Raw genomic sequence first — 44,619 nt, 5'->3', positions numbered from 1 at the left:
TTGAAGTTAAAATAATTCGTGTAGGCACATGAGAGAATTTCTATTGTGAATTAAAAAGAAGTCTTTAAATAAACGAACAGGTTCGATTTAAAGGTGAAAATTGACTTGAACAAAGCTGTGTTTTTTTATATAGAAACAAAAAAAGGAATCGGCTATTTCTCCGATTCCCACTTCTTACCTCAGGAAAAACGCAACCGCGTTTTTCTTATAGATATGGGTTTTCATGCATTGCTTTCAGACGCTTCCAACGGCGCTCAATTTCTTTCTCAAATTCTTGATACAAAGCTTTATTTTCTTCTTGTAACATATGCTTTGTTTTGCCCATATATTTCAACCATTCGGAAAGCTCCACTTTCGTCTTCTTCTCTTCTGGGTTGTATGTGATTGTTGTTTCACCATGTTCAACCTCATATAGCGGGAAGAAGTTGCAGTTTACGGCTGCATCCATAATTGTATTTCCATAGCGGTCTTCTGATTTCCAGTTCAACGGGCAAGTAATTAAAATTTTGCCGTAGGACATTCCTTCATGTTGGGCATACCATTGCGCTTTTGCTGCTTTTTTCACTAAATCTTGCGGGAATGCCTCTGTTCCAGTGAAAATATATGGAATGTTTGTTGCCGCCATAATTTGCGCTGTATCTTTATGGTGGAACGCTTTTCCTTGTTGCGTCTTGCCAACGTTTGTTGTACTCGTCATATGACCAAAAGGCGTTGAATAAGACATTTGTGAACCAGTGTTCATATAACCTTCATTATCATATTCTAAAATAATTAGCTTATGGTTGCGGTTAGCCGTACCGATGGCTGACCCCATCCCGATATCCATGCCACCGTCACCAGTGATCATCACAAATGTAACATCATCATCAAATTCAATTTCACCACGGCGTCTCATTTCATAAAATGCTTCTACTGTTCCAGACAATGTTGCTGGACCATTTTGGAATAGGTTGTGCATCATCGGTTGTTTATGTGAACTATATGGATAAGCAGTTGTTGTAACATATCCACAACCTGTTTGGAATAATGTAATAACGTCGCCTTCGATGCCTTTGAAAAACAGTTCAAGTCCTGGGAAAATACCACAACCAGGGCATGCGCCATGTCCTGAACCAAGACGCTTTGGCTTCGTTGTTAATTGGCGCAATGGCGGGATTTTAACTTTTAATTTATTTGTTGTTGGATCTGGTGTCACTTCGATTAAACCAGTTTTGAAATCATCACCATGCATCGGTCTAATAACGGGCTTCAGCTTATTTTCAGACTTGCCAGGTACGATACCAAAGTAGTCAAACGGTTTTTCAGCATACCCTTTTTCCATCGCATCGATGGCCATCTCAAACATTTGCACCGCTTCTTCTGCGAAGAAGTCTTTACCACCAATACCAAATACACGACTTAAAACAATCGTTTTATTATTTTTATCTTCTTGAAGAGCAGATTTAATTTCATGCGTCATGTTTGCTCCATTGCCGCCATATGAATCCGCACGCTCACCAACTAATAGGGCTTTCACATTTTTAAGAGCTTTACGAATATCTTCAGCAGGGAATGGACGAATAATATTCGGACTAATGACACCCGCTTTAATGCCTTTGGCACGAAGCTTATCAACAGCATCTTTTGCCGTTTCCGCTGCTGAGTTAATCAAGAATAAAGCAACTTCTGCATCTTCCATTTTATACGTATTTAAAACTTCGTATTTACGACCTGAAATTTCAGCATATTCTGCAGCTACTTCTTTGTATACATCATAGGCTCTATATAAAGCTTCTGATTGTTGATAGTTATTGTTTATTAAATCATGGCCATCCATATGGGCACCAATCGTTACTGGGTTACGCGGGTCAACGACAACAGGATAATTTGTTGGGCGTTCTCCAACAAATTGCTGCACTGTTTTACGATCAGCAAAATAGCTTACTTTCCGTTTTTGATGCGATGTAAAGAAGCCATCATAAGCTACAATGACAGGAAGTCTTACATCAGAATGCTCAGCAATTTTAAGTGCCATAATATTCATATCATAAACTGCTTGAGGGGTGGGTGCTGTTAAAATCACCCAGCCAATATTCAAGCCAAAATATAAATCAGAATGGTCGCCACGGATATCTAATGGCCCACTAATCGAGCGTGTTACTAGATTCATAACCATTGGAAAACGAGTTCCGGATTGGACAGGCAGCTGTTCAAGCATGTACATAAATCCGTTCGCACTAGTCGCATTGAATACACGAGCGCCAGCAACTGCTGCTCCATAACAAATACCTGCTGAGCCATGTTCACCATCGGCAGCAATTAATTGAATATCATGCTCACCGCGTGCTTTCATTTGATCCAAAAATTGCGCAACCTCTGTAGATGGTGTAATTGGGAAGTAACCCATTAAATGATAATTAATTTGCGCTGCAGCCATCGCAGCCATTTCATTACCAGATTCAAATGTTACGAGTTGTTCTGCCTTATTATTAGCGTTTTGTAACTCTTTTTCGATCATTGCCATATTACATCACCCCTTCTAGTACTCTTGGAAATTTTTGTGCCACGCGATTTTCATCAGCATAACCTAGTGCCTCACGCATATCAATCAACGCTTCCGTTGGACAAGCCTCCACACATTTTAAACAGCCTTTACAATACTGATAATCAATCCCTTTTAAGAACATTTGCTTCCGGCCACGCTTGTCTTCCGCTTCTTCCCAAACAAAGCAGAAATCCGGGCAAACCGTATCACATTGAGCACAGTTGATACATTTCTCGATTTTAAATTCTGGTAGGAAGCCTTGTCTTGAACCGCTTAAATCTTTTAAAATACTATTTGCTTGCGCGGTAATCACACCGCCAATTTCCTGTGTTTCATAGCCTAGTCTAGACTCTGGCATTTTAAAAGCTTTTCCTTCTGCACCTTCAGGCACTTTGTATTCTTTAAATTGAACACTATTATAGCCCCGTTCAAAAGTGCGGATATTCGGCTCGACAAAATGTGGGTATTTCTTCTCGAACGTTTTCCTAATAACGGCTTTCATCGCTTCTGGGTCAAGGAAGTCAATAATTCTAAATAACGCTCCTAACATCGCTGTATTAACTTTTGTTTTTTCCTCTACAGCAATCCCTAATCCATCAACAATTGCTAATGTACCGTATTCAAGCTTTAAATCCTTTTTTACATCATCAAAATCACGAGTTGAGTTTACAAGGACAATCCCGTCTGCTTGTAAACCGCTTACAACATTTATTGTTTTATATAAAGCTTCATGGAACACCCCAACAACATGTGGTTGCATAATGGGACTGTGGTCGCGAATTTCAACATCAGCGTCGCAATAACGAATAAAACTTTTTACTGGTGTACCCTTCTTCTCTGAACCATAAGAAGAAAAGTTTGAGCCATTTAATCCCAAACCAAGAACACCCGCTTCAGCTAACATTTTTCCTGCTAGGTTTGCACCAAGACCACCGATAGATTCTAATCTAATTTCAAAGAAGCCTAATTCATTCTTTTTAGGTAATATTGACATTGCTACTCCTCCCCCTTGAGAAAATCGCTATATAGCTACTAACTAAATCAATTATATAATGTATTATACATCATATCAGTGATAAATGTTATATATTTTTTTAAAAAAATTATATAACACGATTATCTTATATTCAAAATACGTCTATACAGCAATGTTTAAACGTTATTTTAAGTTATATAACAGCATTGTTATTTGTAATATAACAGATTGACCGAACATTACTAAATCCAGCCGCGCTCATACTGTTTTGGTGTTTCTATGGAGGCGTTTAATTGTTTTGCAGCTTCATATGCCCAATAAGGATTTCTCAATAGCTCCCTGCCTAAAAGGACTAAATCCGCTCGACTGTTTTTCACAATTTCTTCTGCTTGGAGACTCGACGTAATTAAACCAACTGCACCAGTATAAATGTCTGCATAGCTTTTAATTTTTTCTGAAAATTGCACTTGATATCCAGGATAAATATCAATCTTTGCATTTGGGATTAAACCTCCCGAGCTACAGTCAATTAAATCGACCCCTTGAGTTTTCATTTCCTTTGCATAGTCTAAATAGTTTTCAACTGTTAAGCCTTCTGGGTGGTAATCTGAAGCGGATATTCGAACAAAGAGAGGCCCATCCCATTCTTTTTTTACAGCGTCAATTACTTCTTTTAAAAAACGGTAGCGTTTTTCAGCGGTACCACCATATTCATCATTTCTCTGATTTGTTAATGGTGAAAGAAATTCATGAATTAAATAGCCATGGGCTCCATGAATTTCAATCACGTCAAATCCCGCTTCTTTTGCCCGGCGTGCCCCCATTTGGAAATCGGCAATTGTTTCTTTAATTTCAGCACTCGTCATCTCTTTTGGTGTTTTCATATTTCCACTAAATGGAATGGCTGATGGAGCGAGGATTTCACCATCAACGGTTGCTTTTCTTCCCGCATGCTGCAGTTGAATACCAACTTTGGCTCCATGTTCGTGGCAGCGGTCCACGATAGTTTTTAAGCCTTCAATATGATCATCATCCCATATTCCTAAATCATGTTTTGAAATTCGGCCTTGTGGTGTTACCGCCGTTGCTTCAACAATAATCAGCCCCACCTGCCCAACTGCCCGGCTTATATAATGAGTGATATGAAAGTTTTGTACTTTTCCATCCTCCTCGTCGGATGAATACATACACATCGGTGACATGACGATGCGATTTTTAAAAATTGTATTTTTAATTGTAAATGGTGAAAAAAGTGCAGTTGTCATTACTCATTTCCCCTTTCGACTTTATACTTACATAAATCAGAGGCTATACATACATTCTGAAACACTTCTCTAGCATCATCTAATAATTCATTACTGTCATTACCTTGATAGCGTGAACTAATATGGGTCAAAATAAGCATCTTCACATTCGCTTCTTTGGCAACTTGGGCCGCTTGAATGTTCGTTGAATGGAAATAATCATGGGCTATTGTACCATCTTCTTTCCCGAAGGTTGCCTCATGGACAAGTAAGTCGACATCAGATGCCAATGCCACAGCCTTTTTGGTATAGCGTGTGTCTCCTAAAATGGCAAGCTTTCTTCCAGGCTTGTCTTGACCAACGAAATCAGCGCCATTGATTTTTGTTCCATCATTTAATGTAATTTGTTCCCCTGCTTTAATCCTTTGATAAATCGGACCAGGAGAAATCCCTAATTCTTTCAACTTATCCACTTGAAGCGCACCTCTTGAATCTTTCTCTATGATGCGATATCCAAAGCTTTGTATGCCATGCTCCAACTTTCCCGCTTCAACGATAAACTGATTGTCTTCGAAAATGATACCCTCTTCAATTTCCACTATTTCTAAAGGATACTTCAAATGTGTTGAACTTACTTTTAGCGACACTTCTACATATTCCTTAATTCCTTTCGGGCCATAAATCGTAAGTTGGGAAGTGCCATCCTGAAAAGAGCGACTGCCAAGAAGTCCAGGCAATCCAAATATATGGTCTCCGTGTAGATGGGTAATAAATATTTTTTCAATTTTGCGGGGCTTAATTGCTGTATGTAAAATTTGATGCTGGGTTGCCTCACCGCAATCAAACAACCAAGTTGTTCCTCTTTCTTGCGGTAGGTCAAGCGCTATCGCCGATACATTCCGTTCTTTCGCAGGAACACCTGCACCTGTACCTAAAAATATTAGCTCCACGCGTTATTCCTCCTCTCCCAGCTTAAAATCTTCTAAAAAATCTTTTTGGAAGCTTGTTGTCGGCACACTGTTATCAAGGACCTTCTTTTCAATACCTTTAACGATAATGTTGTCGCCATACTTGCTTTTTAACTTTTCCATTGTTTCCACTAAAGGCTCATCCTTTGCTTCTTCTTCGAATGTAAATAAATTGAGCTGCTTTGTAGAATCATGTTTTTCTTCAAGGTCTTGAGCCGTAATTCCTAATAAACGAAGCGGCTCCCTAGTCCAATGCTGTTTATATAAATACCACGCCGCTTGAAAAATATCTTCTTTTGTAAATATCGCATTTTTCAGCTTTCGGCTTCTTGTAACAGTGTCGCGGTTATAATAGCGAAGCGTAATTTGGATATTCCAAGAAACCATCTGCTTTCGCTGCATCCTTCTTTCTACAGAAGCAGCTAAACGTGCAAAAACAGCCTTTATCTCCCCTTCATCCGTCGTATCTTCGGGTAAAGTCGTTGAGTTACCAATGCTTTTAAAATCAGACACAGCATCGGGGTCAACAGGACGATTGTCTTCACCATTCGCCCGTTCTTTTAACCGTAGTCCATTAATCCCTAAGAGCTGTTTTAACTGATAGTCATTTGCTTTGGCAAGCTCCCCAATCGTCGTAATTCCAATTTTATTTAATTTCTCCGCTGTCCGTTTGCCGATGCCATGCATCACTTCTACATGTAATGGCCAAAGTTTAACAGGAACATCCCGTTTCCTTAGAATCGTGATTCCCATTGGCTTTTTCATATTTGAAGCTGTTTTGGCGAGAAATTTATTCGGGGCAATCCCGATGCTACACGGCAAATCCAATTCAGTTAAAATTTGTGCCTGCATTTTATGAGCGATTTGTATTGGTGAACCTAATTTGTAGCTCTCCGTTATGTCTACGTACCCTTCATCAATCGAAACAGGTTGGATTACTGAACTGTATTTCGCTAGGATGTGAAACATCTCTAATGAAGCTTTGCGGTATTTTTCAAAATCAGGTCGTCTGACAATCAACTCTGGGCATAATCTTTTCGCTTCCCAAAGCGGCATCGTTGTTTTCACACCTTTTGCCCTTGCTTCATAGCTACAAGTGACGATAATTCCCCGCCGCTCCTCTGGATTCCCGGCAATCGCCAATGGTTTTCCTTTAAGCGCTGGGTTGTATGACATTTCAACAGCTGCATAAAAGCAATTCATATCAACGTGAAGAATTACTCGGCCTTTTTTAGGATAAAGATGATGCATGATGTCTCACTTCCAAATAATCGCTATTGATTTGCTGCTTCCTTAATAATAGCAACGACAAGCTCCGCTGTTTTTACTAATTCTTTGATCGGCATTTTTTCTTTTGTCGTATGAATATCTTCATAGCCAACTGCAAGATTTACCGTTGGAATACCATGTCCGACAAAAATATTGGCATCACTGCCACCCCCTGATTGCTCAAGCTTTGGAGTACGGCCAATAGTAGTGATTGCTTTTTTGGCTAACTCCACAACATGATCGCCATCACTATATTTAAAGCCAGGGTACATAATCTCGACTTCAACATTAGCTTCCCCGCCCATATCTTTCGCCGTTGTTTCAAATGCCTCTTTCATCTTCGCTACTTGGGCATGCATTTTTTCATCAACCAATGAACGTGCCTCAGCTAATATTTCTACATAATCGCATACAATATTCGTTTGGCTACCACCTTCAAAACGGCCAATGTTAGCGGTTGTTTCCTTATCAATTCTTCCTAACGGCATTTTTGCGATTGACTTAGCGGCAATAGTAATCGCTGAAACACCTTTTTCAGGGGCCACTCCAGCATGGGCCGTTTTTCCTTTAATGATTGCCTTGATTTTTGCCTGCGTTGGTGCTGCAACAACGATGTTGCCTACTTCTCCATCGCTATCTAAGGCATAGCCGAATTTGGCAGTCATTAATGATGAATCTAACGCTTTTGCACCGACAAGACCAGATTCTTCACCAACTGTAATGACAAATTCAATCGTGCCATGTTCGATATTTTGTTCTTTTAACACCTTAATTGCTTCAAGCATCGCTGCCAAACCCGTTTTATCATCCGCACCTAAAATCGTTGTTCCATCCGTTACAATATAATCATCTTTTATTGACGGTTTTACGCCCCTCCCAGGCACAACCGTATCCATATGGGAGGTAAAGTAAATTGCATCAACATTTTCCTTTGTGCCATTTAAAGTACAAACTAAGTTTCCCGCACCATGCCCAGTTTGGGCTGTTGTGTCATCCTGAACAACTTGCAAACCTAACTGTTCAAATTTTTGTATTAAAACTTTTGCAATCTCAGCTTCATTTTTTGTTTCCGAATCTACTTGAACAAGCTCCATAAATTCTTGCACTAATCGGTCTTTATTTATCATAATGGGATTCCTCCTGTTGTTAACATTTCCCTTTTTATTATATAACTTATAGGTGGGATTACCAAATTAAAAACGATGTATATGACTTAGGTACTGCTTTTGTTCCATTTTTCTAAATACAGTATGTTCAAGCTAGATTTTCTTGTCTACAATACATAATATACATTCTAAATTTAATAACTATTTCAAAGGAACGTAATGATGCAAACAAAAAATACAGAAACGAAGAAACCTATCTTATCATTTGAATTTAAAAGCGCAGCAGGAGAACTTCAGCCACTTACATTTAGCAACCCAGATAAAATTATTGTTGCTAACACTGTCGAAGAGGTATTGCCTTGCTTACAAATCATTCAAGATGCTGTACAGAATGGCTATTATGCCGCTGGTTTTCTGTCATATGAGAGTGCCGCGGCATTTAATAAGGCTGTTCGTACTAAGCAAAGGAATACAATGCCATTATTATGGTTTGGACTATTTTCAGAGCCAGAATATCATTCGCTAACTAGCACAGGTACATATCATGTTGAGAAATGGCAGTCTTCTGTGAATATGGAGGAATACGAATCGGCAATTTCGACTATTAAACAATATATTGAAAGCGGCGATACATATCAGGTGAATTATACGATTCGCCTTCATTCCGAATTTCAAGGTGATGATCTTGCTTTTTTTGAAAAACTAAAAAAAGCACAAACTGCCAATTATTGTGCTTATATTAATACAGGAGAGCATAGTATTTTATCTACCTCACCTGAACTATTTTTTCATTTAAAAGATGGTAACATCACGACAAAACCGATGAAAGGAACAGCGAAACGAGGATATTCATGCATAGAAGACGAAGAAATCGCAAATTCTCTTTATCATTCAGAAAAAAACCGTGCTGAAAATGTAATGATTGTTGATTTACTTCGCAATGACTTAGGTATGATAGCTGAAACAGGTACAGTAAATGTTGCGAAGCTGTTTGAAATCGAACGGTATCCTACCGTGCATCAAATGACATCAACAATTACTGCCAAAGTTGCACCTAATAAAGAGCTTATTGTTATTTTAAAAGCACTTTTTCCTTGCGGATCGATTACAGGTGCTCCAAAAATCCGTACAATGGACATTATTACCGAGTTAGAAACAGCGCCACGCGAAGTATATTGTGGTGCGATTGGTTTTATAACACCAACAAAGGAAGCAATCTTTAATGTCCCGATAAGAACAGTAATCATCGACCAATATTCAGGAGAAGCAACTTATGGTGTTGGCGGTGGGATTACTTGGGATTCAACGGTGGAAGGTGAATATAACGAAATTCTTGCAAAAGCGAGTTTCCTTGATAAAGAGCAACCTCCATTTCAATTACTAGAAAGCTTGCTGCTAAGCGAAGGTGAATATTTTTTATTAGAAGAACATCTTAATCGCCTGCAAAACTCGGCAGATTATTTCAGTTTCCAATATAAATTAAAGGATATCAAAAACAGCTTACTTGAGTTCGCCAATCAAAATAACAATGGCAAGCTAAAGATTCGGCTTCTTCTAACAAGAAATGGAGAAATAGAAATGGAGGGTGTTCCAATTACACAGTCAAAAACACCTTTAAAGGTCGCACTTGCTGACCAACCAATATCAAAAGAAAATCCATTCCTTTATCATAAAACAACAAATCGAGATGTTTATACTAGGTTTCAAAAACAACATCCTGAAGTTTACGATGTACTTCTGTGGAATGAAAATAAAGAGCTGACAGAGTTTACGAATGGGAATGTCGTTTTGGAAATCGATGGCGTAATGTGGACACCACCAGTAAGCAGCGGTTTATTGGCGGGTACATTTCGCGACACCTTAATAAAAAATGGACAAATTCATGAAAAAACAATAACGATAGCTGACTTGAAAGTATGCACGAAAATTTGGTTTATCAATAGTGTGCGAAAATGGCTTGAAGTTCAGATTATTTAGTGGAAATAAAAAACGAGCTAAGCTTCTGCCTAGCTCGTTTTCAATATGAGTTTACAATGGAATATTTCCATGCTTCTTGCGAGGTCTTTCCTCTTTTTTGTTGCGAAGCATTTCAAGCGCTTGAATAAGCTTAATCCTTGTTTCACGCGGATCGATAACATCATCGACCATTCCGCGTGAAGCAGCAACATATGGGTTTGCAAATTTATCGCGGTATTCATCAATTTTTTCCTGACGTTTAGCATCAGGATTTTCACTTTCATTTATTTCCCTTGCAAAAATAATATTTGCTGCCCCTTGTGGACCCATTACAGCGATTTCCGCATTCGGCCATGCGTACACAATATCTGCGCCGATTGACTTACTATTCAATGCCACATAAGCGCCACCATAAGCTTTACGAGTGATTACTGTAATTTTCGGAACAGTAGCTTCTGAATAGGCATAAAGAATTTTTGCCCCATGACGAATAATACCGCCATGTTCTTGTTTAATTCCTGGGAAGAAGCCTGTAACATCCTCAAACGTGATAATTGGTATATTGAAAGAATCACATAAACGAATAAACCGTGCTGTTTTATCAGATGAATCAATATCTAATCCACCTGCCATCACCTTCGGCTGATTACATACTAATCCAACAGATTCACCATTAATACGGGCAAAACCTACAACAATATTTTTCGCAAATCCCGCATGAATTTCCATGAATGAGTCTTTATCGACAACTTGGTCAATGACAACTCGAACATCATAAGGGCGAATGGCGTCAAACGGAATCACTTCTGTTAAGTCTGGACGATAATGATCATCTTCTTCTAAGTAATCAACCATTGGTGCTTTTTCCTCATAATTTTGTGGCAAATAACCAAGTAAACGACGAACATCATTTAACACTTGCTCTTCGTTTTCCGCATGGAAATGAGCATTACCACTAATTGTATTATGTACCTTTGAACCACCAAGATCTTCTGATGAAATTTTTTCCCCTGTTACTGTTTCAATAACCTTTGGTCCCGTGATGAACATTTGACTTGTTTTATTAACCATGAATACAAAGTCTGTAATTGCTGGAGAATATACAGCACCACCTGCACAAGGTCCCATAATAACCGAAATTTGCGGTACAACCCCCGAATAAATCGAATTCCGATAAAAAATTTGTCCATAGCCATCAAGTGAAAGAACACCTTCTTGAATTCTTGCTCCCCCTGAGTCGTTTAGACCGATAACTGGAGCACCATTTTTCGCAGCAAGGTCCATAATTTTAGAAATTTTCAAAGCATGCATTTCACCTAATGCCCCGCCAAAAACGGTAAAATCTTGTGAGAATACAAAAACAATACGACCATTCACTTTCCCATAACCAGTGACAACGCCTTCGCCAGGTCCTTGTTGATTCGCCATGCCAAAGTCAACACAACGATGATCAATAAATGGATCGGTTTCAACAAATGTTCCTTTGTCGAGCAATAGATCAATTCTTTCCCTAGCTGTTAATTTCCCTTTCTCATGCTGTTTCTCAATACGTGCATCACCGCCCCCAAGTTCTACTTCACGACGACGATCATACAACTCACTAATTTTCTCAAAAATATCCATTATTTCTCCCCCTTTTCAGGCTTTTCACATAATTCAAAGCATACACCACCAGATGACTTTGGATGCATAAAAGCAATTTGTGCGCCACCTGCGCCTGTCTTTGGCTCTTCATTGACCATGCGCAAGCCATTTGCTTTAATTTCTTGTATTCTTTCTTCGATACCATCGACACCTAATGCTATATGATGAATACCTTCTCCTCTTTTTTCAATATATTTTGCGATTGGGCTTTCACTATGCAGCGGTTCTAACAATTCTATTTTTGATTCGCCAATTTTTAAAAATGCGACTTTCACTCCTTCTGATTCCACTTCTTCAATCCCTAAAAGCTCTAATTTTAGATTTTCTGTGTAAAGCGGTAATGATGCTTCAATTGATTTTACCGCAATTCCAATATGGTCTATCTTTTTTACCACTTATTTCTCCTCCTTATGTACAAACGCTCAAAAGTCATGGTTTAACCTTTTCGACATCTATTACCTAATTTCCTGCTAAACATTAAGAATTTCGCAATTTTTCATCTATTTCGACAAGCTGTTTCCCCTTGTCCTAAACATTAATAAAATAGTACAATAAAATAGAGTATATTTGTAGGGGGTATTTACAAAATGAATCGTAAATTAATGAAAATCATGGTTTATTTAATGTTGTCCACGTTGCTATTAACAACTTTACTAGCTGGAATTAGTTTTTTATTTTAAAGCTGACTCAAAAAGAACATGAGTGAGAGGCTCCATATTAAGACATTCCAGATTTATCCGGTTACAATGGTCACGAAGATGTACTCGGAGTGACCAAAATAAAATTATCTAAAAAGGATTTTAAATTATTTGGATTGTCTTGTTGAATCGCACCATATTTTTGGCCTAGTCTAACAAATGATTGGTCAGATGAAACAATGACAATTTGTGTTCCGATTGGGACTTCAGAGAAAATCTCCTCTACTTCCTCATTATACATTCGTACACAGCCTTGTGTTATATACTTTCCAATTGAATCGGGATTGTTATTCCCGTGAACCCCATATATTCTTCCATCCGTATTCTCTGCATCAAAGCCAATCCACCTTGTTCCAAGCGGATTTTCTTTAGCCCCACCAGGGATGTCCTTCTTTCGATAATAAGGATTGATGGCTTTTACCGTGATTGTAAATTTTCCAAGCGGTGTTAAGTCATCCTCTTGTCCAGTCGCAACCGTATAAATCTTTTGCAGCTTACCCTCATTAATATAGGCTAGTTGGTTTGTTTTTTTATTAACGATTAGAAACGGGTCGCCGACAATTGGATTTTGTCCGATTGGCCATAATGGTGAAAGTAACATAATCGTAAGTAGCACCTTTTCAAGCATTTGAACTCATCCTCATCGTCTATATTTGATGATAGTTTTATACTCCCCACCTATTTTCATACATCGCTTTCCCGATAATACCTTTTAATATTCAAATACTTTTCAAGTTCCCATAAAAAATTTAGCAAAGACGCACGAATTTCAAACTCTTCCCGTGTTTGCGGCAGAGGCATCTCCTTAAACGTTTTGTGCAAGCCCTCTAATTTTTCTAAAAAAAGAATCGCCGTATTTCCAGAATGCACGGCATCGGCAATCTCATCGATTAAATCGGCAATTATTTTAGAATGGAGCATTGAAATTTTTATTGATGTAACGAGGGAAAGCATCCTTTCGATGACCTCAAATTGTTTTTCTCTCATTTTAAAATATTTATAAAAATCATCGTCGACACCTAAAAAACGATTGTCCCGATGACGTACTGCCAAAGTTTTTGCCATTTGAATAATATGATAGGACTCCGTAATTTCTCTGCCATCCCAAAGGTGATCCCCTTCTTTTAAATAAATGGACATTTCATTTAGGATTTTCTTATATTGTGCTTCAAGCTCCTTTTGCAGAGCAAATAATTTATTCTCAGCACTTGGCATATATAAATTCATTAACAATGCCACACCGATGCCAATAATCAGAATAAAAATCCCATTCGCAATGGAAGTGATCGACATGTCCTGTGAATTAAAAAATTGTAAAATGATTACGGAGCTAGTTATAAGCCCTTCTTGAACTTTCAAACGTACCGCTACTGGTATAAAAAATATTAGTATAATCCCAATAACAATCGGGTAATAACCGATTCCTTCAAAAAAGATGAATGAAAAAACAATGCCAATAAGAGCGGCTACAAATCTAGCCCAAGCTGTTTTGACTGATTTCTTTTTTGTGGCTTGGATACAAAGAATCGTCAATATTCCTGCGGATGCGTAATGGTCTAAATCAAAAAATTTAGCAATGCTAATAGCAAGCACGGTTCCTATTGCTGTTTTTAAAGTTCTTGTTCCTATTTTTAGCATATAGCCCTCCTTTCATTGTCATTATAGCCTTAATTTGTGCTAAAAACAGCTTTGATTTTGAGCATAAAAAAAGAGATGATTTTTGTCATCTCATAATACTTTCGCTAAAAATTCTTTAGCACGCTCAGATTTCGGATTTGAAAAAAATTCATCTGGTGGTGCATCCTCAACGAGAACGCCATGATCTAAAAATAAAATACGATCGGCAACTTCCTTTGCAAACCCCATTTCATGAGTAACAATCGCCATCGTCATTCCTGTATGTGCCAGTGTTTTCATTACATCGAGCACTTCCTTTACCATTTCCGGGTCAAGAGCTGATGTTGGTTCATCAAATAACATCGCCTCTGGTTCCATCGCCAGCGCCCGTGCAATTGCAACACGCTGTTTTTGACCACCTGATAGACGGCTAGGATATTCATTCGCTTTATTTAATAGCCCTACTTTTTCTAAAAGCGCTCTTGCTTTTTTTTCAGCTTCTGCCTTTGAAAGGCCTTTGACTTTGATTGGCGAATACGTTAAATTTTCAAGAACTGTCATATGCGGAAATAGGTGAAAATGTTGAAAAACCATGCCGATTTTTTGTCTTACTTTCATTATATTTGTTTTCGGATTGGTTATTTCTTCCTCTTCAATCCATATCTTTCCTTCCGAAGGTTCCTCTAACTTATTTAAACATCTTAAAAATGTTGATTTTCCAGAACCAGATGGGCCAATAATCGCAACAACAGCACCATTAGCAATCGTCGTCGTAATCCCTTTCAGCACTTCTAATTTCCCATATGTTTTATGCAAATTTTCTACTTTAATCACTACGTTTCATCCTCCTCTCCATGCGTTTCCCTAGAAGAGTTAATCCCATTACCATCACATAATATATAAGTCCAGCAATTAGCATTGGCGGTAAGAATGAATAATGGTCACCACCAACAATATAGGAACGGCGCATAATATCTGTTACCCCAATAACAGAGACAAGGGCAGATTCTTTTGTTAACGTAATAAATTCATTCATTAAAGCAGGTAAGATATTTTTCATCGCCTGCGGCAAGATGATATCTTTCATCATTTGTCCATAGGGAACACCTAACGCCATTGCTGCTTCACGTTGTCCTTTATCAATCGCTTCAATTCCAGCGCGGATAATTTCCGAAACATACGCCCCTGAATTTAAGCCAAATGCCAAAACAGCAGCCATAAAAGCCGGGATTTGATAGTCGATTAATTGTGGTAATCCATAATAAATAATAAACAGCTGTAAAATTAACGGTGTGCCTCTAAAAATAGATGTATAAGCATCTCCAAACCACTGAAGCACTTTAATTCTTGAAATTTTAAATAAACTTAACAAAACACCTAGAACAAACCCTAATACTGTTGAAACAGCAACAACCTGTAAAGTGATCCAAATCCCCTTAATAATATAGGGAACGGATGGCATAATCGGTCCAAAATCCAAACTAGTGACACCTCATTTCTATATTCACTAGGAAAAGCGGCAAAACACACCGATTCGCCGCTCACGTTTTTCTTATTATTGCTCCCCGCCAAACCATTTATTAATTAATTGGTCTAGCTCGCCGCTTGCTTTCATTTCACTTATTACTTTATTAAATTCGGCTACAAGCTTGTCATTACCTTTTGGAAAGGCGATTGCAAAACCGTTTTCTTCATCGCTTTGAAGTGAAAAACTGGCCAAGTCTTTATTTTTATCTAAATATCCTTTAGCAACAACATCCTCAACAATGATTGCATCAAAACGACCTACTTTTAATTCTTGGACAATCTCAGGAACGCGGTTTCTGCTTTCAATCTTAATATCAGTTGTTACTTTTATTTCATTTGCCTTTTCCTCTTGAATGGAGCCTAATTGGACACCTACCGTTTTACCAGCTAAATCCTCAATTGATTTGAAACCAGTTTCCTTTTTAAAAATAACCATATGATTAGCTAAAAAATAGACATCTGAAAAATCTACACTTTTCTTCCGATCTTCGTCTGCAGACATCCCTGCTAAAACTATATCCACTCTGCCTGATTTTAACGCTTCAATCAAACCTGCAAAATCAATATCTTGAATTTTCAATTCATATCCAAGTCTGTCAGTGATTGCTTTAGCCAAGTCGACATCAAAACCGATAATGTCTTCCCCTTTTGCTGTATCCACAAATTCAAATGGTGGGAAATCTGCAGATGTACCCATCTTTAATACTTTTTTAGCTTCCCCAGTTCCACCGTTCGTGCTTGATGGTTGTTCATTATTATTACCACCTTGACCACAGGCTGCTAAAAGTCCAAGGAACAAAAATAGTGCGAACGCAATACTAATATATTTTCTCAATATGATTTCCTCCTTTTTCCTATGCTGTAAAATCCTTGTTTCAAAAGAGTAATAAATATTAATTTCAGTTGATAATTATGCGTTAAATTGAATTTTATCATGTTTCAAAATGGAATCAAGGGCTTGGCAAATAGATTAAATATATAAATATTTCAGAATAATATTTTTTACAAAAAAAGAAGAAGACCGTTTTCGGTCTTCTCCTTAAAAATTAAATTTCCTCACAATATTCTTCGAAAATTCCCTGCAGTTTTTGGATTACCTCAATTGGCTCTGAACCTTCGATTTCATGACGTTCTACCATAGCTACACATTTGCCATCCTTCATTAAAGCAAAAGAAGGTGATGAAGGTGGATAACCTACAAAAAACTCCCGGGCTTTTTCGGTTGCTTCTCGGTCTTGACCCGCAAAAACAGTAACCATATGGTCAGGTACTTTATCATAATGAATAGCATGTGCCGCTGCCGGACGAGCTAAGCCACCTGCACAGCCACAAACTGAATTAATCAATACAAGTGTTGTCCCCGACTTTTTGAAAGCCTCTTCGACTTCCTCTGGAGTCTTTGCCTCTGTAAAGCCAGCCGCAACGGCTTCTTTTCTGGCATTGTCAACAATGTCGTTCATAAACATATTATAATCCATATTCATCTATGTCTCTCCCACCTTTAAACAGTAATATAAAACAATAGTAACAATTTAGTGGGAGTGAAGCAAATTTAATACATTTTTATGTTTAATTTTTCTTAAACAGGGAACTATAATAATAAATCTAGGCCCCATACCCCTAGACTCCCTAGATTTTGAAGGTGAGTTACCCCCATCACTCACCTTCAGATTTTATTAAATAAACCAAGTATCTATGAGTATAAAAAAGGGTAGTTGATTGCTTGTATGCAATCAATCTACCCTTTTATGTTACGTACCTTATTCTGGAACCTTTTCGTATTGTTCAAATAAAAATTTGACGGCCTGGGTTACGGGTTGTTTCCCAGTAATAACGTCCTTTTCTATTTCTGGCATCACTTTTTTCACTTCTGAATGATTAAAGAATTTTTGTTCAAGCTGGTCTTTAATCATCGCATAAATCCACTCTCTTACTTGTGACTCACGTCTTTTTTCTAGGACGCCAGAGGCTTTGATGTTCGCTTCGAAGTTTTTCATCTCTTCCCAAATGACATCGATGCCTTTTCCGTAATAGCCGGAGCAAGTATAGGCTTTTGTTTCCCAGCCTTCTGTTGATGGTCGCAAATAGTGCAAAATCTGACTGTACTCTTTTTGGGCAATTAATGCTCTTTGTTCATTGTCGCCATCTGCTTTGTTGACGATAATGATATCCGCTAGTTCCATGACGCCTTTTTTCATGCCTTGCAAGTCATCGCCAGCACCGGTTAGCACGATAAGGGCAAACATGTCAACCATCGAACGAACAACGACTTCACTTTGACCAACGCCGATTGTTTCAATCAAAATAACGTCATAGCCTGCTGCTTCACATAAAAGCATTGTTTCTCTTGTTTTCCGGTTTACACCGCCAAGAGTGCCGCCAGATGGTGATGGGCGAATAAAAGCGTTTTTCTCGCGTGATAATTTCTCCATCCGCGTTTTATCACCGAGAACACTGCCGCCAGTGATGCTACTTGAAGGATCGACAGCTAAAACAGCAACCCGAAGTCCAAGACCACAAAGATAACTTCCCATAGCTTCAATAAACGTACTTTTACCAGCACCTGGAACGCCTGTGATACCAATTCTTAACGCCTTACCAGTGTATGGAAGAATACGGTTAAGAATTTGCTGCGCTTTTTCAATATGCTTATAGGCGTTACTTTCGACAAGCGTAATCGCACGAGCAAGGATCGTCCGATTATTGTTTAAAATGCCATTTACAACTTCATCAAGTGACAGACCTCGTTTTATTGGAGTCACAGGTAACCGAGACGACTTCATTGCGCTATCGCTAAAGCCGTCATGACCACCTTCAACACCTTTCATTACTTTTGTTGTGAAGCCTTTTGTTGCATTTTCAGGCGCCCATTCTGGTCTGCTTTCTTTATCCGTCATAAATTAAAACACATCCTCAGCCTCTAAGATACGGCGATTAATTTCTTCCATAACCTTTTGTGCGGATACAGGAATAACAGTTCCCGGACCGAAGATGGCGGTTGCACCTTGCTCTTTCAAATAATCATAATCTTGCGCAGGAATAACGCCACCACAAACGACGATAATATCCTCACGACCAAGCTTCGTTAATTCTGCAATGAGCTGTGGCAACAATGTCTTATGGCCTGCTGCAAGCGAGCTCATGCCAATCACATGGACATCATTTTCAACTGCTTGTAATGCCGTTTCTTCAGGAGTTTGGAAAAGTGGGCCGACATCGACATCAAACCCTAAATCAGCAAATGCTGTCGCAACAACCTTCGCACCGCGGTCATGTCCATCCTGTCCCATTTTCGCAACCATAATCCGTGGGCGGCGGCCTTCTCTTTCCGCAAAATCATCTGTCATTTGTTTCACTCTGTTAATAACTTCTTCATCACTATATTCAGTTGAATACACGCCACTAATCGAACGGATTGTAGCTTTATGACGGCCAGATACTTTTTCAATCGCATCAGAAATTTCTCCCAATGATGCACGAGCGCGAGCAGCATCAACTGACAACGCAAGCAGGTTTCCTTCCCCTGTTTCCGCTGCTTTCGTAATTGCCGCAAGTGCCGCTTGAACTTTAGCCTCATCGCGATTTTCACGAAGTTCTTTTAATCTTTCAAGCTGCTGTTGGCGAACAGCTGTATTATCAACTTCCAAAATATCAATTGGCTCTTCTTTATCTAAGCGGTATTTATTGACCCCAATGATTGATTCTACGCCAGAATCGATACGAGCTTGACGGCGTGCTGCTGCTTCTTCAATTCTCATTTTTGGAAGCCCTGTTTCAATCGCTTTCGCCATACCACCTAATTGTTCAATTTCTTCAATATGAGCCCATGCACGTTCAACTAACTTACCTGTTAAATATTCAACATAGTATGAGCCTGCCCATGGATCGATAACATTACAAATTCCTGTTTCATCCTGCAAGTAAAGCTGTGTATTACGGGCAATACGTGCTGAGAAATCAGTTGGTAATGCAATCGCTTCATCAAGTGCATTTGTATGCAATGATTGCGTGTGACCAAGTGCAGCAGCCATGGCTTCAATACATGTACGAGTAACATTATTAAATGGATCTTGCTCTGTTAAGCTCCATCCTGATGTTTGAGAATGGGTACGTAATGCTAACGATTTTTGATTTTTTGGATTAAACTGTTTCATCAATTTTGCCCAAATTAACCGACCAGCGCGCATTTTTGCAACTTCCATAAAATAGTTCATACCAATCGCCCAGAAGAATGATAAGCGTGGAGCAAATTTATCAATATCAATCCCAGCTTTTAAACCTGTACGTACATAATCAACACCGTCAGCGAGCGTATAAGCAAGTTCAATATCAGCAGGTGCACCAGCTTCTTGCATATGATAGCCCGAAATACTAATCGAATTGAATTTAGGCATATTTTGTGATGTGTATTCAAAAATATCAGCAATAATCTTCATTGACATTTCTGGTGGATATATATACGTATTACGTACCATATACTCTTTTAAAATATCATTTTGGATTGTTCCAGCTAATTGTTCTGGTTTGACGCCTTGTTCTTCAGCTGTCACGATATAAAAAGCCATAATTGGCAGCACGGCGCCATTCATTGTCATTGAAACAGACATTTGATCAAGTGGAATACCGTCAAACAAAATTTTCATATCTAAAATTGAATCAATGGCAACACCCGCTTTTCCAACGTCACCGACAACGCGTGGATGATCCGAGTCATAGCCGCGGTGCGTTGCCAAGTCAAACGCAACTGAAAGTCCCTTTTGACCTGCAGCTAAGTTGCGGCGGTAGAAAGCATTACTTTCCTCGGCTGTCGAAAACCCTGCGTATTGGCGCACTGTCCATGGACGAGCCACGTACATCGTTGGATATGGACCTCTTAAATACGGGGTAATACCCGGCATATAATCCATATAGGCATTTTCAGCAATATCTTCCTTTGAATACATCGGTTTTACTTTGATTTGTTCATTTGTATTAAAAAGCAAGTCCTCAAAGGAACCTTCAATCTCGTTTTCAACTTGTGTTTTCCATGTAGCTACATCAACAGTAGATGGTGCTGATTGATAGGGAATTTGCGAAAAATCTGGTTTCTTGCTCATTTAGTTAACCCCCTTACGCTCTTGCAATTTCGCAAGAGTTTGATAGCAGTTAGATTTAACGTGGATAAACTCATTAACGCCAGCTTCAACATATTGCTGTTCAAGCTCAGCAGCTGGTTTTCCTGCTACCAAAATATAAACATCTTGCCGCTTATTTTTAAGTTCTTTTGCAATCGCTGGTACAAATTGTTCATACTGCTCATCCGTACCGCAAATGATAACGATATTTAAACCTGAATGAACAGCAGCTTCAACTGCTTCTTCTGCAGTTTCGTAGCCATTGTTTCTTACCGCTTCAAAGCCACCTGCAGCAAAAAAATTAGCTGAGAAATCAGCCCTCGCTTTATGCTTTGGAATCGGTCCAAGATTAACAAAGAAAACTTTCGGATATTCACCTGTTTTTTCTTTATAATTTTCAGAAGCTGTTCTAAGCTGTTCAAAGCCTTCTGACATGCGCTGAGCAACAAGCTTGTCCACCTTAGCTCCTTTACAGTTTTCAGCTAAAAGATTAATCATTTCTCCAACCGTAGCACCTTCTGCTGCTGCATTGATGAGAGCTGGTAATAGTTGCTCCTCATTTGTAACGGCAGCTTTCGCTTCACTTAACGCCGCTTTAACATTTTCACGATTTTCGGACTTTAAAGATTTACATGCTTCAATCGTTACAGCTTTAGCATCTTCGAAGACTTCTCTAACTTGTAGCGGTTTCTCATCTAAATTAGGATACATATTCGTGCCAACGATACGGTCCTTACGATTTTCTATGTTATTTTTCTTTTTATTAGCTGTTTTAGAAATGATTTGCTGTATTAAACCAGCTTTTAACGCTTCATACATGCCGCCATTCTTTTCAATCTCTTGGAAAAGCTCCCAAGCTTTTTTGGCAACTGCATCTGTCAGTGACTCTACATACCAAGAGCCGCCTGCAGGGTCAACGATTTTGTTCAAATATGATTCTTCTTGTAAAATAATTTGCGTGTTGCGAGCGATGCGGCGTGAGAATGTGTCGCTTGCTCGAATTGCTTCATCAAATGGAGAAACATGCATGCTGTTAGCACCACCAACAGCTCCAGCAAATGCCTCTGTTGTCGTGCGTAGCATATTCACATATGGGTCATAAACTGTTTTTGTCCAGCTTGATGTGCGGGCATGGATATACATTTTTTGCGCATCTTTACTGCCACCGAAGCTCTCAACAATTTTTGACCATAACAGTCTTGCTGCACGAAGCTTGGCAATTTCCATAAAAACATTTGAGCCCACAGCAAATGAAAAATATATTTGTTTAGCAATTTCATCAATTGTTAAACCACGCTCTACCATCTCAGAAATATATTCAACTGCTGTTGCAAGAGCGAAAGCTAATTCTTCGGTAGCACTTGCGCCAGCATTATGATAAACCTCACCTTGAACATAAATGGTCTTAATATTTGGTGTGTTCTCATTTGACCATTTTGTTAACTGTGCCATTGCATTATATAGTCGTTTTATTCCAAGTTGAGAACTTCCAGTAGCAGCAATTGAGCCAATTGGATCTACACCGATATACGCTTCTAGATCGTGAATGCGATTATTTTGTTTCTTCATCAATGCAATAAAGCTAGCATATAAAGGAAGTGTACTAATCCCTGTTTGCATAAATAAGCGGTGTTCTTTAAGGTCAATGCCTGCTAATGCAGCTTCTAAGTCCTTCATTGTGGAAACGGGGACACCGTTTAAGCCAATAAGCTCTTCTCCTGCTTCATCTGGATCATAGCCTCTTTTTGTCGCTTCATCGACAGCTAAATTTACCATTGTTTGTCCACGCTCGACATCTTGAATAACTGCCTCATTAAAAGCTTTAGGACTTCCACCTGTTATTTCTTGGGCAATGTCCCATGCTTTAGCTGAATTACGCAAATAGTCTGTTCCTCTTACGAATGATCCTTCACCTGGAAGGTCATTCATATGCTCTAGACCTTCAACATCCTTTTTTACATATAAAGGTTTTAACTGAATTCCTTCATATGTATTTGTTAATAAGGTTTCAAACGGTTTTCCTTTTAACGACTGTTCAGCTGTTTCCTTCCACTCTTCGATATCAGGAAAAGGAAATTCACAAAATTGGGTTAAGTCAAACTTCGTTTCTTTTTCTGTTTTCATAATTTTTCATCTCAACAAGGAGATACCTCTACCCCTTTCCTAGAAAGTTAGCTTACTTTTATTTTTAAATTTTCTAAAAAATTGAAGCCTAATTATATAGTATTATAAATAAATCGATGTATCAATAATGCAATTTGCTGAAAATGTTGTTTAAGCAATAATTTGTAGAATTTTATCATTATCATTTTACTCCTGCTACTATTATGTCACATTTTCCATTTTTCAACTACTTGTTGCAGGCATATGAACAAAACTCTAGAATAATACTATGTAGTGATATAGATTACACAATTGGAGTGATATCGGGATGATTATTGTAACAACAGAAAATATTGTCAATCACAAAGTCATTGAAATTAAAGGACCTGTATTCGGATTAACGGTCCGTGCACGTGGTCTCGGAAAAGATATTGTGGCTTCCTTAAAGGGACTCGTAGGCGGAGAAATTAACCAATATACTGAAATGCTAGAAGATGCACGAAAACAAGCAATCGATCGAATGGTTAAAAACGCAAATTCAATGGGAGCCAATGCCATTGTAATGATGCGCTTTGATTCTGGTGAAATCGGCCAAAATATGAGTGAAATCATTGCATACGGTACAGCTGTAGTCGTAGAACCGGTATAAGATAATGGCATGGATTATTGGCTTTTATGGTATACAGTTCATCATTATCGTCGTCATTATTATTTTTTCTTGGTACATTTGGGACCGTCGTTTTAAAACAAAACACGGCAAGAACGTTCCTGACGGCTTTATCCGCACGAACGAAGTATCTTTCGATCCTACAACAAACAAAAAATTAACTGTTTACTACAACCCAGAAACAGGTGAACGATTTTATAGGGAAAATGAAGGGTGAAAATATCCCCAATTTTTCAAACAATTGACGAGTTTGCTAACAATCAGCTTGGTATTAGCAAGCAAAAAGTTAATACAAACTCGTCAATAATAAAACGACTCTTTTTTAACTAACTGGAATCACAATTTTTTTATTATACTGTTTCATGTAGTGCATCCCTCTAATTAGTAAGTATTCTGGCTTTTCTTTTGTGTCAAATAACAGCGTGCGCTCTTTCAATTCCTGTCCGTTTTCTTTCTTAATAAGATTTTGGTTTACTGTCGTTGTTAATGGGATTGATTCGTTTTGAATTTCAATAGAAACACCATCAAGCATTACGTCCTGATCCGTAGCAATTGTAATCTCAACTCCTCGTGATGTCGCAGACACATCCTTCACCCATAGTTCCTTCCCATTAAGAGCAATCCGTTCATCAGTACCTGCGGAAATAAGGGGAATCTTTTCTCCAAGCACTTGATAGCCTACAAACTCTTTCATAACTAATTCAAGTGATTTTAACGGTTTAGGCAATCGATCGTAACGGATATCAAACCTAGTGCCCATAAATGATGAGCTACTGCCACTACCGAGTGTTTCTACAGGTACACCATTTGCAATCAATTCAACCCCAAACAAGGCGGAGTGCACTCTATCAAAATTCTTAACATTTAACGTCCCAGCAATGACTGTCATCGTTGGTGTAGCTGTTATCGAATCGAACGTAATCGTCCCTTTGTCAACTTTCAATGTTTTCTTTATCCGCTGTTTCACTTCGGTTTGCATCGCTTTGTTTGGATTATAAGGAAACGTAACACTTTCTTCTTTCATTTGGCCGTTCTGTTGATGTTGCCAATAGTGGAACGTCAATTTTTTTGAGAATGGACTTACTGGATCAAACGACATCGTTCCTTTTATCTCTGCTTGATTCTCATTTATTGATGCCCAACCTCCGCCTCTATTCGAGTTTGTTAAAAAACCAGTGATTCTCGAACCTGAAAAAGGGTCGCTAGAGAAATAATCTACTCCCTTTGGATTAGCTACTGTGTAATACATCACCAATTGATTGGCATCGGTCATAATCCCATTAATGATAAAATTTGTTCCGTCTTCAAGTACTATCTTTTTTTCTACAATTTGTCCCTTACCTTCTTCATTAAGTTGTTGCAACGTACCTGTCATCACTTCGTCAAATCCGATTAGTTTCTTTCCATAAAAAGCTAAAGCATTGTATTGATAACTAATAATGGCCACAAAAAATAAGGCTACTGCAATTTTCAAAATAGGTGCTATAAGTTTCTTTCTTTTTGGAGGAATTTTCTTAAGAGCCCTGCTTAATCTCATTTCTACTTCTTCCGGTGCTGTGATTGAATCGATGCGCTCCTTCTCTTCAGCTAATCGTTTCTCAATATTATTCATTCCCATCACCTCGATAATGTTCTCTAAGCTTTTTCAATCCTTGAAAAATTCTTGATTTAACGGTACCAATTGAAACATTTGTGATAACAGCGATAGTTTGGTAGTCGAGATCATGAAAATATTTTAATTGAATCGCTTCTTTCTGATGTTCATTTAAATGGAAGAGAAGCTGTTGAATATCCATTTGTTGATCACTACTTGTATGAGGATCCGTATCCACAGCATGTTCAATGTCCCGCTCATTCGTTGAATCCAAATCATCCAAAAACACCAGCTTTTTTTGCTTACGAAGCAATGATTTACAATGATTCACTAAAATCGTTTTGCTCCAGCTATAAAAAGCTTCTTCCTTCTTTAGTTGATCAATCTTTTCATATAATGTAACAATCATTTCCTCCATTGCATCCATCGCATCATGCGAATTCCCCATGTAGGTGAAAGCAAGCCGATAATAAGCATCTTTTTCAGCCATAATTAGTTGGAGTAATGCTTCTTTACTGCCCTTTTTCGCTTTTTTCACTAATTTAACAATATTCATGCTTTCACCTCTCTCACATATAAGAGTCATTGCATGTTAAAAAAGTTCATTTTTTCTTATATTATCATCCATTGATTGATCCGCAGTTTCCGAATTGTTTTTCTTTTTCCTTACAAAGCCCCAAATCGCTCCTATACCGGCAACAATTAAAAAAAGGAGAGCAGCGGCTCTATTACCACTGGCTCTCCAATTCTTCTATTCTAGTTCTTTTGTTCTGATATTTATTGTTACGTATACAACAAATTTACCCTAGTGGTGGATATTATTATGACATGGCCGTGGGAGATTTCTCACAGGTACTTCTCTATATAGTTATATTCCTCGCTAAATTCAGAAATAAGTTCCTCAAATGCTTCACTTTCTCTTATAGGATCAAACACCGGGTCTGTAAAAGCATATTCGCTATAATAAGGATCAAATGAAAATGACGCTCTTAGATAGGAAATAGCTTCTGTTGATTTATTTTGTAAAGATAAAACTTGGGCTTTTCCGTAATATCCATGAGGATCTTCAGGGAACATTTCAATGATTTCCTCATATACCTTTAAAGCCTCTACTTCATTATAACTATAGAGCAAAATATCGCCTTTGTATGTATAAGCCTCAATATCTGATGGATCTATTTTTATAATCTTATCAACAGTGTCAATAGCATTTTGCGTTTTTTTGCTTTCATCGTAGGCATAAACCATGTACCAATAGGTATTAATGTCCTTAGGAACAAACGTTAGATATTTTTGCAAGTTATTAACCGATTCTTCATAATATTCTATATAATAATAGGCGACCCCTAGTCCATAGTAAACGTCCTCAAAGTCTTTTGTAACTCCAAATTCAATCACTGATTCGTAAGCATCTATTGCACTTTCATATTCTTCTAGATTTAAAAAAGCATTACCAAGATTGTTATATTCGTAAGCATCATTCGGTTCAATTGAAAGGCTTTTTTTCAACACCTGAACCGCCTCTTCATAGCGACCTAGTTCATTTAATGCCCATCCTTTGTTATTTAAAGCTGTATCATTTACAGGGTCCTTTTTTAAAATGAGGTCTATTAGGTTCAGCCCCTTTTTTAACTCGCCATTACTTATTAAAAGAAAAGCCTTTTCATTCTGAAGTTCTATATTATCGGGTGTTTTCTCTAATTTCTCATTAACCTCATCCAGCAAGACATCATAATTTTCTTGATTCACATTTTTATTAAATTGGATAGTATCTATGTCTACATAGGTTGTTGCAACAATAAAAAGAGTAAGGATACCTAAAAATAAAGCATTGAGTATGTAAAATAAGTATTTTATTTTTTTAAATTCATGATATTTACAAAAACCTATAGTAAAAATGATAAAACTCCATACCTCTAACAAAAATTCAATAAAAGAAAGAGCAATAAAAAGGAACCCCATAGTCCAATTAGAAATCGAGTTGTAAGGATCCTCTGTAAAAAGACTTGGACCAAACACAATGATTTCAATTACCCATATTGGGATTGTCAAGATTATTGGTACTGAAGACCATACATTTACAATCAGCATCTGATCGTATGTGGCTTTCCCTTTAAAAAGCTTTCCAATTATTTTTGCTAAAAATGCACCAATTATAAGTCTAATATACCCTGAAATAGGTCCTAGTAAGATAGCAATAATAATAATGCTAGAAAGAGACAAGTATTCACTGGCATTTTTTAAATAAAACCTTGTTAATATACTCGTTGTTCCAACAACGTATGAGATAATAAACATATGCCATCTTTTAATATTTTGATCGCTCAATGCTTCAAACGTTAAATACGGATGTCTCAAGATAGATATCCATAGGTTTTTTATTTCTTTATCCATAAATTAATCCTCCTACAGAGTATTCTATATAAACACAAAAATATATCCCCTGATTTTAAGAATACTAGTTTTATAAAAAGTAAAAATGGGCATTATTTCCCCATTCAGGGATTTTTTGTTTACCCTTTAGACAAATTATGATAACATTATACATATATTACTATTTTTAGTAAAATTATATAAAAAGGTAGGAGATTTAAAGAATGACTAAATTTTTTGCAATATTTTTTTTACTTTCTATGATGGTTATTACTGCTTGCTCAAACGAATCAGTGAAAACAGAACCCGCGAAACAAAGTGAAGCATCCACTAGTAACGAAGATCAAAAAACGGAACCTGCTACAACAGAAACAGATTCCAACGCTACTACAATTAGTGATAAGTTAAAATCTAAAAAAGTATTATCTGATAGAGTAGAAATCTTAATTCCAAAGGATTTTGAAGTTATGTCAGAAGAAATGATAGCTATCAAATACCCTCAAGGAAATCCTCCAACATTGGTTTATACAGATAATGAAGGAGAGGTTAATATTGCGTTTAATCATACAACGACACCGATTGAAGATAGCGAAATCGAACAAGCTAAACCTACTTTAAAAGCAGGCCTTGAAAGTGCTTACCCTGATGCAACATGGTATAGGGATGAAATGACAACAATTAATGGTAAAAACGTCGGGGTATTCGAATTGATAACACCTGCCCTAGATACAAATATATACAATCTTATGTTCTTTACTGAGCTGGATGGTCAATTGCTAGTGGCTACATTTAACTGCACTGAGGAATTATCGGATGAGTGGAAGCCACTTGCTCAACAGATTTTACAATCTTATAAAGTCAACTAACAAATTCAACGAATTTTATTCAAAAGCCGCTTCGGAGTCTAATTCCGAAACGGCTTTTGCTTTTGCTAAAGTATAATAATCCATGATACTAGACATAATAATAGAGGAAAATAATTTGTCAATTTTTCATCACATTTATTTTCCAATTATTTTGTATAATAATTCAATGGAGGTGATGCAAGTGGTTACTTTTATTAAAGACTATTCACTTGACACTATAAAAAGTAAACTATGGATGCTTTATTTACTAAATATAACAGATATTGTATTTACGATTTTACTTCTTAGTACTGGCTATTACATTGAGGCAAATTTCTTTATGACATCAGCCGTACAGGATCCAGTTACAAGTGTTAATTTAAAAGTTATATTACCTGCGATTGTGTTGTTATATGTATACTACCGTGCGCAATTTGCGTCCAACGTGCAGCTAAAGAAAACGAATGTTGTTATTAGTGCGATTACTTTAACCTATGCTGTCATCAATCTGTCACATCTTATTTGGTTTGCTATTTTGCCTATTTTTATTATGGTTTCGTTTTAATACAGATACTAACACCTTAGACCAACTGCTACCTTGGTCAACAACTTTACCAGTTGCTTTCATTGCTTTTAACAAGTTACCTAAATAATAACCTAGTCCCCATCTGATTAGGCGAGGACTTAGTCGAGTAGGCCCAGAGGATTTCACCCTGAGCCCCTTACAGAACCGAACGTTTTGATGTTCCTAATTTTCGCCATGAGTAATCAAAGCCTCTAGCGTTGGAACACAAGAACCGTATTTCCATGTCGTGGATGGAAAGAGGTTTCTATTTCATTTACTAGAAATAAATAAAGAGGAATCTGGTTTAAAGACTGGATTCTTTTTTTTCGCCGAAAAATGATACTCATTCCCTCCGTTCGTGCTTTGACTGCTAGCAAGCCGAAAAGAAGAGTGCTGACATAGACACTCTATGCGACTGCCCGTCGCACAAAGAGGCTGCCGCGGCAACCTCTTTGCTTTAATAAATCGATGTATTTTCTTTCGAGATATTTTCCAAAATTTCTTTGACTCTTTTTAAGAAACGACCACAGACAAGACCGTCTAAAACGCGATGATCAAGTGACATGCAAAGGTTCACGATATCTCTTGCTGCAAACATGCCGCCATTCATGATGACTGGACGTTTGACGATTGCTTCCACTTGTAAAATTGCCGCTTGTGGATAATTAATAATTCCCATGGACTGCACAGAGCCAAACGAGCCTGTATTATTCACTGTAAAGGTTCCGCCCTCTATATCAGCTTGTGTGAGTTTGCCTGCACGCACCTTTTGGGCCAAATCGTGTATTTCATGTGCAATTCCTTTAATTGTTTTTTCATCCGCATTTTTTATCACTGGAACATAAAGTGCATCTTCGGTTGCCACAGCAATTGAAATATTGATATCTTTCTTTTGAATGATTTTGTCCCCAGCCCATGTTGAATTGATGATTGGATACTCAGTAAGGGCTGTAGCAACTGCTTTCACAAAGAAGGCAAAGTATGTTAAAGCATACCCTTCTTTTTTCTTAAAATCATCCTTTACGGAGTCACGGTAAACAACTAAATCGGTTACATCGACTTCAACCATTGTCCATGCATGCGGGATTTCATGTTTTGAGCGAACCATGTTGGTAGCAATGGCCTTTCGTACTGCTGTGACAGGGATCTCGATATCTCCCATATGTCCTTCTGCTTGTAAGATAGTATTGGCTGCTATCACAGGGATTGTTTCTCTTGATTCAGTGATTTTGCTCGCTTCAATCGTTCTGCTTGCTTCCTTCGTTTGTTCCATACTTGCATTCTGCATGCTTAGATTCCCAGAATCAATCAGCTTTTGCAAATCCTTCCTCGTTATGCGTCCTCCCTTGCCCGTGCCGTTCACAAGTTCAAGATTTATATTATGTTCTTGTGACATTTTCAAAACAGCAGGGGAATAACGATACTTGTTCGGCTGTTCCACATTTAGTTGAGCAAATGGCGACGAAGGACTTGCCACATTTTGTATACTGGTAATTTGATGCTGTTCGTTTTCGCCATTATCTTCTGTTTCAATGGTGCAAATTAATTCACCGACAGCCAATGTTTCCCCTTCCTTTGCAATAATGTCTTTAACCACTCCTGCAAAGGAGGAAGGAATTTCAGCAACAACTTTATCTGTTTGCACTTCCGCAAGTGGATCATATTTTTTTACACTCGCACCAGGCTTGACTAACCATGTACTTATTGTGCCTTCGTGTACACTTTCACCCAGCTTGGGCATTGTAATCTTTTCTAAAGCCACACCTAAAGCCCCCTTTGCTTTTAGTATTCCGCTAGCTCTCTCATCGCTTTTTCTATCTTTTCTGGATTTACCATAAAAAACTTTTCCATTGTCGGTGCATATGGCATCGCTGGTATTTCTGGACCAGCAAGACGCATGATTGGTGCATCCATATCAAATAAGCAACGCTCAGCAATAATGGCCGCCACTTCACTGAGAATGCTGCCTTCTTTATTGTCCTCTGTCACTAATAAAACTTTGCCTGTTTTCGAAGCGGCTTCCATAATCGCTTCTTGATCTAATGGATACACAGTGCGAAGATCAAGGACATGAACGGAAATACCATTCATTGCTAGCCTTTCGGCAGCTTCGAGAGCAAAATGAACACATAACCCATATGTGATGACCGTAATGTCTTCTCCTTCACGCTTGACATCTGCTTTTCCAATTGGCAACACATAATCATCATCTGGAACCTCCCCTTTAATTAGGCGGTAGGCCCGTTTATGTTCAAAAAAGAGAACAGGGTCATCATCGCGGATAGCCGCTTTTAGCAAGCCTTTTACATCATATGGTGTGGAAGGCATCACAATTTTTAAGCCCGGCTGATTGGCAAAAAGAGCCTCAACAGATTGGGAGTGATAAAGGGCACCATGTACTCCCCCTCCATATGGTGCACGAATGACTAAAGGACAGTTCCAATCATTATTAGAGCGGTAGCGTATTTTCGCTGCTTCAGAAATAATTTGGTTGATAGCCGGCATTATAAAATCAGCAAACTGAATTTCGGCGACAGGACGGTGACCGTACATCGCTGCCCCGATTCCGACCCCAACGATTGCAGATTCAGCTAAGGGGGTATCGATGACCCGCATTTCACCAAACTCTTCATAAAGGCCTAACGTCGCTTTAAAAACACCGCCCTTTTTGCCAACATCCTCCCCTAACACAAATACCCTTTCATCCCGCTTCATTTCTTCGTAAAGCGCACTTGTAACTGCTTCGATGTATGACTTTATCGCCATATGAAATAATCCCCCTTAATCTCCGTACACATATTTTAAAGCATGTTCCGGTTCTGCATATGGAGCGCTTTCAGCATATTCAGTCGCTTCATCGACGATGGACTGGACCTTCTCGTAGATTGCGTTTTCTAATTCATCAGACAGAAGACCTACCTCTTTTAAATAGAAAGCGAAAGTTATGATTGGATCTCTTTTCTTAGACTCCTCCACCTCTTCACGTGAACGATAGGCCCGATCATCATCATCACTTGAATGTGGCGTTAAGCGATAAGAAACGGTTTCAATCAGGGAAGGTCCTTCCTCACTCCTCGCTCTATCTGCCGCTCTTTTTACTGCTTCATATACAGTTAGTGGGTCATTGCCATCCACTGTTTCTCCTGGCATCCCGTAACCAATTGCCCGATCTGAGACTTTTTCACATGATAATTGTTTTTCAATTGGAACAGAAATAGCATATTTATTATTCTCGCACATAAAAATAACCGGCAGCTTGTGAACACCCGCAAAGTTAGCCCCTTCATGGAAATCACCTTGATTGGAAGAGCCTTCTCCAAAGGTTACGAAAGCTACTAAATCTTTGCCTTCCATCTTTCCCGCTAAAGCAAACCCAACAGCATGTGGTACTTGAGTTGTTACTGGTGAAGACCCAGTTACGATTCTATTTTTCTTCTGGCCGAAATGACCAGGCATTTGCCGTCCTCCGGAGTTAGGATCCTCTGCTTTGGCAAAGCCTGAAAGCATGATGTCCTTTGCTGTCATTCCAAACGTAAGCACAACTCCTAAATCACGGTAATATGGTAAAACATAATCTTTATTTTTATCTAAGGCAAAGGCAGCCCCAACTTGGGCAGCTTCTTGACCTTGACAAGAAACAACAAATGGTATTTTACCAGCACGATTTAATAGCCACATCCGTTCATCAATTTTCCGGGCTAAAACCATCATTTCAAACATTTCTAATACAGTTTCATCACTTAACCCGAGTGCTTGATGGCGATTTTCTGCCATATGCGCTTCCTCCTTTTAAAAGAGTTAATTAGTCTCTAGCTCCTCTCTTGTCCTAGGCGTGAATAGCTTTTCCATCAACTGCCAATGCTGCTTCTCCAATGGCTTCAGACAAACTAGGATGAGGGTGAATTGTATGCGCAATTTCCCAAGGGGTTGCATCAAGAACTTTTGCAAGTCCTGCTTCGGAAATCATATCGGTAACATGCGGCCCAATCATATGAGCACCTAAAAGGTCATTTGTATCACTGTCCGCAACAAGCTTAACAAAACCATCCGATTCCCCGTAAACGAGCGCTTTTCCGATCGCTTTAAACATAAATTTACCAGTTTTCACGTTATAGCCTTTTGCTTTTGCTTCTTCCTCAGTAAAGCCAACGCTTGCCACTTCAGGATTTGAATAGACGCATTTAGAAATGAAAGAATAGTTAAGTGGGCTTGGATTTTCTCCTCTTAAATGTTCAACAGCGACAATCCCTTCATGCGAAGCCACATGGGCAAGCTGCAGGCCGCCAATCACATCACCTATCGCATAAATATGGGATTCTTTTGTTTGATAAAACTCGTTTGTTTTAATAAAGCCTTTTTCTATTTCTATAGACGTATTTTGCAAGCCGATATCCTCAACATTTGCTTCGCGGCCAACAGAGACTAGCATTGTGTCTGCTGAAAAGGTTTTTTGTTCACCTTTCACTTCAGCTGCAATTGTTACTCCACTTGTTTTCTCAACTGTTTCTGGGAGCACTTTCGCATTTGTAACGATTTTAATTTTTTTCTTCTTCATAATTCTTTGCATTTCTTTAGAAATTTCCTGGTCTTCCGTTGGCAAAATACGGTCCGCATATTCTAAAATAGTCACATCAACACCAAAGTCTGATAGCATCGAGGCCCATTCAACACCGATTACACCACCGCCGACAATAATAATGGAGTTTGGCAGTTTTTCCATCGCCAGCGCTTCATCAGATGTCATCACATAGTTCCCATCTACATCTAAACCCGGCAAAGTTCTAGGTCTAGAACCCGTTGCAATAATCACGTTTTTTGGGATGAGCATTTCATTTTCAGCACCGTTATTCATCTCAACTGAAACCGTCCCAGCTGTTGGTGAAAAAATCGAAGGTCCTAGAATCCGGCCAATCCCAGCATAAACATCAATTTTTCCTTTCTTCATTAAAAACTCTATGCCACGCAGTAATTGGTCGATTATTTTTTGTTTTCGTTCTTGTACCTTACTAAAATCCAGCTTAACGTCTGAAGCGAATACCCCAAATTCCTCACTGCGTTTAGCCGTCGCATAAACTTCTGCACTTCTTAATAATGCTTTACTAGGGATGCAGCCTTTGTGCAAACACGTTCCCCCAAGCTTTCCTTTTTCAACAATTGCTGTCTTTAATCCTAGTTGGGCAGCTCTTATTGCTGCAACATAACCCCCAGTTCCTCCTCCAAGTATGACAAGATCGTATTCTGTTGCCATTATTTCTCCCCCTATTCTGCAAAATCCGTAGCTTAAATTAAAACCAAGACTAGTATCACTATTATATACTATAATCCTTTGTTTCTTCTCCTTTTAAGGGTCATGATGTTCACAATTTATACTTAAATTTTTATTTGTTATATTTTATTTTCTTCTTTATCCGTTTTTTCGGCTTAATATATGCTTTTCATTTTGCAAAAATTGACTGCGAGAGTTTCGTATTTTTTCAATCCGCTCCTCGGCCAGCCGGTCCGCAGCTTTATAAGTTGGAATGCCATCACGTTTCGATATCTCAATGACTCTTGTTATGTTATCGTAAATCAGTTCTACTTTTTTCATAGCCCGATCTTGATTATAGCCATGAAGTTCATCAGCAACATTAATTACGCCGCCAGCATTGATAACATAATCTGGTGCATAGATTATACCAAGCTCATGTAATTTTTCACCATGGCGCTCCTCTTTTAATTGGTTATTCGCAGAGCCTGCAATCACTTTGGCCTTTATTTGCGGAATCGTTTGATCGTTAATTGTCGCCCCTAACGCACATGGTGCATAAATATCACAAGCTACACTATAAATATCAGTTGGGTCAACGGCTTTTGCCGCAAAATCATGAACAGCATGCTCGACAGCTTTTTTATTAATATCAGTCACAATAAGACGCGCACCTTCTTCATGTAAATAACGACAAAGAGTATAGGCGACGTTTCCTACTCCCTGAACGGCGATGGTTTTGCCCTCAAGCGAATCTGTACCAAAAGCTTCCTTTGCTGCAGCCTTCATACCGCGATAGACACCATAGGCTGTAACTGGAGAGGGATTGCCTGAGGAGCCAAAAGCTGGGGAAATGCCTGTTACATAATCCGTTTCCTCATGGATGATATCCATATCAGCAACCGTTGTTCCTACATCTTCTGCAGTAATGTATCTGCCATTTAATCCTTGAATATATCTACCGAGAGCCCTGAACATCCCTTCATTTTTATCTTGGCGAGAGTCGCCGATGATGACGGTTTTTCCCCCACCCAAGTTTAGCCCTGCAGCCGCATTCTTGTAAGTCATTCCTCTACCTAGACGAAGTGCATCTTCAATCGCTGCTTCCTCTGAATCATACGACCACATGCGCGTACCGCCAAGTGCTGGGCCAAGTGTTGTATCATGAATACATATAATCGCTTTTAAGCCAGACTGTTGATCTTGGCAAAAAATTAATTGCTCATAATCATACTTCTCCATATATTTAAAAATTTCCATTCATAGTTCCTCCTTGCAAAAATTGTTTTAAACGATTAATGTAAGCGCTTTATTAGTTTTATTCTCTTTATTACTATTTAATTCAGTTCAAATGGGATTTGCTCATTGCGGAATAAAATAATCACGCAAATTTTTTTAATATATTTTTATTATCATCTCTAACAACGGCAAAAAAAGCAATATTTCCATCTTAATTCTTTCCATTCTCCATGTTATACTTAGTTTATTAATGAATTCGATATTATTGAAAGGAAATTTTTATGCGCCGCTTTCTAGCTTTATTAGTTGTTGCAGTTCCTGGAATACTTGCAGTGTTAGGGTTTAAGTTAATGCGTGATACCATTTTTGCTATTCCACAATTTCATATCCCGTTTTTTTGGCTGCAATTTTTAATTGGTCTACTCTTATTTTTGTTCGGGCTTGTTTTTGTAGCAGGATTCATATTTTATCGCGATAAAAAAAGAAAGAAGCTCCAGCCGAGATTTCAAAATCAAAAAGGTCGTTAGCGAGTTCGTGCTAACGACCTTTTTGATTAATTTACTTCCAATACGAGTGGAATTTCCTCTTCTTTTGTATGCACAAAAAACTCATTATACAAAGCACGGATCGCCTTTGGTGCATCTGACTCAGCAACAGCAAACATCATGCTTACTTCTGAGGAGCCTTGGTTAATCATTTCAATATTCACACCAGCACGGGCAAATGCTCCCGTCGCCCTAGCAGAGATTCCAACAAAGCTTGTCATCCCTTCACCAACAACCATAATAACTGCTTGATTATGGCGGATAGAAATTTGGTCTACCTCTAACTCCGTTTTAATACGGTCTAATACACGTCGTTCTTTTTCTTTGCTTAATTGATTTTCGTGAAGAATGACAGATGTATCATCAATTCCTGATGGCATATGCTCATAAGAAATTCCTTCATCTTCTAAAATTTGCAATAAACGACGACCAAAGCCGATTTCCCGGTTCATTAAATATTTACTTACGTAAATGCTGCAAAAGCCCGAATCACTGGCAATTCCCGCAACAGGTTCTCCTGTATAGTCTCTTTCAGCCACAATTAATGTGCCGGGTGCGGAAGGATTATTTGTATTTTTAATACAAACAGGTATACCAGCACGGAATGCCGGGATTAATGCTTCATCATGAAAAACGGAAAAACCAGCATAAGACAATTCCCGCATTTCTTTATATGTTAATTCTTTAATTTCTTTTGGATTTTCCACGATATTAGGATTTGCCACATAAACAGAATCAACGTCCGTGAAATTCTCATAAAGCTTCGCATCAACTCCCGCTGCTACGATTGATCCTGTAATGTCTGACCCTCCTCTTGAAAATGTGACAAGATTTCCTTCAGGTGAAAACCCGAAGAAACCTGGGATCACTAATACTTCGTTGCGTTCTTTTAATTTTTTAAGATTTTCATATGTCACAGGCAATGTTTGCGCATTACCAGGATCATCTGTTACGACAATACCTGCTTCTTTAGGATTAACATAAAGAGCGGCTACCCCAATTGAATTTAAGTATGCAGCAAACAGCTTCGCACTGTTATCTTCACCACTAGCTTTTAGGCAATCCATAAAACGTGCTTCATTTGTTTTATCTAATTGAACAAGCTCATATAAGTTAGCTGAAATTTCATCAATAATCCCATTTACTAAATGGAGGTCCACGGCGATTTGCTGATAGCGCCCAATAACCTCTGTTAATTGTTCATCTATATTATTACCTTTTAGGCAGCTTTCGCCTAAGGCAATCAATAAATCAGTCGTCTTTGTGTCTGCTTTAAACCTTTTTCCAGGAGCAGAGACGACAACAATTTTTCTATCTTGATCTGCTTTTATAATATTTGCTACTTTTAATAATTGTTCAGCACTTGCCATCGAAGTTCCACCGAATTTTGCAACTTTCATTCTCTCCAACCACCTATTTCATAAAATTATAACTTTACCCTCACATTTCTATAATTTTAACGCACTAAAGGAGATACTTCAATGATAATATTTGCTTAAAAACAGCTCATAAAAAAGACTGCCAAATAACAGCAGCCTATGACTTATAAATCACTTATTCATTTAAGATGGTATCCAATCTATGAGGCCATATGCTCCAGTCGTAATTTATCGGCGACCATCGCGATGAACTCACTATTCGTAGGTTTTGCTTTTGACATGCTAACTGTATAACCGAAAAGGTTAGAGATGGAATCAATATTACCACGGCTCCATGCCACTTCAATCGCATGGCGGATGGCCCGCTCTACTCGGCTTGCGGTTGTATTATACTTTTTGGCAATATCTGGATATAAAACCTTTGTAATTGAGCCTAGAAGCTCGATATCGTTATAGACCATGGAAATAGCCTCACGTAAATACAAATACCCTTTGATATGCGCTGGAACCCCAATTTCATGAATAATACTTGTAATATTTGCATCAAGGCTTTTTGTTTTTGGCTCAGCTACTGCAGCTGCTCTTGTTATGATTGGACGCTTCGTAATCGCTGCCGCCTTGCCTGATACTTGACGAATATGGTTAACGAGATTTTCCATATCAAATGGCTTTAAGATAAAATAAGAAGCACCAAGTTCAACAGCTTTTGTCGTTACATCCTCTTGGCCAAATGCTGTCAGCATAATTACATTAGGGAATGTTGCTTTATGTAAATCACGCATTCTCTCTAACACCGCTAAACCATCTAAATGCGGCATGATAATATCTAATACAAGTACATCAGGATCATGATCTTCTAAAAAATCCAAGCATTCTTGACCATTGTAGGCAACACCGATTACTTCTATATCATCCTGATTGGATAAATATTCCTCTAAAAGCGAAACGAGCTCGCGGTTATCATCCACTAAACAAACTTTTATTTTCTTTACCACACAAACTTCCTCCTCAGTACAATTTTCCTTTAATTTTATTCTAACTGAAAGTTTCGACAATGCAATGAAAAATCCTTTAAAAATTTAAAAAAATAATAAATATTCACGATTATCTCAATTTTTCTCCAATTCACTCTACTTTTCGACGTTTTACGTCAATTGACAAGAAAACATCTTTGTATTTGTCGAATAAACACGAGAAAGCGAGCTGTTTAGCTCGCTTTCTTCTTTTCGTCTTCGGTTTTTGCATAAATATTAATGCCCGCTTCGTTTAACATCCATTCAATATGAACACCGTACCCCGAAGTCGGATCATTGACAAAAACATGTGTTACCGCTCCAATAATTTTCCCATTTTGAATAATTGGACTTCCGCTCATTCCTTGAACAATTCCCCCGGTTTTTTCTAAAAGCTCTGGATCAGAAATTTTTATAACTAATCCTTTTGTAGCAGGGAATTTTTGCGGAACAGAGCTAATCACCTCGACATCGAATTCCTGAACCTTATCTCCGCCAACAACTGTTAAAATTTTCGCTGGCCCTTCTTTAACTTCGTTAGATAAAGCAATTGGGAGTGGTGTATCGACAATCCCATTTTCAATATCTTTCGTTAACTCACCAAAAATGCCAAATGGGCTATTTCGGGTAATGTTGCCAATGATATCATTCTCATTGGAAAAACGAGCAAGCTTTTCACCAGGACTTCCATTAGCCCCTTTTTCAATCGAAGTAACAGTGGAACGAACGATTTGGCCATCGTGGACGACGATTGGCTTTTTCGTATCCATGTCTGAAATCACATGTCCAAGGGCACCATATTTTTTAGATTCTGGATGATAAAAGGTCATCGTACCTATTCCTGCTGCAGAATCACGAATGAATAGCCCCATACGATAATTTTTTTCATCTCTAGCTTTTATCGGTTTAAGCTCGGTTTGAAATTTATTTTGATCGCGCAAGATGACTAATTTTAACGTTTGATCATTTTCTCCCGCTTTTTCAACATATTTAGCAACTTCACTCATTTGCTGAATTGGCTCATCATTAATTTCCATAATGATATCGCCAACCTTAATTCCTGCTTCTTCTCCAGGAGATTTGGCACCCTTTTCAGTATCAATTAAGTGGTGGCCTACAACTAGAACGCCAAGCGTATTCAATTTAACACCAATCGACTGGCCGCCTGGAATGATTTTGAATTCAGGTAATACTTTTATATCAACGTTTTTAACGGGTATATTTGCTATTTCTAACAACATCTTCTCTTCACCGCTTTCTTCTCCTTTAATCGAAAGCGTATCTCCGCCATTTTCTGCGATAGAATAAATGGCATTCTTGTTCGTTTGTGAAAAGACTGGTAATGATGTTACTGTTTTTTCTTGTCCTTCAAAAAGAGTCATTTCTTTAGGAATGGAAACATACTCTTGAATTGGTTTAAGGAAGCCAACACCAATTAAAAGAACAAGGAGAATTAATCCTGTTATTTTTCTAAGCCAATCTACTCTCAATCAATTCACTCTCCTCGCTCCTATCCCACACCATGTATAAGAGAAAATCAACACCTTACAGTTATAATTTTGCCCTTGGCAGCAGCATTTATAACTTCATAAAACGAAAAAAGCTATCCTTCAATGGATAGCTTTTCATATTTATTCACTTGGACCTATTCATGCACAACTAGTTTCATTTGATTGGCTAGTTCCAACAATTCATTTGCATGCTGCATTGTTAATTCCGTGATTTCCACTCCAGAAATCATCCGTGCCACTTCTTTAACCTTGGCTTCTAAGTCTAATTCGGCAATCGATGTAACCGTTCGCTCTCCCTTTGTTTCCTTTGAAATAAAAAGATGGGTGTCTGCCATCGCCGCTACTTGCGGCAAATGGGTAATACAAAGCACTTGCGAGCCGCTTGAAATTTTATAAATTTTTTCGGCCATTGCCTGCGCAACACGACCGCTAACACCTGTGTCGACTTCATCAAAAATAATCGACGTAACGCCTTGCTGTTTCGAAAAAATACTTTTTAAAGCAAGCATAATTCTTGATAATTCGCCGCCAGATGCAATTTTTGATAAAGATTTAAGCGGTTCACCTGGATTCGTCGAAATTAAAAATTCAATTTTGTCCATTCCCGTTTCTAAAAACTCAATTGGCTGACCTTTAAATATAACAGCTTGCTCATTTACCTTACTAGTTGATAAAGCAAAATCAATATCAAATACGGTCTTCGCCATATGTAATTCCTGCAACTCTTTATGAATATAATCCTTTAAATTTTCCGCTATTTGCTTGCGAAGATTCGATAAATTTTGCGCTTCGAGTAATAAATCGTTTTGAACTTCGATAAGCTGCTTTCGCAATCGATCTAAATGAACTTCACGGTTTTCAATTTGATCAATTTCATCTTCTATTTTTGCCGCATACTCTAAAATATCTTCCACTGTTTGTCCATATTTTTTCTTTAAAAAGCGAATTTCATTTAAGCGTGCTTCAATGGAATCAAGCCTTGCTGGGTCAAATTCTAAAAAATCCCGCTCATCCCGAAGAGAGGAGGCCGCTTCTTCAAGCAAGTAAAAACTATTCGAAACATTTTCGTAAATGTTTTTTAATTTTTCATTTAATGGTGCTACATCTTCAAGCTCGTTCATGGCAAGTCCAATCCAATCCAATCCTTGCCGCTCCCCTGATAAAGCTTCATAGCTCGTTGAGACTGCAGTATGTATTTTTTCAAAATTGGAAAGCTGAAGTTTTTCATCAACTAATTGTTCTTCTTCCCTAGGCTGAAGATTCGCATTTTTAATTTCACTTAATTGAAATTGAATTAAATCAAGGCGGTGAGCCATTTGTTGTTCATTTTCATTTAAGCTTTTTAATTGCTTTCTAAGTTGTAAAAATTGCTTGTATAGCCGTTGATACTCTTCAAGGGCGGAAAGCGTTTTTTGCTCATCAAATTGATCAAGCATCGGTAAATGACGGTCTTCATTCATTAGATCCTGATGTTCATGCTGCCCATGAACGTCAATTAGCGTTCTACCTATTTCACGGATGATGCCTAACGTAACAAGCTTTCCATTAATTCTGCAGACGCTTTTTCCGTTTGTTAATATTTCCCTACGGAGAACGACCATTCCGTCGGCAATATCTATTCCTAATTGTAATGCCTTTTCAATACATGGATGTTTGTCATGATCAAGTAAAAATAAACCTTCAATTTCAGCCTTTTTACAGCCAAACCTTACAAATTCCGATGAACCTCTTCCGCCAGCTACTAGGCTAATTGCATCAATAATAATCGATTTCCCTGCCCCAGTTTCACCGGTTAAAACTGTTAAGCCTTTTTGAAAAGATATGGATAGCGCTTCAATTATTGCGAAATTTTTTATCGATAGTTCTGCTAACATTACAGTCACACCCCTAATCACTTTGGTGTATTTAAAGCATATCTAAAAATCGATTGGAGATATTTTCAGCCGCTTCAACCGAACGACATATAATTAATATCGTATCATCGCCGCCAATCGTCCCGAGAATTTCATCCCAGTCTAAATGATCGATTAAGGCCGCAATCGCATTTGCGTTTCCCGGCAATGTTTTCATAACAATAAGATGATCTGCAGAGTCAATTTTTACAAATGCATCTATTAATGATCTTTTCAATTTTTGTAAAGGATTAAAGCGTTGATCAGCTGGCAAACTATATTTGTAGCGTCCGTCCGCCATCGGCACTTTAACGAGATGAAGCTCTTTAATATCTCTTGAGATTGTTGCTTGTGTTATGTTATATCCTTGATTTTTTAGAATTTCGACAAGTTCGTCTTGGGTTTCAATATCATGATTGGCAATGATTTCTCTAATTTTTATATGACGTTGTCCCTTGTTCATCTAAAAAACCACCACCTTTTTTGTATACTTTTTCATAATTATTATGTTAAACGATTTTTAATAAATTGTACAAATTTCGATGTCTTTTCTTATACTGATATCCGATAAAAAGTTATACTTATCAGTGCAAAAAAGGATAACTTTTATTCAGTTACCCTTTGGTCTTTTAATGTTTCATGAGCATCATTGACAATTTGCTCTACATCGATTGCATTGAACTGTTCGTTGTTGCCTTCGTGCCATGATAAATGCAATAAAAACTCGATATTCCCTTCGCCACCAGTAATCGGCGAATAGGAAGCGGCGTTGACGCTAAACCCTATTTCATGAGCAAATTGAATCACATCCTGCAGAACATTACAATGAATTTTCTTATCGCGAATGATTCCTTTTTTTCCAACTTCATCTTTTCCTGCTTCAAATTGCGGCTTTACTAAACAAACAACCTCACCGCCCGTCGTGAGAATCGTTTTTAATACAGGCAAAATTAATTTTAGAGAAATAAAAGAAACATCAATTGTTGCGAAGTTTGGTAAACCTTGTAAAAAATTCTCGGTCGTTACATAACGAAAATTCGTTCTTTCCATGACGGTGACACGGTCATCTTGTCGTAATTTCCAAGCTAGCTGATTATAGCCGACATCAAGAGCATAGACAAGCTTTGCTCCATTTTGCAAGGAGCAATCAGTAAATCCGCCTGTAGATGCCCCAATATCGAGAACAATTTTATCATGTAAATCAAGGTTGAATACTTTGATGGCCTTTTCTAACTTTAGCCCACCTCTTGAAACATAAGGCATCACTTTCCCTTTTACTTCCAATGGTGTTTCAACTTCGATTTTCAAGCCTGGTTTATCAATGCGCTCGTCAGGTGTATATACGAGTCCTGCCATAATTGCCCTTTTAGCCTTTTCTCTTGTTTCGAACAGGCCTCTTTCCACTAATAAAACATCGACTCTTTCTTTTTTAACACCCATTGTTTCAAGCCCTTTGCTGTTTTCTTACTATTTGTTTTTCATGGAGCTGACATACTTTTTCAACAACTTTTTCCGTTGTTAAGCCTATTTCTTCTAAAAGTTTTGATACGCTTCCATGTTCAATAAATTGATCAGGAATGCCCATTCTAGCAATTTTGGTATCATAATATTGATGGTCATGGGCAAATTCTAATACAGCACTGCCAAAACCACCCTGAAGCACAGCTTCTTCAATTGTTAAAATCGGCATACCTGTTCGTAAAATGGCATGAAGCATTTGCTCATCAAGCGGTTTGATAAAACGGGCATTGACAACCTTTGCATTGATGCCAGCTTTCAAGAGCAATTTTGCAGCATCAAGAGCCATCTCGATTGTTGTTCCAAAGGTAAGAATGGCTACATCGTTGCCCTCTTTTAAGACTTCCCAAGTACCTATTGGGATTTCTTTAAATTCGGTATCCATTTCCACACCAAGGCCATTTCCACGTGGGAATCTAAGCGCGATTGGACCATTATCGTATTGAAGGGCCGTATAAACCATATGTTGACCTTCATTTTCATCTTTTGGCATCATTAGAACGATGTTAGGAATATGTCTTAAAAACGCGATATCATAAATACCATGATGCGTCTCTCCGTCAGCTCCAACTAAGCCAGCCCGGTCTATTCCAAAAAATACATTTAACTTTTGGCGGCAAACATCGTGAATCACTTGGTCATAGCCGCGCTGTAAAAACGTTGAATAAATCGCTAAGAACGGTTTGAGATTTTGTGTTGCCAGCCCTGCCGCCATTGTTACAGCATGCTGTTCAGCAATCCCAACGTCAAAGAAGCGCTTAGGAAGTTCTTTCGCAAAATCCATTAATTTTGAACCCATTGGCATTGCTGGCGTAATCGCAACAACTCGTTTATCGTTTCGCGCATTTTTTAGAACAGCGTCACTAATCACTTTACTCCAAGCAGGAGCAGTGGTAACTGGCTGGATTCCTTCTCCAGACTCTATCTTATATGGACCAACCCCATGCCATTTTCCAGTTGTATCTAATTCTGCTGGTTTGTATCCTTTGCCTTTTTTCGTGATTACATGAACAAGGATAGGCCCTTTCGTTTTTTTTGCAAATTGAAGGGTCTCGATTAAATTCGTAATATTATGACCGTCTACTGGGCCAAGATACGTAAACCCTAACTCCTCGAAAAACACCCCTGAAACGAGCAAATATTTTAGAGAATCCTTAATCCGTTCAGCAGTGGCTGCCACTTTACCGCCGATTGCCGGAATTTTTTTCATTAAAAATTCTAATTCATCTTTCACCCATTGGTATTTTCCTGCCGTGCGCAGTCTTCCTAAAATATGATGCAAGGCGCCGACATTTGGAGCAATTGACATTTCATTATCATTCAAAATAACGATGATATCCTTTTTTTCATGTCCGATATGGTTTAAAGCCTCCAATGCCATTCCACCTGTTAAAGCACCGTCACCAATAATTGGAATTATTTTTTCATCCGTTCTTTTTAAATCCCTAGCAATCGCCATCCCCATTGCTCCGGAAAGCGAAGTTGAA

Annotated in this window: 39 protein-coding genes (1 of these 39 only partly in view); 7 read left to right on the top strand and 32 right to left on the bottom strand. The window is 38.2% G+C overall.

Going from position 1 to position 44,619, the window contains the following annotated elements; all coding sequences use genetic code 11:
* Positions 1 to 205: 205 nt before the first annotated feature.
* From GX497_07910 to GX497_07885, 6 genes are all read right to left on the bottom strand, one after another.
* Positions 206 to 2,503: a pyruvate synthase gene (locus tag GX497_07910; GenBank protein ID HHY73137.1), complete on the bottom strand. Its 2,298-nt coding sequence runs from the start codon at positions 2,501 to 2,503 to the stop codon at positions 206 to 208.
* Between the two features lies 1 nt (position 2,504).
* Positions 2,505 to 3,518 (bottom strand): 4Fe-4S dicluster domain-containing protein, encoded by a 1,014-nt coding sequence (locus GX497_07905; GenBank protein ID HHY73136.1) that lies wholly within the window; start codon positions 3,516 to 3,518, stop codon positions 2,505 to 2,507.
* A 224-nt stretch (positions 3,519 to 3,742) separates the two neighbouring features.
* Entirely contained in the window at positions 3,743 to 4,765 is a 1,023-nt protein-coding gene (namA, locus tag GX497_07900; GenBank protein HHY73135.1) for an NADPH dehydrogenase NamA, read from the bottom strand.
* A complete protein-coding gene (locus tag GX497_07895) occupies positions 4,765 to 5,694 on the bottom strand; it encodes a ribonuclease Z (GenBank protein ID HHY73134.1) in 930 nt (309 codons plus the stop codon). Before GX497_07895 ends, namA begins: the two co-directional genes overlap by 1 nt.
* Positions 5,695 to 5,697: 3 nt before the next feature.
* On the bottom strand, positions 5,698 to 6,963 hold the full coding sequence (locus GX497_07890) for a DNA polymerase IV (protein ID HHY73133.1): 1,266 nt from the start codon (positions 6,961 to 6,963) through the stop codon (positions 5,698 to 5,700).
* A 23-nt stretch (positions 6,964 to 6,986) separates the two neighbouring features.
* A complete protein-coding gene (locus GX497_07885; GenBank protein ID HHY73132.1) occupies positions 6,987 to 8,108 on the bottom strand; it encodes a M20/M25/M40 family metallo-hydrolase in 1,122 nt (373 codons plus the stop codon).
* A gap of 201 nt (positions 8,109 to 8,309) precedes the next feature.
* On the opposite strand from GX497_07885, the gene pabB reads away from it, so the two are divergent.
* Positions 8,310 to 10,064, top strand: coding sequence for an aminodeoxychorismate synthase component I (gene pabB, locus GX497_07880; protein HHY73131.1), 1,755 nt, complete (start codon positions 8,310 to 8,312; stop codon positions 10,062 to 10,064).
* Positions 10,065 to 10,115: 51 nt separating this feature from the next.
* Here pabB and GX497_07875 read toward each other — a convergent pair whose 3' ends face one another.
* Entirely contained in the window at positions 10,116 to 11,666 is a 1,551-nt protein-coding gene (locus GX497_07875; GenBank protein HHY73130.1) for a methylmalonyl-CoA carboxyltransferase, read from the bottom strand.
* On the bottom strand, positions 11,666 to 12,082 hold the full coding sequence (gene mce / locus GX497_07870; protein HHY73129.1) for a methylmalonyl-CoA epimerase: 417 nt from the start codon (positions 12,080 to 12,082) through the stop codon (positions 11,666 to 11,668). The genes GX497_07875 and mce overlap by 1 nt, the downstream gene beginning before the upstream one ends.
* 192 nt (positions 12,083 to 12,274) lie before the next feature.
* On the opposite strand from mce, the gene prli42 reads away from it, so the two are divergent.
* Positions 12,275 to 12,367 carry a stressosome-associated protein Prli42 gene (gene prli42 / locus GX497_07865; protein ID HHY73128.1) on the top strand — a complete coding sequence of 31 codons (93 nt, stop codon included), beginning with the start codon at positions 12,275 to 12,277 and terminating at the stop codon, positions 12,365 to 12,367.
* A gap of 70 nt (positions 12,368 to 12,437) precedes the next feature.
* On the opposite strand, the gene GX497_07860 is transcribed toward prli42, so the two are convergent.
* The 9 genes from GX497_07860 to GX497_07820 all read right to left on the bottom strand — a co-directional run bounded on the left by GX497_07860 (position 12,438) and on the right by GX497_07820 (position 22,767).
* Complete coding sequence (locus GX497_07860; GenBank protein HHY73127.1) at positions 12,438 to 13,013, bottom strand: L,D-transpeptidase; 576 nt, start codon at positions 13,011 to 13,013, stop codon at positions 12,438 to 12,440.
* A gap of 56 nt (positions 13,014 to 13,069) precedes the next feature.
* Positions 13,070 to 14,023, bottom strand: coding sequence for an aromatic acid exporter family protein (locus GX497_07855; protein HHY73126.1), 954 nt, complete (start codon positions 14,021 to 14,023; stop codon positions 13,070 to 13,072).
* A 90-nt stretch (positions 14,024 to 14,113) separates the two neighbouring features.
* Positions 14,114 to 14,836: an amino acid ABC transporter ATP-binding protein gene (locus tag GX497_07850; protein HHY73125.1), complete on the bottom strand. Its 723-nt coding sequence runs from the start codon at positions 14,834 to 14,836 to the stop codon at positions 14,114 to 14,116.
* A complete protein-coding gene (locus GX497_07845) occupies positions 14,829 to 15,464 on the bottom strand; it encodes an amino acid ABC transporter permease (protein ID HHY73124.1) in 636 nt (211 codons plus the stop codon). Before GX497_07845 ends, GX497_07850 begins: the two co-directional genes overlap by 8 nt.
* A 93-nt stretch (positions 15,465 to 15,557) precedes the next feature.
* Positions 15,558 to 16,364 (bottom strand): transporter substrate-binding domain-containing protein, encoded by an 807-nt coding sequence (locus tag GX497_07840; protein HHY73123.1) that lies wholly within the window; start codon positions 16,362 to 16,364, stop codon positions 15,558 to 15,560.
* Positions 16,365 to 16,575: 211 nt separating this feature from the next.
* On the bottom strand, positions 16,576 to 17,013 hold the full coding sequence (locus GX497_07835; GenBank protein HHY73122.1) for a BrxA/BrxB family bacilliredoxin: 438 nt from the start codon (positions 17,011 to 17,013) through the stop codon (positions 16,576 to 16,578).
* A gap of 276 nt (positions 17,014 to 17,289) precedes the next feature.
* A complete protein-coding gene (gene meaB, locus GX497_07830) occupies positions 17,290 to 18,426 on the bottom strand; it encodes a methylmalonyl Co-A mutase-associated GTPase MeaB (GenBank protein ID HHY73121.1) in 1,137 nt (378 codons plus the stop codon).
* A gap of 3 nt (positions 18,427 to 18,429) precedes the next feature.
* Positions 18,430 to 20,625 carry a methylmalonyl-CoA mutase gene (scpA, locus tag GX497_07825; protein ID HHY73120.1) on the bottom strand — a complete coding sequence of 732 codons (2,196 nt, stop codon included), beginning with the start codon at positions 20,623 to 20,625 and terminating at the stop codon, positions 18,430 to 18,432.
* The gene (locus GX497_07820) at positions 20,626 to 22,767 is read right to left on the bottom strand and encodes a methylmalonyl-CoA mutase (protein ID HHY73119.1); all 2,142 of its coding nucleotides are present in this window, start codon (positions 22,765 to 22,767) and stop codon (positions 20,626 to 20,628) included.
* A 307-nt stretch (positions 22,768 to 23,074) separates the two neighbouring features.
* Here GX497_07820 and GX497_07815 point away from each other — a divergent pair, with 307 nt between their 5' ends.
* Both GX497_07815 and GX497_07810 read left to right on the top strand, forming a co-directional pair.
* The gene (locus tag GX497_07815; GenBank protein HHY73118.1) at positions 23,075 to 23,395 is read left to right on the top strand and encodes a YbjQ family protein; all 321 of its coding nucleotides are present in this window, start codon (positions 23,075 to 23,077) and stop codon (positions 23,393 to 23,395) included.
* A 4-nt stretch (positions 23,396 to 23,399) separates the two neighbouring features.
* Positions 23,400 to 23,630, top strand: coding sequence for a hypothetical protein (locus GX497_07810; GenBank protein HHY73117.1), 231 nt, complete (start codon positions 23,400 to 23,402; stop codon positions 23,628 to 23,630).
* A gap of 105 nt (positions 23,631 to 23,735) precedes the next feature.
* Here the strand turns inward: GX497_07810 and GX497_07805 are convergent, their stop codons facing one another.
* The 3 genes from GX497_07805 to GX497_07795 form a co-directional block, all read right to left on the bottom strand.
* Positions 23,736 to 25,025, bottom strand: a complete 1,290-nt coding sequence (locus GX497_07805; GenBank protein ID HHY73116.1) for a DUF4179 domain-containing protein — start codon at positions 25,023 to 25,025, stop codon at positions 23,736 to 23,738.
* The gene (locus tag GX497_07800; GenBank protein ID HHY73115.1) at positions 25,018 to 25,563 is read right to left on the bottom strand and encodes a sigma-70 family RNA polymerase sigma factor; all 546 of its coding nucleotides are present in this window, start codon (positions 25,561 to 25,563) and stop codon (positions 25,018 to 25,020) included. The genes GX497_07805 and GX497_07800 overlap by 8 nt, the downstream gene beginning before the upstream one ends.
* A gap of 290 nt (positions 25,564 to 25,853) precedes the next feature.
* Entirely contained in the window at positions 25,854 to 27,401 is a 1,548-nt protein-coding gene (locus GX497_07795; GenBank protein HHY73114.1) for a tetratricopeptide repeat protein, read from the bottom strand.
* 203 nt (positions 27,402 to 27,604) lie between these two features.
* Between GX497_07795 and GX497_07790 the strand changes: the two genes are divergently transcribed.
* Together GX497_07790 and GX497_07785 are read left to right on the top strand one after the other, a co-directional pair.
* Positions 27,605 to 28,246, top strand: a complete 642-nt coding sequence (locus tag GX497_07790) for a hypothetical protein (GenBank protein ID HHY73113.1) — start codon at positions 27,605 to 27,607, stop codon at positions 28,244 to 28,246.
* A gap of 181 nt (positions 28,247 to 28,427) precedes the next feature.
* The gene (locus GX497_07785) at positions 28,428 to 28,790 is read left to right on the top strand and encodes a hypothetical protein (protein HHY73112.1); all 363 of its coding nucleotides are present in this window, start codon (positions 28,428 to 28,430) and stop codon (positions 28,788 to 28,790) included.
* A gap of 457 nt (positions 28,791 to 29,247) precedes the next feature.
* Here GX497_07785 and GX497_07780 read toward each other — a convergent pair whose 3' ends face one another.
* The 5 genes from GX497_07780 to GX497_07760 form a co-directional block, all read right to left on the bottom strand.
* Positions 29,248 to 30,552: a 2-oxo acid dehydrogenase subunit E2 gene (locus GX497_07780; protein ID HHY73111.1), complete on the bottom strand. Its 1,305-nt coding sequence runs from the start codon at positions 30,550 to 30,552 to the stop codon at positions 29,248 to 29,250.
* A 20-nt stretch (positions 30,553 to 30,572) separates the two neighbouring features.
* A complete protein-coding gene (locus GX497_07775) occupies positions 30,573 to 31,556 on the bottom strand; it encodes an alpha-ketoacid dehydrogenase subunit beta (protein ID HHY73110.1) in 984 nt (327 codons plus the stop codon).
* A 15-nt stretch (positions 31,557 to 31,571) separates the two neighbouring features.
* On the bottom strand, positions 31,572 to 32,564 hold the full coding sequence (locus tag GX497_07770; GenBank protein ID HHY73109.1) for a thiamine pyrophosphate-dependent dehydrogenase E1 component subunit alpha: 993 nt from the start codon (positions 32,562 to 32,564) through the stop codon (positions 31,572 to 31,574).
* A gap of 52 nt (positions 32,565 to 32,616) precedes the next feature.
* On the bottom strand, positions 32,617 to 34,038 hold the full coding sequence (gene lpdA, locus GX497_07765; GenBank protein HHY73108.1) for a dihydrolipoyl dehydrogenase: 1,422 nt from the start codon (positions 34,036 to 34,038) through the stop codon (positions 32,617 to 32,619).
* Between the two features lie 156 nt (positions 34,039 to 34,194).
* The gene (locus tag GX497_07760) at positions 34,195 to 35,295 is read right to left on the bottom strand and encodes a Glu/Leu/Phe/Val dehydrogenase (protein ID HHY73107.1); all 1,101 of its coding nucleotides are present in this window, start codon (positions 35,293 to 35,295) and stop codon (positions 34,195 to 34,197) included.
* A 260-nt stretch (positions 35,296 to 35,555) separates the two neighbouring features.
* Between GX497_07760 and GX497_07755 the strand changes: the two genes are divergently transcribed.
* Positions 35,556 to 35,801 (top strand): DUF2627 domain-containing protein, encoded by a 246-nt coding sequence (locus GX497_07755; protein HHY73106.1) that lies wholly within the window; start codon positions 35,556 to 35,558, stop codon positions 35,799 to 35,801.
* Between the two features lie 26 nt (positions 35,802 to 35,827).
* Here the strand turns inward: GX497_07755 and GX497_07750 are convergent, their stop codons facing one another.
* From GX497_07750 to GX497_07720, 7 genes are all read right to left on the bottom strand, one after another.
* Positions 35,828 to 37,219, bottom strand: a complete 1,392-nt coding sequence (locus GX497_07750) for an aspartate kinase (protein ID HHY73105.1) — start codon at positions 37,217 to 37,219, stop codon at positions 35,828 to 35,830.
* Positions 37,220 to 37,398: 179 nt separating this feature from the next.
* Complete coding sequence (spo0A, locus tag GX497_07745) at positions 37,399 to 38,193, bottom strand: sporulation transcription factor Spo0A (protein ID HHY73104.1); 795 nt, start codon at positions 38,191 to 38,193, stop codon at positions 37,399 to 37,401.
* A 212-nt stretch (positions 38,194 to 38,405) separates the two neighbouring features.
* Positions 38,406 to 39,701, bottom strand: a complete 1,296-nt coding sequence (gene spoIVB / locus GX497_07740; GenBank protein HHY73103.1) for a SpoIVB peptidase — start codon at positions 39,699 to 39,701, stop codon at positions 38,406 to 38,408.
* A gap of 155 nt (positions 39,702 to 39,856) precedes the next feature.
* Positions 39,857 to 41,596: a DNA repair protein RecN gene (gene recN / locus GX497_07735; protein ID HHY73102.1), complete on the bottom strand. Its 1,740-nt coding sequence runs from the start codon at positions 41,594 to 41,596 to the stop codon at positions 39,857 to 39,859.
* A 31-nt stretch (positions 41,597 to 41,627) separates the two neighbouring features.
* Positions 41,628 to 42,077, bottom strand: coding sequence for a transcriptional regulator ArgR (gene argR / locus GX497_07730; GenBank protein HHY73101.1), 450 nt, complete (start codon positions 42,075 to 42,077; stop codon positions 41,628 to 41,630).
* A 143-nt stretch (positions 42,078 to 42,220) separates the two neighbouring features.
* A complete protein-coding gene (locus GX497_07725; GenBank protein HHY73100.1) occupies positions 42,221 to 43,054 on the bottom strand; it encodes a TlyA family RNA methyltransferase in 834 nt (277 codons plus the stop codon).
* A gap of 4 nt (positions 43,055 to 43,058) precedes the next feature.
* Positions 43,059 to 44,619, bottom strand: the 3' portion of a protein-coding gene (locus tag GX497_07720; GenBank protein HHY73099.1) for a 1-deoxy-D-xylulose-5-phosphate synthase. The gene runs 344 nt beyond the window's last position; 1,561 of the gene's 1,905 nt are visible here — the last part of the coding sequence; the start codon falls outside the window, past its right edge; the stop codon is at positions 43,059 to 43,061.

This window comes from Bacillus sp. (in: firmicutes) (assembly GCA_012842745.1).
Taxonomy (GTDB): Bacteria; Bacillota; Bacilli; order Bacillales; family Bacillaceae_J; genus Schinkia.
Note: the sequence above shows the minus strand (reverse complement) of the source record. Positions and strands in the feature narration are given on the sequence as shown.

What these genes read in the sequence shown, in the direction of transcription:
- GX497_07820 (HHY73119.1), bottom strand. Translation starts at nt 22,767, where the DNA reads ATGAAAACAGAAAAAGAAACGAAGTTTGACTTAACCCAATTTTGTGAA.
- GX497_07910 (HHY73137.1), bottom strand. Translation starts at nt 2,503, where the DNA reads ATGGCAATGATCGAAAAAGAGTTACAAAACGCTAATAATAAGGCAGAA.
- GX497_07845 (HHY73124.1), bottom strand. Translation starts at nt 15,464, where the DNA reads ATGCCATCCGTTCCCTATATTATTAAGGGGATTTGGATCACTTTACAG.
- recN (HHY73102.1), bottom strand. Translation starts at nt 41,596, where the DNA reads ATGTTAGCAGAACTATCGATAAAAAATTTCGCAATAATTGAAGCGCTA.
- GX497_07725 (HHY73100.1), bottom strand. Translation starts at nt 43,054, where the DNA reads ATGGGTGTTAAAAAAGAAAGAGTCGATGTTTTATTAGTGGAAAGAGGC.
- scpA (HHY73120.1), bottom strand. Translation starts at nt 20,625, where the DNA reads ATGAGCAAGAAACCAGATTTTTCGCAAATTCCCTATCAATCAGCACCA.
- GX497_07815 (HHY73118.1), top strand. Translation starts at nt 23,075, where the DNA reads ATGATTATTGTAACAACAGAAAATATTGTCAATCACAAAGTCATTGAA.
- GX497_07905 (HHY73136.1), bottom strand. Translation starts at nt 3,518, where the DNA reads ATGTCAATATTACCTAAAAAGAATGAATTAGGCTTCTTTGAAATTAGA.
- lpdA (HHY73108.1), bottom strand. Translation starts at nt 34,038, where the DNA reads ATGGCAACAGAATACGATCTTGTCATACTTGGAGGAGGAACTGGGGGT.
- GX497_07790 (HHY73113.1), top strand. Translation starts at nt 27,605, where the DNA reads ATGACTAAATTTTTTGCAATATTTTTTTTACTTTCTATGATGGTTATT.
- GX497_07760 (HHY73107.1), bottom strand. Translation starts at nt 35,295, where the DNA reads ATGGAAATTTTTAAATATATGGAGAAGTATGATTATGAGCAATTAATT.
- GX497_07750 (HHY73105.1), bottom strand. Translation starts at nt 37,219, where the DNA reads ATGAAAGTTGCAAAATTCGGTGGAACTTCGATGGCAAGTGCTGAACAA.
- GX497_07875 (HHY73130.1), bottom strand. Translation starts at nt 11,666, where the DNA reads ATGGATATTTTTGAGAAAATTAGTGAGTTGTATGATCGTCGTCGTGAA.
- GX497_07860 (HHY73127.1), bottom strand. Translation starts at nt 13,013, where the DNA reads ATGCTTGAAAAGGTGCTACTTACGATTATGTTACTTTCACCATTATGG.
- GX497_07810 (HHY73117.1), top strand. Translation starts at nt 23,400, where the DNA reads ATGGCATGGATTATTGGCTTTTATGGTATACAGTTCATCATTATCGTC.
- argR (HHY73101.1), bottom strand. Translation starts at nt 42,077, where the DNA reads ATGAACAAGGGACAACGTCATATAAAAATTAGAGAAATCATTGCCAAT.
- GX497_07805 (HHY73116.1), bottom strand. Translation starts at nt 25,025, where the DNA reads ATGAATAATATTGAGAAACGATTAGCTGAAGAGAAGGAGCGCATCGAT.
- meaB (HHY73121.1), bottom strand. Translation starts at nt 18,426, where the DNA reads ATGACGGATAAAGAAAGCAGACCAGAATGGGCGCCTGAAAATGCAACA.
- prli42 (HHY73128.1), top strand. Translation starts at nt 12,275, where the DNA reads ATGAATCGTAAATTAATGAAAATCATGGTTTATTTAATGTTGTCCACG.
- GX497_07800 (HHY73115.1), bottom strand. Translation starts at nt 25,563, where the DNA reads ATGAATATTGTTAAATTAGTGAAAAAAGCGAAAAAGGGCAGTAAAGAA.
- GX497_07755 (HHY73106.1), top strand. Translation starts at nt 35,556, where the DNA reads ATGCGCCGCTTTCTAGCTTTATTAGTTGTTGCAGTTCCTGGAATACTT.
- GX497_07835 (HHY73122.1), bottom strand. Translation starts at nt 17,013, where the DNA reads ATGAATATGGATTATAATATGTTTATGAACGACATTGTTGACAATGCC.
- GX497_07885 (HHY73132.1), bottom strand. Translation starts at nt 8,108, where the DNA reads ATGATAAATAAAGACCGATTAGTGCAAGAATTTATGGAGCTTGTTCAA.
- GX497_07795 (HHY73114.1), bottom strand. Translation starts at nt 27,401, where the DNA reads ATGGATAAAGAAATAAAAAACCTATGGATATCTATCTTGAGACATCCG.
- pabB (HHY73131.1), top strand. Translation starts at nt 8,310, where the DNA reads ATGCAAACAAAAAATACAGAAACGAAGAAACCTATCTTATCATTTGAA.
- GX497_07775 (HHY73110.1), bottom strand. Translation starts at nt 31,556, where the DNA reads ATGGCGATAAAGTCATACATCGAAGCAGTTACAAGTGCGCTTTACGAA.
- GX497_07855 (HHY73126.1), bottom strand. Translation starts at nt 14,023, where the DNA reads ATGCTAAAAATAGGAACAAGAACTTTAAAAACAGCAATAGGAACCGTG.
- GX497_07770 (HHY73109.1), bottom strand. Translation starts at nt 32,564, where the DNA reads ATGGCAGAAAATCGCCATCAAGCACTCGGGTTAAGTGATGAAACTGTA.
- GX497_07890 (HHY73133.1), bottom strand. Translation starts at nt 6,963, where the DNA reads ATGCATCATCTTTATCCTAAAAAAGGCCGAGTAATTCTTCACGTTGAT.
- namA (HHY73135.1), bottom strand. Translation starts at nt 4,765, where the DNA reads ATGACAACTGCACTTTTTTCACCATTTACAATTAAAAATACAATTTTT.